This window comes from Tatumella sp. JGM94, from assembly GCF_018257595.1.
GTDB lineage: Bacteria > Pseudomonadota > Gammaproteobacteria > Enterobacterales > Enterobacteriaceae > Tatumella > Tatumella punctata.
This window is the reverse complement of the sequence record NZ_JAERJN010000026.1, coordinates 1-46,016: the sequence shown is the minus strand read 5'-3', so window position 1 is coordinate 46,016 and position 46,016 is coordinate 1. Positions and strand designations below refer to the sequence as shown.

Below are 46,016 nucleotides of genomic sequence, written 5' to 3'. Positions count from 1 at the left end.
GCAGCGGCGGAACGATCTGCCGCACAGGCCCGGAGTGCAGAGGGCGCGGCCGTTGCGCCCTTTGCCTGGTCGCCCGCCGCGGGGCAGCAAAAAATGACTTTACGTAATGGCGAACGGAACCCCGCCGGGTTTACATATTGCATATCAGCGCAAGCGTTACACCACAGCCCCGGCCGGGAATAACCGAAGGTACCGCGCAGCGGCGGAACGATCTGCCGCACAGGCCCTGAGTGCAGAGGGCGCGGCCATTGCGCCCTTTGCCTGGTCGCCCGCAGCGGGGCAGCAAAAAATGACGTTACGTAATGGCGAACAGAACCCCGCCGGATGGACATATTGCATATCAGCACAAGCATTACGCCAATGATAACGACTGTTGCACAGCCCGGATTATCTCCAGCCATAACTTTTGCAGACGCGGGCCCGTCAGAGGGCTGCTGGCCAGCTCCTCCGCCGTGACACCCGGTAATACATAGCGGGTTGCCAGCGTTGCTGTCGGGCTGCAGGCCTCAGATAATATTCCCCCCATGACGGTGACAGTCTCCCTGAGTTGCCCCCATGCAAGATCAGTTACGGGTGACAGGTTCGGCAGAGCGACAGGTTTATCCAGCAATTCACCACTACTGACCAGCCAGTCGAGAGCATTTTTGATTACACCCGAAACACCGTGTGCATATTCCGGACTAACAATCAGAATTAAATCAGCGTTGTGTAATTCCTGTCTCCAGAGCCTGACTTTGGCAGGGGGCTGATATTCCAGGTCAGGGTTGAACAGAGGGAGACTGCCGGGAGTCGTGCTGATTTCAAAGCGAACCTCCTGCGGGCTAATCAGTGCCATCGCCCGAAGAAACAGACTGTTAAGAGAGTGACTGCGTAAACTGCCCGAAATACCAATCACTTTGTACATGGTTGTTATCCTTTTGAAATATGACCAGCCGGTAAACCCGGTGACTATGTCTGCTGAGTATCCTTTGCTGGCGGATAACAACAGTATTTATCAGTGGCTGTCGCCAGAAGAAGACACTTATCATTATGTTATTCTATGAGATATTTATAAAAAGGATTTTTTGTCGTTGTACGACGACGCCTGCAGCTCTCCGGACTGCTGATAAAGAATCTTCGTTATCAAAAAATTATTTTTTATTTATTTAAAATCAAAGTGTTATTTTTTTGCAGCCTTTATTTATTCTGCTGGCATAGTTTCTGCAATGACCGCAGCGCAGATGCTCATTCTGCTTTTTATGTCTGCCGCCCGGCAACATAATCCCTGGAATGATGCAGAGCCCTTTACCGATACCTGTTATCTGCCTTCTCACAATTTATTGATGAGAGTTTCAGATATTACGTTGAGTCTGGTATCAGCTGTTGTCTATCGACCTGATTTTACACCTGCCCTGTTGCAGGTGTTTTTTTTGACTGCAATAAAAAAGCGCCCTGAGCGGCGCTTTTTAGGGATGACATTGATTACTGGTCCGGATTCTGCCTGAGAGTCAGTAACAGACCTTCACGGCGCATTTTTGCGGCTTGTTCGGGGCGGCCTGTCTTGTCATAACAGTCAGCCAGCCAGGCGTAATCGAAGGTATCAGGACGCTGTTCCAGAGCCTTCAGGAAAACATCTGCCGCCTGCTGCCACTCAGCCTGGCGCATCAGCATCTGCCCCAGAGTACTGTTCAGCAAGGGGGTAGCACCATGCTGTCTGATCTGCTGCCGCAATACTTTTTCCAGCTGTTCCGGTGCCGGACTATTGATTCGTGGTAACAGCAGAATCAGACGTTCATCATACTGTTGTTTCAGCCCGGCCAGCACAATTTCCTGTGCCATCTGCGGGTCGTTGCATTCGATCAGATGATTAACCATTGCCACCTGCAGGGCAGTATCCTGGCGGGTTTTACGGCTCTGATTTTTCCACCATTGCTTCAGACCTTCGCTACCCTGTTCTGCCATCGCCTGGTTCATCATGCCGAGCCAGGCCCGTTGCCGGAGATCCTGCAGGTGCTGCTCAGTCGTAACCTGTGACTTCTCCATTGACGGCAGAATATCCAGTAATGCGCGCCATGCCCCGGTATTCAGATAAGCCTGCTCTGCCAGCCGTAATACTTCAGGATGGCGCGGTGCAACTTCCAGTAAACGGTCAAGACAGTGACGGGCAGCATGATCTTCATGACGGGCCAGCAAAATACGGGCGCGGGTAATTTCTACCGGGATCTGGTTATCAGCACAGACCTCAGCAGCGCGTTCCAGGTGTTGATTCGCCCTGATTTCGTCTCCGCGTTGCTGGGCCGCTTCCGCCGCCAGCAGATAGTTTGCCAGAGGGTCGGCAGCATGATCCGCATCGCGTGACAGTAATTTCTCTACCTGCCGGTGATCACCTTCTGCCAGTTTAATCAATGCATCACGGGTATGGCGTTGCGCCCGGCGACGTTTACGGCCACTGAACCAGCCACGGGTACGTACTCCGGTACGCAGTATCCGCCGCAGCAGCCATTCGACAGCCAGGATAACCACTAATGCAAGGATCAGGATAATAGCCAGCCCGGTAACACTGGTTTCAATATTCCAGTTGTCCGTTTGTATCAGCACGTATCCCTGGTGTCCGGCCAGCAGGGGGCCGAGAATCACTCCTGCCAGCAGCAGCAGAAACAATATCAGTACTTTTAACATATCAGCCTCCCTGCTGGCTGGCTGCCGCAGCAGGCTGGTTCAGCAGTCCGCGGACACGGGTTTGTACTAATTTATCCAGCAGAGGCTGGCTGGAGAGGGTATCCGGGATATCCATAGCAATCGTCTGCTGCTCCAGAGCATCAAGCTGCGCTAAAAATGCTTTCGTCGCCGGGTCGTTGACGTCGTACCAGGCACGTACCCATGTCGATACGCTTTCCAGGGATTGTTTATAGATTTCTTCCTGATGGCGGGGCACTGCCTGGGCCGCGATCAGTAGTCCGGAACGAATATTTTCCCGCAGATAAATATCCTGATTAGGGGCCAGTAACGGCTGAGCAGTATTGTCGCGGCGGCGGATAGTAATAAAATTATCCATAAAATCGTGCCAGCTTTTGGCCAGATTTTCGCGCCAGTGGGCTAAGGATCCTGAGAGTTCGTGACTGTCCTGATCCATCGGATTACTGTTGTCTTCGTTATCCGCCAGACGCAGATTATCGACACCATTTGCCAGCTGGTTAAGCTGCAGAATGATACCGTCATAATCAACCTGATTGATGGCCGACAACGCACTGATATCCTGCATCAGGGCACGACGTATATTCAGAACGCTCGGGTCATTCATTTCAGCCAGACTGCTGTCGGCACTTTTTAACAGTGCAGCGGCGGTTGTGGCATCCTGGTCACTCCACAGTTTGCGTCCTGCAAGTTTCACCAGATAATCAGCCTGGGCTATCAGCCAGTTGTTACTGTCATTTCCGGTCAGTGATGTGACTTTTTCACGTAACGTGTTCAGTTCTTTGTCAGTCGTGTCCTGGCGCAGACGGGCGTCCTGCAGAGCCTGTGTGGCGGTGGTCAGCTGTGCCGAAAGCTGTTGCTGTCCGGATGTGGTCTGCTGCTGTAACAGAGTGAGTTTATCACTCAGTCCGGCTTCTGATTCAGCGTTCAGGCTCTGCTGCTGTTTAATATACCAGTAGCTTCCGGCACCTGTTGCCAGGGCAATGATAATGGCCACAATGGCTAAAGTGGTTCCGCTATTCCTTGCTACTGAAGTTGTTTGTTCCTCTGCCGGGGATTGCTGTGCTTCCGGAGGGGTCACTTCAGGTATGGCGGAGGGGTCTTTGTGTTCCGTCATTTTGGCTCATCCCATTATATTAATTTCAGTGTAACGCGCGTAACAACGCATCGTTATCCGCACCATCAGCTACCGTCACTGAATGCCAGCCTAATTCACTGGCGAGGGTAGCTAAACGTTCACTGACGACAACCAGCCGGCAGTGTAATAGCCATTCGCGGCGGTCAATTGCCGGGAACAACGAATATAAGAGTTGCAACATTTCACCGCTGGTCACTACCAGCGTGGTAATTCCTTGTCTGCGCCAGCGGACGGCTTCTTCCGCGCCCCGATATTGGCAAGCTATCCGTTGATAACATTCACACAGCTCTACCTGCGCACCGCGTTGTTGTAATGTGTCTGCCAGTAAATCACGTCCGCCATTACCGCGTAATATCAGAGCACGTCTGCCGGAGAGTTCTCTGAGTGAAGGCAGATTAAGCAGTGTTTCACTGGTGGCCCTGCCTTCAGGATAGTTCACTCTCTGCAGACTGGCCTGGTGTAAGTCCAGTGCAGTCCGCCGCCCTATAGCATAATAGTCGAGCCCGGCCGGCCATGCAGTATTACTTTGTACTATTGCCGGCGCGGCAAACCTGATTGCCTGGTGTGATACAGCAAACAGCAGATCACCGTTATGCAAACTGAGCAACTGCTGTGCCAGTGACCCCAGGCCGCGGCCGGGGGTATAGTCAATCAGCGGAAGGCTCCATGCGTGCTTGCCGGTCTGACGCAATCTGGCAACCAGCGCCGATGCCGAAGGCTCAGGGCGGGTAACCAGAATTGTCATACGGGAGGCTGGCCCTGATAAACTTCGCGTAATATCTCTCCGGCACCACGTTCCAGCAGTTCGTCCGCCAGGGCAATGCCCAGCTGTTCAGCCTGATCGCGATGGCCACGGCGTTCGGCACTGATCATTTTCGATCCATCCGGCGTCCCGACCAGTCCGCGTAACCATAACTGGTCGCCGGGCTGTAACAGGGCGAAACTGCCAATAGGTACCTGACAGCCGCCTTCCAGCCGGGTGTTCATTGCCCGCTCAGCACGGACACAAGTTTCTGTATCCCGGTGATTCAGCGCCTGTAACAGGGCGATCAGCGGGGCGTCATCCAGCCGGCACTCAATACCGACCGCTCCCTGGCCCACAGCCGGCAGTGAAACTTCGGCCGGCAGTGTACTGCGGATACGGGATTCTAATCCCAGGCGTTTCAGGCCTGCAGCCGCCAGAATAATTGCATCGTATTCTCCGGCATCCAGTTTTGACAACCGGGTACCGACATTACCCCGCAGGGAACGGATTGTCAGGTCGGGACGCAGTGCACTCAACTGACACTGGCGACGCAAACTGGAAGTACCGACCACTGCCCCCTGAGGCAGGTCATCAAGGGTGGCATATTTTTCAGAAACGAAGGCATCAAGGGGAGTTTCACGCTGACAGATGGTGACCAGCCCCAGCCCCTCAGGGAAAGCAACCGGTACGTCCTTCATCGAATGGACAGCCAAATCTGCCCGGTTCTCCAGCATCGCCAGTTCCAGCTCTTTGACAAATAATCCTTTGCCACCGACTTTGGATAACGGGGTATCCAGCAGAACATCACCTTTGGTGACCATAGGTACCAGCTCAACCTGTAAACCGGGATGGGCTGCGACTAACTGTTGCTGAACATAGTGCGCCTGCCAGAGCGCAAGCGGACTTTGCCTTGTGGCGATCCGAATAATTTTATCAGACATGTCATTAACCGTTTTTATCGTTTGTTAATCATCCTATCATTTAAACGACAAATGTGGCAGGCTTCGGCGATGAAATCCGTACGGGGACTCTGGCGCTGACCAGGGGGCGCGGGTCAGGGCTGTCCGCATCTAATAGTAAGATTTCAGCATGAAAGGTGATAAAGTAGGCGACGCAGTTGTTGCGTTTAGTCAGCAAAGGATGAAAGGCTAATCATCTCTATTGTCCGCAGCCGGTATCTGCCCGGCTGGTGAGAATACAGGTGTGCCCTGGGAACAACAGTGCTTAATTACCGGAAGAAGCAGGCGAAACCTCTTGTACCTTTATATTGAGACTCTGAAACAGAGGCTGGATGCCATTAATCAACTGCGTGTTGATCGGGCAAAAGCGGCTATGGGACCTGCATTCAGACAGGTGTATAGTTTGCTGCCGGCATTATTGCAGTATCATCATCCTATGCTGCCAGGCTACCTTGAGGGTCATGTACCACAGGGTATCAGTTTTTTTACGCCTGAAGATAATCAGCAGACCTTACTGAACCAGCTTGCCGGAAGACCCCTTCATCTGCCTGATATTTCCAGTGGTGAGGCACCTATCACCGGTGTTTACTCGATGGGCAGTACCTCATCGGTCGGGCAGAATGGCTTGTCCGACCTGGATATCTGGGTATGTCACCAGTCATGGCTGGATAGCGACGAAAGACAAAAGTTACAGCAAAAATGTCATCTTCTTGGCCAGTGGTGCATCTCTCTGGGAATTGAAGTCACTTTTTTTCTGATTGATGAGAACCGTTTCCGTCATAACGAAAGTGGTAACCTCGGGGCTGAAGATTGCGGCAGCACCCAGCATATTTTATTACTTGATGAATTCTACCGTTCTGCTGTGAGACTGGCGGGCAAGCGTATTCTGTGGAATATGGTGCCGGGTGAAGAAGAAGCTAATTACGACGATTATGTGATGTCGTTGTACGCTGGCGGGGTACTGACCCCTAATGAATGGCTGGATTTAGGTGGATTAGGCACGCTGTCGGCCGAAGAATATTTCGGTGCCAGTCTGTGGCAGCTGTATAAAAGTATCGACTCTCCCTATAAAGCGGTTCTGAAAACACTGCTGCTCGAATCCTATACCCGTGAATATCCCGACACCCGTCTGCTGGCGATGGACATTAAACAGCGGCTGCATGATGGTGAGATTGTCAGCTTCGGGCTCGACCCTTATTGCATGATGCTGGAAAAAGTGACTCGCTATTTACAGGACATTGATGATCCTGCGCGACTGGATCTGGTTCGCCGCTGCTTCTATCTGAAGGCCTGTGAAAAACTCAGTGTGGAACGGCCCGGGGGCCGTTCTCTGTGGCGGCGTGAAATACTTAGCCAGATGGTCAGAGAGTGGGGCTGGGATAGTCAGCGTCTGCAGATGCTCGACAGCCGTGCCAGCTGGAAAATTGACCAGGTGCGTGAAGCCCATAACGAATTACTGGATGCGATGATGCAGAGTTATCGTAACCTTATCCGTTTTGCGCGGCGCAATAATCTGAGTGTCAGTGCCAGTCCTCAGGATATCGGGGTACTGACCCGTAAGCTGTATGCGGCTTTTGAGGCCCTGCCAGGTAAAGTGATCCTGGTGAACCCGCAGATCTCACCGGATCTGTCGGAAGAAAACCTGACGTTTATTCATGTGCCTGAAGGGCGGGCTAACCGTCCTGGCTGGTACTTATATAATCAGTCGCCGGATATGGACTCCATTATCAGTCACCAGCCACTGGAATACAGCCGTTACCTGATAAAACTGGTGGCATGGGCATGGTTTAATGGTCTGCAGACCCGTAAGACACGACTGCATATTAAAGGGAATGGCGGTTGTGATGCCGGACGTTTACAGGAAGTGGTTAACGATATATCACAACAGTTTCCGTTACGGGTTCCGGCACCGACGCCGAAAGCATTGTACAGCCCGTGCGAGATCCGACACCTGGCGATTCTGGTGAATCTGGAATATGACCCGACAGCGGAATTTCGTAATCAGGTGGTACATTTTGATTTCCGTAAACTGGATGTTTTCAGTTTCGGCCAGCAGCAACGTTGTCTGATCGGCAGTATTGATCTGTTGTATCGAAATTCGTGGAACGAGGTTCGCACACTGCATTTCAGTGGTGAGCAGGCGATGATCGAAGCACTGAAAACCATTCTGGGAAAAATGCATCAGGATGCATTACCACCGGATGCGGTCGACGTCTTTTGTTATAGCCAGCATTTGCGGGGATTGATCCGTACCCGTGTGCAGCAGCTGGTCTCTGAATGTATTGATATCCGTCTGTCCAGTACCCGCCAGGAACCGGGCCGCTTTAAAGCCCTGCGGCTGGCTGGTGATACCTGGGGAGTCTTTTTCGAGCGGATGAGTGTGTCGGTACAGAAACTGGAGAATGCTGTGGAGTTTTACGGGGCCATTTCTAATAACAAACTGCATGGCCTGTCGATCAAGGTGGATTCACTGCAGGCCGATGTTCCGGCAGTGGTTAATGGCTATGCCAGTGAAGGAATTATTCAGTTTTTTTTCGAAAATAACCCGCAGTCGGATGACTTCAGTATTTATATCCTGGATGAAAGTAACCGGGTGGAGGTCTATCGTCACTGTGAAGGAAGTCGTGAAGAGCTGGTGCGTGATGTCAGTCGTTTTTACTCTTCCTCTCACGATCGTTTTACCTGTGGATCCAGCTTCGTGAATTTCAATCTGCCCCAGTTTTATCAGCTGGTCACGGATGAAGGTAAAAGCCGGGTGCTGCCGTTTCGTTCTGTCTCTCATGATGAAGTGGCAGAAGATGTTTCGCCGCAATTCAGTCGTGACGTGCTGCCGCGTTCCCGAAACCTGTTTTAAAGCATAACGGCCCGCGGTCTGTCGCCGGGACCGTCACTGGCCGGTCAGAAGCTGAATTTTTCACCGGACTGCAGGCTGCAGGCTTCAGCCAGCAGGTGCCAGAAGTCACTGCCGGTGCGGTCACATACCCAGATCGGTGACTGATAGCTGAAGTGGTATCCACCGGTTTTGGTCGCCAGCCAGACCTGGTGCAATGGCTCCTGACGGTTAATGACAATTTTAGTGCCATTGTCGAAACTCAGGGTCATTACGCTGCCATGGGTTTCATAATCAATATCAGCATCGCCCTCATGCGCATCCAGACGTTCTTCGACGGCCAGTAGCAATTGGTCTGCCAGTTGGTGAAATTCACTGTCGTTCATCATAGCTCCCGTGTTTTTGGCAAAGTATAGCGCGCTGATATTGTTTGCCAATCATTGTCTGGCGCGGCAGGGATCAGATATTAAGCAGCTTATGCGAATTCAGGGATTTTCTGTTGCTTTTCCTTGTTCAACTGCGATGATAAGTGAACAGGAAAAAGCACAGAATGAGTGTAATCAAGATGAAGAAAATGTTCGGCTGGCTGGCGTTAATCGTGATCCCTGCGGTACTGACGGGATGCGGTCTGAAAGGCCCCCTTTACTTTCCTAAAACCGAAACCACACAGCAGGAACAGCAGCAAACAGCCCCGGTAAACACCTCGGAAACTGATGCGGCAGCGCCAGCGGGCACAGTGGCACCGTAACTAACCGATCACCGGCGGAGCAAAACATGCAGTTTTCTAAAATGCACGGCCTCGGCAATGATTTTATGGTCGTTGACGCAGTGACTCAGAATGTATTCTTTTCGCCGGAACTCATTCGCCGGCTGGCAGATCGCCATCTCGGGGTCGGGTTTGATCAGTTACTTATTGTCGAACCTCCTTATGATCCCGAGCTGGATTTTCATTATCGTATTTTTAATGCCGATGGCAGTGAAGTCGCCCAGTGCGGTAATGGCGCTCGTTGTTTTGCCCGGTTTGTCCGCCTTAAAGGCCTGACTAACAAAAGCGATATTCGTGTCAGTACCCAGACCGGAAGAATGACGCTCAGTGTGACCAGTGATGAGCTGGTAAGGGTCAATATGGGCGAGCCGGATTTCGAGCCCGGTAATGTCCCTTTTCGCGCCAATAAAGCAGAAAATCTCTATTTAATGCGGTTGCAGGAGCAAACCATCATGTTTGGCGTCGTATCGATGGGCAACCCGCATTGTGTTATTCAGGTCGACAATATTACAACCGCGGCGGTTGAACTTATCGGCCCGCAAATGGAAAGCCATGAGCGTTTTCCGGAACGGGTAAATGTCGGGTTTATGGAAGTGGTCTCTGAGGCGCATATCCGGTTACGTGTTTTTGAACGCGGGGCAGGAGAAACCCGGGCCTGCGGCAGCGGTGCCTGTGCAGCAGTCGCCAGCGGAATTCAGCAAGGCCTGCTGGCAGATAAAGTCCGGGTCGATCTGCCGGGTGGCAGCCTGCATATTACGTGGGGAGGACCGGGCACGCCGTTATATATGACGGGGCCTGCAACACATGTCTATGACGGATTTATTCATTTATGAAATCAGATGAAGACCAGGAGTTACTGAATTCTGTGATGACTGACGATCAGTCGGTCAGTGATTATCTGCGCCTGAACCCCGATTTCTTTATCCGTAATGCGCGGCAGGTGGAACAGATGCAGGTACCGCATCCGGTGCGCGGCAGTACCTCGCTGGTGGAATGGCATATGGCTCGTCAGCGTAACCATATCCGGCTTCTTGAAGAAGAAATCACCCTGCTGATGGAGCAGGCCACGGCGAATCAGCAACTCTTCGGACAACTGCTGTCATTGCAGTCTCATCTGGCCAGTGCCGGTAGTTTAACGGAGATGCTGAGCCGGTTACATCGCTGGGCCAGGAATCTGGGGCTGGCCGGGGCCAGTGTGCGGTTATTCACGGAACACTGGCAAACGGGAGCGCCTTCAGAATTTACCCATCTCGGGTTATCCCGCCAGTCCTTTGATTCACTGCGTATTCAGCGGCTGGGACGCAGACAGCATTATCTGGGCCCGCTGAATGGCCCAGAGCTGTTACTGTTGCTGCCGGAAGCGAAAGCGATTGGTTCAGTTGCCATGTCGCTGATGGGCGAAAATGAAGATGTCGGGGTACTGATTTTCAGTAGTCGTGATAAACAGCATTACCACCCCGGTATGGGCACCGAATTACTGGAGTATCTGGCAGGTATGCTGCCTGCGTTACTGACACGCTGGATCAGCCGGCGATGAATACCCCGATCCCCGTAACGCTACAGAGTCCGGTTGACCAGTTTCTGCGCTATCTGAAAGTGGAACGACAACTTAGTCCGCTGACACAGACCAGTTATCAGCGCCAACTGGCAGCGCTGACAGAAATGATCAATGAGATGGGCCTTCAGCAGTGGTCGCTGCTTGAGCCAGCTCATGTGCGCGCACTCGCAGCCAGAAGCCGGCGAAACGGGTTACAGGCGACCAGCCTGGCCCTGCGTTTGTCGGCTTTGCGTAGCTTTCTCGACTGGCAGGTCGGGCAAGGGTTGTTGCCGGCGAATCCGGCCAAAGGTATTGCCACACCAAAAACGTCACGCCATTTACCGAAAAATATTGATGTTGATGAGATGGGGCAACTGCTGGACATTGATCTCAATGATCCCCTGTCGGTTCGTGACCGGACCATGCTGGAGGTGATGTACGGTGCAGGGTTGCGTTTATCTGAGTTAGTCAGTCTTGATTGTCGCGATTTCGATGCGGAGCAGGGCGAAGTCTGGGTAACAGGCAAAGGCAGCAAAGAACGTCGTTTACCGGTGGGACGTACTGCCTGTGAATGGCTGCAGCGCTGGCTGGAGATGCGCGATTTATTCGGGCCGCAGGACGATGCGGTTTTTCTCTCGATGCAGGGGAAACGTATTTCGGCCCGAAATGTACAAAAACGCTTTGCCGGCTGGGGCATCCGCCAGGGACTGAACAGTCATATTCATCCGCATAAATTACGCCATTCCTTTGCGACTCATATGCTTGAATCGAGTGGCGATTTACGTGCGGTGCAGGAACTGCTGGGCCATGCCAGCCTGTCCACTACCCAGATCTATACGCACCTGGATTTTCAGCATCTGGCATCTGTGTATGATGCTGCACATCCCCGAGCGAAACGAGGAAAAAAATAATGCGTTTTTACCGGCCAGCCGGCACTGTCAGTGCCATGACCTTTGACCTGGATGATACGCTGTATGAAAACAGCGATGTTATCCTGACTACGGTCGAGAAGACTCATCAGGCATTACAGGATTTTCATCCGGTATTGCAAAACGTGACGCTGTCAGACTATGAGCTGGCACGTGAAGAGATTAAATATCATCAGCCAGACAGCGTACATGATGTGACCCTGTGGCGGGAAAAATCTGTATACCTGCTGATGCAAAAGCACGGATTATCTGAACAGCTGTGTCAGCAAGGGGCATCTCATGTGATGTCGGTATTTGCCGCCTGGCGCAGTCAGGTCCATATGCCGCAGAGTACCCATGACGCGCTGCAATACCTGGCTGAGCGTGTTCCGCTGGCCGCGATCACTAACGGTAATGCCGACCCGCAACTGATGGGCATTGCCGGCTACTTTCGTTTTATACTGCGGGCCGGCCCTGACGGGCGGGCGAAACCAGCGCAGGATATGTACCGGCTGGCGGCCAGTCATCTGGGGTTACCGGCCGGTGAAATTCTGCATGTCGGCGATGATTTAACTACGGATGTGGCCGGATCGCTGCTCAGCGGGTTTCAGTCCTGCTGGATTAACCCGTTCCGGCGTAACCTGATGACAGCCTGTGATGCACGCCTGTTACCACACATGGAAATTTCACGGTTGGATTCCCTGACTACACTGGTATAATGGCTGTAAAAATATACAGTTAAATTCTCCTGATTCGCGGTGCCTATGGACGTTTCTGATCTGCTCAACAGTTTAAATGATAACCAGCGTGAAGCCGTTGCGGCACCGCGCAGTAATTTGCTGGTACTGGCCGGGGCGGGCAGTGGTAAAACCAGGGTGCTGGTTCATCGTATTGCCTGGTTACTGACCGTCGAAAACTGTTCCCCGTATTCGATTATGGCGGTGACCTTTACCAATAAAGCCGCTGCAGAAATGCGTCACCGAATTGAGCAGGTGCTTGGCACCAGCCAGGGGGGGATGTGGATTGGTACTTTCCATGGACTGGCTCACCGCTTATTACGCGCACATCCGCTGGATGCCGGATTACCTCAGGATTTCCAGATCCTCGACAGTGAAGACCAGCTACGGTTATTGAAACGCTTAATTAAGGCCATGAACCTTGATGACAAACAGTGGCCGGCACGTCAGGCGATGTGGTACATCAACGGTAAAAAAGACGAAGGATTGCGGCCTAAGCATATCGACAGCTACGGTAACCCGGTAGAGCAAACCTGGCTGAAAGTGTACCAGGCCTATCAGGAAGCCTGTGACCGTGCCGGGCTGGTGGATTTTGCCGAACTATTATTACGCGCTCACGAATTATGGCTGAATAAACCGCATATTCTTAACCATTATCGTGAACGTTTTACTAACCTGCTGGTGGACGAATTCCAGGATACTAACAACATCCAGTATGCCTGGATCCGTATGCTGGCGGGGGACAGTGGCAAAGTAATGATCGTCGGCGATGATGACCAGTCTATCTATGGCTGGCGTGGTGCTCAGGTCGAAAATATTCAGCGCTTTCTCACGGATTTTAACGGTGCCAGAACAATCCGGCTGGAACAAAACTATCGCTCTACCAGTAATATCCTGAAAGCTGCCAATACCCTGATTGCCAATAATCAGGGGCGGTTAGGGAAACAGCTGTGGACTGAAGACGGTGAAGGCGAACCCATCTCGTTATATTGTGCATTTAATGAACTCGACGAGGCACGGTTTGTTGTCGGGCGGATTAAACACTGGCATGAACAGGGTGGGGCGCTGGCAGACTGTGCCATCCTGTACCGCAGTAATGCCCAGTCGCGGGTACTGGAAGAGGCGTTACTGCAAAGCAGCCTGCCGTACCGGATTTATGGCGGGATGCGCTTTTTCGAACGTCAGGAAATTAAAGATGCCCTCGCCTACTTACGCCTGATATCGAACCGTAATGATGATGCCGCTTTCGAACGTGTGGTCAATACACCAACCCGGGGAATCGGCGACCGGACTCTGGAAGTCGTGCGTCAGGCAGCCCGAGACAGACAACTGACCCTCTGGCAATCTGCGCGGGAACTGTTGTCTGAAAAGGCGCTGGCGGGCAGAGCTGCATCTGCATTATTGCGCTTTATTGAACTGGTTGACTCACTGTCACGGGAAACCAGTGAACTGTCGCTGCATGTGCAAACTGACCGGGTAGTAAAAGATTCCGGGCTGTGGATGATGTATGAACAGGAAAAAGGTGAAAAAGGCCAGACGCGTATCGAAAACCTTGAGGAACTTGTGACGGCAACCCGTCAGTTTAGTTATCAGGATGAAGATCAGGATTTGATGCCATTACAGGCATTTTTGTCACACGCAGCGCTGGAAGCCGGTGAAGGGCAGGCGGATAAATGGCAGGATGCGGTACAGCTGATGACCATGCATGCTGCGAAAGGGCTGGAATTTAGTCAGGTATTTATTGTCGGCATGGAAGAGGGGATGTTCCCGAGTCAGATGTCACTGGAAGAAGGCGGACGTCTGGAAGAAGAACGCCGTCTGGCCTATGTCGGCGTGACCCGTGCTATGCAGAAACTGACGCTGACCTATGCCGAGAGTCGCCGGTTATACGGTAAAGAGGTATATCACCGCCCGTCACGGTTTATTGGTGAGATCCCTGAGGACTGTGTGGAGGAGGTCAGATTACGGGCCAGTGTCAGCCGGCCGGTCAGCCACCAGCGAATGGGGGCACCGGTGACGGCCAATGACAGCGGTTATTCTCTGGGACAGCGGGTCCGGCATGCGAAGTTTGGTGAAGGCACTATTGTTAACCTGGAAGGCAGTGGTGAGCATTGTCGCCTGCAGGTCGCATTTCAGGGCCAGGGGATAAAGTGGCTGGTTGCCGCCTATGCAAGGCTGGAAAACGTCTGAGGACGGGTAGTTTCCTTGACGATTTTTTCGTCCCATCGTAACATGCGCGCACTATTATTATCAGAGGACAACGCCTTGGACACGCCCAGTCGCTGCTGGCACACAGACCTGAACAACAGGCGAAACTGTTAAGGCAACCTCTTTTACCGGTAGCCCTGACGGTTATCGGTAACTCTCTGTAAATCATCGTCATCTGAGCCAGCACTGATTTACCATTCCTGTGGTTTATCGTGTTCAGGCGCCTGCTGTGCCAATCATCGGTTTTCCTGCGGTGTACAGCCTTGTCCCGTCATATAAGATATGGGGAGTACGTACTGCTATGCTGAGTGCATTTAAACTGGAAGACAATCGGTTAACCCGTCTGGAAATGGAAAGTGACGATAGTCAGCTTACGTCCTCAGTCTGGATTGATTTGATTGAACCTGAAGAACAGGAACGTGACTATATTCAGGAACAGCTGGGACAGAGCCTGGCAACACGTCCTGAACTGGAGGATATCGAAGCATCGGCACGTTTCTTCGAAGATGAAGACGGCCTGCATATCCACTCATTCTTCTTTTTTGAAGATGCAGATGATCATGCGGGTAATGCGACCGTCGCTTTTACTATCCGTGACGGTCGTTTGTTTACGTTGCGTGAACGTGAGTTACCGGCATTCCGCTTATACCGGATGCGGGCCCGTAATCAGACCCTGATTGACGGTAACGCGTTTGAGCTGTTACTGGACCTGTTCGAAACTAAAATCGAACAGCTGGCGGATGAGATTGAAAATATTTATACGGCGCTGGAGAAATTAAGTCGCGTCATTATGGAAGGACAGCAGGGTGAAGAATATGATGAAGCCTTGTCGCGACTGGCTGAACTGGAAGATATCGGCTGGAAAGTCCGCCTGTGTCTGATGGATACCCAGCGGGCACTGAATTTTCTGGTCAGAAAAGCCCGTTTGCCTGCCAATCAGCTTGAACAGGCCCGGGAGATTCTGCGCGATATAGAATCACTGCTGCCGCATAATGAATCCCTGTTCCAGAAAGTTAACTTTCTGATGCAGGCTGCGATGGGTTTTATCAGTATTGAACAAAACCGCATCATTAAAATCTTCTCGGTAGTTTCTGTGGTTTTCCTGCCACCGACCCTGGTAGCTTCCAGCTACGGGATGAACTTTGAGTTCATGCCGGAACTGAAGTGGAGCTTCGGTTATCCCGGCGCGATTGTACTGATGATCCTTGCGGCACTGGCCCCCTACCTCTACTTTAAACGACGTAACTGGCTATAAGCCCCGTTATACAGGCAGCCTGGCGGGCTGCCTGCTGTGCGCTGGTTTCACAATATTCCTCAATCCCCTGAGCTGCCAGTACCAGTACCGGATCGCCGCGGAATGTGCTGGTCTGGGGCAGAGAAAGATCAGAATCCTGCAAAAGGCTGCAGAGCCGTTAACGGCTCTGCAGTAATCGCTAAAACGAGGGATCAGTATTCTGAGTCGGTAATCACTTCTTCACCGAGATCGCCGGCTTTTGGCAGTGGTAAATAAGAAGAGTTTGCGGCCCGCAGTACCCGGATACCCCGCGCCCCGGCTTCACGGGCTGCGGTAATATCGCTGTCTGCATCACCGTAGTAGATACGAATATTTTTCTGTTTAATCCAGCGGATTTTGGTGTTTTCACCGGCCCGAAAACCGCTGAAAATCACCGGATTCATTTTATCCTGTGGAATAGAGAAATCCTGTTGCAGGATCCTGCTGACGGTTTCGGTGCTGGTCGGGGTTCGTGCTGTAATAAAATAGACCTGATCGCCGCGCTGTAAATGCATCTGAATCAGCTGGCGTGCAACCTGTTTGGGAATACTGAATTCATCCCAGCCATTATTCATTTTTTCCCAGAACTGCGGATTATTCAGGTAATCATTATTGCCCGGTGAAAACATTTTCTGGCCGCGGTAAAAACCGGGTGTTGAATAAAGCACCGTATCGTCAATATCAAAACCGACCGCCATCGGTGGACGGCCCCGTAAATTGTTCTCAATCTGTGCCACTGATACCCAGTGTATGGGTTGCCGGTGCGCCAGCCCGGCAGCAGTGATACCTGAGTATAACGGCGTAGCGGGCTGGACCTCGCTGGCCTGAGCCAGAGGCTGCAGAACCAGCAGAGAAAGGGTACACAGAGAAAAAAGCAGTTTACGTAATCTCATAACGGTGAGTCCTAGTATTTGTTAATGAATCAATAAGATAATGGCTATCTGATAGCATTAACGGGACACTCTGTAAAATAATTATTGCGGTTTTATGAGGTGGTTACGGTTGCCGTATTATCTGCCGGCTAGCCGATCAGGTAAGTTGCCGTCGCGGTAGCAATATAGTCCTGTTGTTGATTATGTAATTCGACCCGGCCGACGGCGACTTTATTACCGGCCCGGAGCAGCTGTGCGGTAGCGATAAATTTCTCTCCGCGTCCGGGACGTAAATAGTCAACCCGTAAGTCAATGGTGCCCATCCGTGAAATACGCTGACGAAGTTCTTCTTCACTGATCATATCCTGGCGGGTTAGGGCATGGTTAACACAAACCAGTCCGGCGGCCACGTCCAGCACCGAAGCAATGACACCGCCGTGCAGAATATTTTGCAGGGCATTACCCACCAGTGATGGCGCATTTTCCAGGGTCAGGATGGCCTGTTGATCATCCAGATGCTCCAGCTTCAGCCCCAGCGCCCGGTTAAAAGGCATACTGTTTACAAAGATATCACTGACCAGGGTTCTTGCCTGATGTTGTGTCAGATAACGCAGGCTCATAATTCACCTGTGGCAGGTTATTCGGCTAAGTCATTTTCTAATATTATGCTGTTATTCATCGGCTTTCCAGGTGAATATGAGCGGCCATTTTTTGGCATTTAACGATGTGACTGCATCGTTTTTGGTTTTTTTTTCTATCTTCGGGAGTATAGATTATGCGTTTCTTTGGCTACGGAATGGCTGCTGCCTTGCTGGTGCCTGCGCTGGTACAGGCGAAGGAAGCTAAAATATGCGAGGTTCATGATAATCCCGCTGTGCGCGGCAGTATCATCGCTAACTTACTGGAAAAGCATGATAATGCTTTTTTACTGTATCCCTATGAGAGTAATTATGTGCTCTATACGGATACCAGTAATATGAACACCCCGGCCATTTCCAGCTACCGCTGGGCAGATAAAGCGAATAAAGATGAATTAAAATTTCAGCTGAGCCTGGCGTTCCCTCTCTGGCGCGGGATTGCCGGTGACAATTCGGTACTGGCAATGTCTTATACTCAACGCTCGTGGTGGCAGATTTCAAATACCAAAGCGTCGTCACCGTTTCGCGAAACAAACTATGAACCACAGCTTTTTGTTGGCTGGGCAACAGATTACCGGTTGGGTAACTGGACATTACGTGATGTGGAACTGGGTTTCAATCATCAGTCCAATGGCCGGAGCGACCCGACTTCACGTAGCTGGAACCGGGTATATGCCCGTTTGATGGCAAAAAATGGTAATATGCTGGCAGAGATCAAGCCCTGGTATCGTATTCCCGAAAGTGCGGGCAGTGACGATAATCCGGACATTACTAAGTATATGGGCTATTACCGGGCGAAACTCGGGTATATGCTGGGTGACAGTATCTTCAGTATTGAAGGCAACTATAACTGGAACACCGGTTTCGGTGGCGCCTTACTTGGCTGGAGTTATCCGGTCACAGAGCATGTGCGTTTCTATACTCAGCTGTTTAGCGGTTATGGTGAGTCACTGATTGATTACAATCACCGCCAGACCAGGATTGGCGTCGGTTTTACTTTAAATGATTTATTCTGATTAAGAGCGCAGGAAATTTGTGACAACATCGGCAGTTATTCCGCAGCAGGATCATGCTCAGCAAATCCTGCGGGATATTTTTGGTTATCAGCACTTTCGCCCCGGCCAGCAAACCATCATTCAGGCATCTCTTGACGGACAGGACTGCCTGGTGGTTATGCCGACCGGTGGCGGGAAGTCGCTGTGCTATCAGATCCCTGCGCTGGTTAGCGAAGGTCTGACGCTGGTGGTATCCCCGCTGATCTCCCTGATGAAAGATCAGGTCGATCAGTTACTGGCAAATGGTGTCATGGCTGCCAGCCTTAACTCTTCTCAGACCCGCGAGCAGCAACAGCAAATTTATGCTGACTGTCGGCAGGGGCGGATAAAATTACTGTATGTCGCGCCTGAGCGTCTGATGATGGACAGCTTTCTTGATGCACTTAGCCAGTGGCAACCGGTGATGCTGGCGGTCGATGAAGCCCACTGTATCTCACAATGGGGACATGACTTCCGCCCGGAATATGGTGCGCTTGGGGTATTGCGCCAGCGTTTTCCGCAACTGCGGATTATGGCTCTGACCGCGACAGCCGATAACGCGACCCGCCATGATATTCTGCAACAGTTGCAGTTGCAGGACCCGCTGATCCAAATCAGTAGCTTTGACCGCCCGAATATCCGCTATACGCTGCTGGAAAAGTACAAACCGACCGAACAATTACTGCGTTATGTTCAGGATCAGCGCGGTAAGAGCGGTATCATTTATTGTAACAGCCGCGCTAAAGTTGAAGACACGGCAGCACGTTTACAAAGCCGCGGGATCAGTGCCGGTGCCTATCATGCCGGACTGGATGTACAGCAACGAGCCAGCGTCCAGGAAGCATTTCAGCGTGACGATCTGCAACTGGTAGTGGCTACGGTGGCTTTCGGGATGGGGATTAATAAGCCGAATGTCCGTTTTGTGGTGCATTTTGATATCCCGCGTAATATCGAATCCTATTATCAGGAAACCGGTCGTGCAGGCCGTGATGGTCTGCCTGCTGAAGCGATGATGCTGTATGATCCCGCCGATATGGCCTGGCTGCGACGCTGTCTGGAAGAAAAACCGCCGGGCGCGATGCTGGATATTGAACGCCATAAACTTAATGCGATGGGTGCCTTTGCTGAAGCGCAGACCTGCCGCCGTCTGGTACTGCTGAATTATTTTGATGAAGGGCGACAGCAGCCATGCGGTAACTGCGATATCTGTCTGGACCCGCCGAGGCGTTATGACGGACTGGTGGATGCACAAAAAGCCTTATCCGCCATTTACCGGGCAGGACAACGTTTCGGTATGGGCTATATCGTGGAACTACTGCGTGGTGCGGCCAGCCAGCGTATTAAAGATAACGGACATGATAAACTGCCGGTATACGGCATCGGGCGTGAACAATCCCATGAACATTGGGTCAGTGTATTACGCCAGCTGATCCATCTGGGTCTGGTGACCCAGAACATCAGTCAGCATTCTGCGCTGCAGCTGACCGAGGCGGCCAGACCGGTATTGCGCAGTGAACATCCGCTGATGCTTGCGGTGCCGCGCGTGGTGGCCCTGAAACCCCGCCAGGGAATGAGCAGGGTGCCCGGAGGCAATTATGACCGCAAGTTATTTGCCAGACTCAGGAAATTACGTAAAACCATTGCTGACGAAGAGAGTATTCCCCCTTATGTGGTGTTCAATGACGCGACATTAATCGAAATGGCGGAACTGTTACCGGTTTCCGCTTCTGAAATGCTGAGTGTAAATGGTATTGGTCAGCGAAAACTGGAACGTTTCGGCCAGCCCTTTATGCAGATGATTAAACAACATCTCAGCGACTTGTAATATCTACCTGTTTTTCTTTATTTATCTGAGGAGTTTCCGGCATGTTAATGTCGTTTCTGACTCTGGCTGTTGTGCAGTTGCTGGCACTGATGAGCCCGGGTCCTGATTTCTTTTTTATTTCACAAACTGCCGTCAGCCGTTCTTCACGTGATGCGTTGATGGGGGTTCTCGGTGTGACACTGGGGGTGGCTATCTGGGCAGCGGTGGCACTGCTGGGACTGAATCTGTTGCTGGCAAAAATGGCCTGGCTGCATCAGCTGATTATGCTGGGCGGCGGGCTGTATCTGTTATGGATGGGCTGGCAATTATTATGCTCTGCACGGCGTCAGCATTTACAGCCGGACAGGGTTCAGCCGGCACCGGTGCTGGCGAAGCAGGGGCGAACGTTCCTCAAGGGGTTACTGACTAACCTGTCGAATCCAAAAGTTGTGATCTATTTTGGCAGTGTTTTTTCGCTGTTTGTCGGTGATGATGTCAGCACTATGCAGCGCTGGGGCATTTATGCACTGATCCTGCTGGAAACACTGGGGTGGTTTACACTGGTAGCGACGGTATTTGCCTTACCATGGATGCGCCGCAAATATCAGCAACTGGCGAAATGGCTGGATGGTGCCGGCGGAATACTGTTTACAGCCTTTGGCCTGCACTTAATCATATCCGGTTAAACCCGCTGCCGGGCCGTGAAGGTACGGACCCGGCAGATAATTAATGGCTGTGTCGTGCAGTTGCCAGTACGACCCCGATAGCAATAAAAACACTGCCAAAAATACGGTTCAGTAACTGCATTTGATGCGGGCCACGTATCCAGCGTGAAATACGGGTCGACAGTAACGCGTAACCCTGCATGACCAGAATATCCACACTGATAGTGGTCAGGCCCAGCACCAGATATTGCAGCATTTGGGGCTGATGGGGAATGATAAACTGTGGAAACAGCGCTGCCAGAAACACAATACTTTTCGGATTGGTCAGATTTACCAGCACCGCCCGTTTAAATACTCTGCCGCGGGATGTTGCTTTCGCCACCGCATTCAGGTCAATAGCACCTTTGGTTCTCCATTGCTGTATCCCTAACCAGATAAGATAAGCAGCACCGGCCCATTTCAGGATTTCAAAAGCGATTAATGAATGAGAAAATAAAGCACCAAGGCCGATACCGACTAACAGAATATGGGTGGCGAGGCCAACTTGTAATCCGGCAATAGAAATCTGAGTGCCCCTGAAACCATGGCTGATACCGGTACTCATGGTATTAATGGCTCCGGAACCAGGGGAAAGGCTTAACAGGGTAGTGGTCAGCAGGTAGGTGATCCACCAGTCAAAGGTCATTGATGTCGCTCCAGTCTTCAGCAGAGAAACAACAGAATACGTTATAATTCCATCAGACGATACCGGGATTTCAGCCGTTTTCCAGACCACAGAAAACGCCGAAGGGAGAGTAATGAAACAGCTTACGCAACGCTGGTTGCACCGTGAAAAAGAGTTTTCGGCGTTTGTTACCGGTCCTTTGCTCCACTTCTGGCGTCGCCGCCAGGAGAAATCATTTACCGGCACTGGCGGGCTGAATATCCGCTATGTCAGTTTCACATCCCCGCAACACCATAAAGCGATTATGGTTTCCCCCGGGCGGATTGAGAGTTACGTCAAATACCCTGAAGTGGCTTATGATCTGTTTCAGTGTGGCTACGATGTCTTTATTATCGATCACCGGGGGCAGGGCTTATCGGACCGTATGCTGGAAGATACCCATCGCGGGCACGTAGAGAATTTTTCTGACTACGTGGATGACCTGCATAAGTTCTGGCAGATCACTCTTTCCGATACGCGTTATCAGCAAAAGTTTGCGCTATCCCATTCTATGGGGGGCGCGATTCTGGCATTGTTACTGCGCCGTCACCCTGAACTGGTTGATGCAGCAGCATTACTGGCTCCGATGTTTGGCATAGTGCTGCCGATGCCTGAGTGGATGGCAGAACGAATTCTTAACTGGACCGAAACCCGGTCGGGATTACGTGAAGGGTTTGCTCTGGGTACGGGGCGCTGGCATGCGCCGCCCTTTGCCGTAAATACGCTGACCCACAGCCGGGTCCGCTACCAGCGTAACTTACGTTTTTATGCTGATGAACCGGCATTACAGGTCGGCGGGCCGACGGCACACTGGGTACGGGAAAGTCTTAATGCCGGACATGAAATTCTGCGCGATGCTGCACAGATCACTACACCGATGCTGATCATTCAGGCCGAAGAAGATCTGGTGGTGGAAAATCAGGCGCAGGATCAATTCTGTGAATTACGACGGCTTGCGGGGATCCCTTGTGAAGGGGAAGCGCCGCAGGTTATCAGTGGTGCACGCCATGAAATATTATTCGAAAAAGATGAAATGCGGGCGCGGGCACTGAATCTTGCGGTCAGCTATTTTGACCGGTTTGGATGTTAATCATCGACGATAGCCATACCTTACCTCCGGAAACTCCGGTCTGACGTTAATTAAAGAGGTTTTCATGTACCATATTGTTGCTTCCGACCTGGATGGAACGCTACTTTCCCCTGATCACTCTTTGTCTGCTTACACCCGTGATACCTTGCAAAAGTTAACCCGTAAAGGGGTTCATTTTGTGTTTGCTACCGGCCGCCATCATATTGATGTCGCGCAGATGCGGCAGAAGCTGGGTATCGAAGCTTATATGATCACGTCGAACGGAGCGAGGGTACATGACCTTGCGGGTAACCTGATTTTTGCCCATAACCTGGACCCGGCGATTGCGTCAGAGCTGTACCGCCTGAAATATACCTCGGATGATATTCTGACTCAGGTTTATCGCAATGATGACTGGTATATCAGTCGGCATAGCGAAAAAGAGCGTGAATTCCTCCGTGAGTCGGAGTTTAATTATCAGATATTTCAGCCTGACGGGCTGGCGACTGATGGTATCAGTAAAGTCTTTTTTACCTGTGATCAGCATCAGACACTGGCTGAGCTTGAGCTGGCGATTATTGCCCGCTGGGGCGACCGGGTTAATGTGAGTTTCTCCCTGCCCGGCTGTCTGGAAGTGATGGCCGGAGGTGTCTCAAAAGGCCATGCGCTGGATGAAGTGGCAAGACGGTTAGGTTATAGCCTGCAGGACTGTATCGCGTTTGGTGACGGGATGAACGATAAAGAAATGCTGAGCATGGCAGGCAAAGGCTGCATTATGCAAAATGCCCATCAGCGGCTACCTTCGCTGCTGACCGGGCTGGAAGTGATTGGCAGTAATGCGGAAGATGCGGTTCCCCGTTATTTAGAAAAGCTGTACAGCGACTGATCCTTCCTGCCATCGCCCGGGCAAGTCCTGACCGGACTGTCCGGGCGATGGAGTGCCTCTCCGCAGTATGATTTTTATGATATCAGTTGCTGTTTATGGCGTTTTTCACTCAGCGTGGTTAACAGCAACAGTAATACTGCCAGTATACAGCCGGCAATCATGACCATAAAACCGCCATTCCAGCCAAAAAAATCCACCGTATAACCAACAATTGCACTGGCGGCAACCGATCCGCCAAGGTAACCAAACAGACCGGTAAATCCGGCGGCGGTGCCCGCTGCTTTTTTGGGTGCCAGCTCCAGCGCATGCAGACCAATCAGCATCACCGGTCCGTAGATCAGAAAACCAATCACCACCATACAGGCCATATCAATGCCGGGGTTGCCGGGCGGGTTAAGCCAGTAAATAAGAGTGGCAATGGTCACCAGTGTCATAAAAAAGACGCCGGTGATCCCGCGGTTACCTTTGAAAATTTTATCTGACATCCAGCCGCACAACAGCGTTCCCGGAATACCGGCATATTCATACAGGAAGTAGGCCCAGGATGATTTATCCAGTGAAAAATTTTTAACTTCTTTCAGGTAGGTCGGAGACCAGTCGAGAATACCGTAGCGCAGTAAATACACGAAGACATTGGCCAGCGCGATGTACCACAGTAATTTATTGGGCAGGATATATTGCGTAAAGATTTGCCGGGCGGTTAATTCAACTTCATGTTTCTCGTTATAGTCTGCGGGATAGTCATTTTTGTAGGCTTCTATCGGGGGTAATCCGCATGACTGCGGGGTATCACGCATTAATCCATAGGCCAGCAAGGCTACGCCGATAGCGGCAATCGCCGGCATATATAATGCGGCCTTCCAGTCATTAAACCAGGCCATCCCCAGCAGAAATAGCAGCGGAGGCAGGCCTCCGCCGACATTATGTGCACAGTTCCATACGGAGACAATGCCTCCCCTTTCTTTCTGTGACCACCAATGGACCATGGTCCGGCCGCAGGGAGGCCAGCCCATCCCCTGAAACCAGCCACAGATAAACAGCAGCACAAACATAATCATAATACCGGATGTCGCCAGCGGGACAAATCCCATAACCAGCATGACGACTGCTGCCATTATCAGTCCTGCGGGTAAAAATACACGCGGGTTCGACCGATCAGATACTGAACCCATAATGAATTTAGAAAACCCATAGGCAATCGAAATTCCGGATAAGGCAAAACCCAGATCGCCGCGGGAAAAACCCTGCTCGATCAGATAAGGCATAGCCAGGGTAAAGTTTTTACGAACCAGGTAATAAGCGGCGTAACCAAAGAAAATCCCGATAAAAATTTGCCAGCGCAGGCGACGATATAACGGATCGATGGCGGCCGGATCTGCCGGTGAAATATGGGGTGCGGGTTTAAACAGACTCAGCATTAACGTCCCTCCGGGAGAAAGCATTCCTTAAGTGTGGGCTGGCAATGGATAAGAATTTTCCGTCCTGCCAGCAGGATACCGGCCTCAGGGTAGCTTTCGTGACGGGAATTACCTTGACTGAGTACACAGATGTTACAAATTAATGACAATTTATAGGTGTTTATAAGATGTCAGGGAAACCTGAGTCTCGTATCCGCCACTTTTCATGTTGACCGGCAACCGAGTCGCTGGCCGGATCACTCGCGGTTGCATACGTCGTTTTCGCCGGCAGGGAAATATTTCGCCGGAGGGATTCAGAGTGCCGGATTTCTCTGACCTGCCGGCCGTGAAGCATCACGGACAAAAGGCAACTGTTCACAGGCGTGCTGCCGTGCAGAACGGATAAATGCCTCGGTCACTGGCTGACGTTGTTCACCGTCGCGTACCGCCGCATACAAACGGCTCCACAAACCTTCTCCGGGGGTTTTTGTGATAATCAGCTGCTGGCGTTCAAAACTTTCTACTACCCAGTGTGGTAACGCAGCAATACCCATTTTTGCAGCCACCATCTGAATCAGCAGCAAAGTATTATCAACACTTTTTAATGCCAGACTGATACCGGCAGGTTGCAGGAAATGTCGCCAGATATCCAGACGCTGACGCTGAACCGGATAAATCAGCAGAGTTTCGGTGCTAAGATCTTCAGGAGTAATAACGTCTTTTTTCGCCAGCGGATGGTCTGGTGCCATCACCAGCCGGACTTCAAAATCAAATAATGGTGAATAGTGCAATCCGCTGCGTGGCAGGATATCGGAGGTCAGTACAATATCCAGTTCGCCCTGTTGTAATGCGGGCTGCGGATCAAAGGTAACACCGGATTTGAAATCGACCGCGACCCGCGGCCAGTTGCTGCCAAAAATATCCAGTGCCGGAGTCAGCCATTGAATACAGCTATGACATTCAATCGCAATTCGTAGCGTCGTCTGTTGGGGCTCATGACAGGATTGCAGTGCCTGCTGGATCTGAGGCAGGACCTGATCTGCCAGTTGCAGCAGTGTTTCCCCCTGTGGTGTAAAACGTAAAGGCTGACTTTTCCGGACAAACAGCCGGAAACCGAGACGCTGCTCAAGGTCACTGAACTGATGAGAAAGAGCAGACTGGGTCTGATGTAAGTGTGCTGCGGCACCTGCCAGCGAGCCGGTTGTTCTGAGGGCCTGTAGGGTTTTCAGGTGCTTAATCTCGATCATGAGACGCCTTCATAGTGATGTTGAATTATTTGCGCTTGTGGATACAACAGTACCTGCAGATTATGGATGTGTAAACATCTGGACGGCTAAACATCTGAAAAATATTCTCAGCAACCTGTGACTTCCGGCAGGCGGGTGAATAATGGTACTGCTGCCATGGGCCCGGGGCTGAGACAGCGTCTTTCACTGACAGGAACTTATGCCATGACAATTCAGAATCACACATTAGGATTTCCGCGGATCGGCCTGGGACGCGAACTGAAAAAAGCTCAGGAAAGCTACTGGGCAGGTAAGTCCGGACAACAGGAGCTACTGGCAACCGGGCGTGAGCTCCGGGTGCGTCATTGGCAACAACAGAAGGATGCCGGGGTTGACTATATTCCTGTCGGTGATTTCGCATGGTATGACCATGTGCTGACAACCAGCCTGATGCTGGGTAATGTACCCGCCCGCCATCAGAGTGCGGACGGTCAGACAGACCTGGATACCTTATTCCGTATTGCCCGAGGCCGGGCGCCGACTGGTGAACCCGCCGCAGCGGCAGAAATGACGAAGTGGTTTAATACCAACTATCACTACATCGTGCCTGAATTTACCCGTGGTCAGACATTCACTCTGGCCTGGACCCAGTTACTGGACGAAGTGGATGAAGCACTGGCGCTGGGTTACCAGGTTAAGCCGGTCCTGCTGGGGCCGGTTACCTATCTGTGGCTGGGCAAAGTAAAAGGGGAAGTGTTTGATCGCCTGACGTTACTGCAGGATATTCTGCCGGTATACCAACAGGTACTTGCGGCGCTGGCTGAACGGGGTATTGACTGGGTACAGATTGATGAACCTGCGTTATCGCTGGAGTTACCGGCCAAATGGCTGAACGCTTTTAGCGAAGCTTATCAGGCATTGCAGGGTCATACCCGGCTGTTGCTGACGACCTATTTTGACAGTATCAGCCAGAACCTGTCGGTCATCCGACAATTACCTGTACAGGGATTGCATGTCGATCTGGTACACGGCCATGATGATATTCAGTGTATTCATAAGCAATTACCGATCGGCTGGCTATTGTCCGTCGGTGTCATTAACGGACGCAATGTATGGCGTGCCGACCTTAGCCGCTGGTTTGACCAGCTACAGCCTCTGGCCGCACAACGTGAAAATTTGTGGATAGGCACTTCATGCTCTTTATTGCACAGTCCGATTGATCTGAGTACTGAGACCCGGCTGGATGATGATGTGAAAAGCTGGTTTTCTTTTGCGGTACAGAAATGTGACGAACTGTCGCTGCTGAGTCATGCCCTGAAGAGTAACGATCCGCTTGCTCTGGAAAGCCACAGTGCGCCGATCCGCGCCCGTGAACAATCATCACGGGTACATAATCAGGCAGTCGCTGACCGTTTACATGCTATTCACTCACGGGACAGCGAACGTCAGCACCATTACCCGATCCGCGCGGCAGCACAGCGGCAACGTTTCAGTTTACCGGCCTGGCCAACAACGACGATTGGTTCATTCCCCCAGACGACGGAGATCCGCAGCCTGCGGCTGGATTTCAGGCAGGGACGACTGGACAGCCATCACTACCGGACCGGTATTTCTGAACATATCCGGCAGGCCATTGCTGAGCAGGAACGGCTGGGACTGGATGTGCTGGTGCACGGTGAAGCCGAACGTAATGATATGGTGGAATATTTCGGCGAACAGCTGGACGGTTTTGCTTTTACGCGGAATGGCTGGGTACAAAGCTATGGTTCACGTTGCGTCAAGCCGCCGATCATTATCGGCGATATCAGTCGCCCGCAGCCTGTGACGGTTGAGTGGGCCACCTATGCCCAGTCCCTGACTGATAAACCCGTAAAAGGGATGCTTACCGGCCCGGTCACTATCCTCTGCTGGTCATTTCCGCGTGAAGATGTGAGCCGTGAAACTATCGCCAGGCAGATTGCGCTGGCGTTACGTGATGAAGTTGCCGATCTGGAAAATGCCGGTATTGGGATTATTCAGATTGATGAGCCTGCATTACGTGAAGGCCTGCCATTGCACGATTCTGACCGTGCAGCGTATCTGGCCTGGGCAGTTAATGCCTTCCGCTTAATGGCCGCTGTTGCTGATGACGCTACCCAGATCCATACCCATATGTGTTATTGCGAGTTTAATGACATTATGGCTGCGATTGCTGCCCTGGATGCAGATGTCATCACCATCGAGACCTCGCGTTCCGATATGGAACTGCTGGAATCTTTTGAAGAGTTTGAATATCCGAATGAAATCGGACCGGGGGTCTACGATATCCATTCCCCGAATATCCCTGATGTGGCCGGTATCGAAAATCTGCTGCGTAAAGCGGCAAAATATATTCCGGCGCAGCGGCTATGGGTGAATCCGGATTGCGGACTAAAAACCCGTGGCTGGACTGAAACCCGTCAGGCGTTGGAAAATATGGTAACAGCAGCCAGAAATTTACGTCGCCAGTCAGCGTGATCCGCTGCCGGCTTCTCTGTGAAAGCTATCCCCGGGGACAATCAGCGCCCCGGGTGACAGGAGAGATTAACGTCCTTTTTTCTTTCTGCCCGGCTGAGTAAAACGCTTACGGGCTGCAGGTTTAGCTGCCGGTTTGTCCGCAGATTTTTGTGCTGGGCCATTTTTTTTCGCGGCAGGTTTCCCTTTGGGTTTGCCCTTATTTTCGGCAGGATCAAGGGATGAAGAGTGCTCAATCAGTCGGAACAGCTCGATCAGCTCATCATCCGTAAAATCACGCCACTCACCGGGAGGCAGCCCTTTCAGGCTGACATTCATGATCCGCACCCGCTCAAGTTTGGTGACTTCAAAACCGAAATGCTTACACATCCGGCGGATCTGACGGTTAAGTCCCTGTACCAGTGTGATACGAAACACCATCGGCGCTTCTTTCTTCACTTTACATTTTTTAGTGACCGTACCCAGCATCGGCACACCGGCTGCCATACCCTGAATAAACTCATCGGTGATCGGTTTGTTTACCGTAACCACATACTCTTTTTCGTGATCGTTACCGGCGCGCAGTATTTTATTGACCAGGTCACCGTGGTTGGTCAGGAAAATCAGCCCCTGAGAATCTTTATCCAGACGACCTATCGGGAATACCCGTTTGCTGTGATTCACGAAATCGACAATATTATCTTTTTCGCTTTCTTCGGTAGTACTGATAATACCGGTCGGCTTATTGAGGGCGATCAGGACTAAATCTTCCTCGTTACGCGGCTCAATCAGCTGGCCGTTAACTTTCACCACGTCTCCGGCATACACCTGGTCACCGACAGCAGCACGTTTACCGTTAATAAACACGTTACCTTGCTCAATAAAACGGTCAGCATCGCGGCGAGAGCAAATACCGCTCTCACTGATGTATTTGTTCAGTCGGGTCGATGAGTTGGTCAGCATGAATTCTCCGAAAAAAGCGGACTATACCTCAGCCGGACGATGCTTAACATACTCAGTTTTACTCTCAGGGGGCTGAGGATGATGAAAACAGGCTCCCGCGATAAGCACGATATAGTACCGGACTGGATTTGTCCGGTACTATATCGTGCTGGTGGCTGAAAGGTTATTTTTTACCTGTCGTGACCTGCAACTGCGTACGGGTGGAACATGCCAGGATATTGCCTTTTTTACAGGCCATCCGTGCATATTTTAATGCGGTCCGTGGGTCTTTGGTCACACCGTGTCCATACCGGTACATATTGGCCAGATACAGCATCGCGTTACCGTCTCCGGCATCAGCGCCTTTCTGATACCACTGGCGGGCAGTGTCATAATTTTGCGGCACACCATAGCCATTCTCGTACAGGTGCCCGATAGCCTGATTCGCATCTGCTGACTGCAGCGCCAGTCCTTTCTGATAAAATTTCAGGGCTATTGGGTAGTTATCCCCGCCGCGTAACTCATAGACGGATCCTGCGGCAATACACTCAGCGGCCATGCCGGTATCACATTGGCTGATATGCTGTTGCAGTAGCTGTTGGTCAGGATAATCGCTGCTGCCGCCGGTAAACATACCATCAAAAAAGTTACCCAGGGTGCTGCACCCGGTCAGTGTCAGTACTGTCATACAGAGAATCAGCGTTTTTTTCATATCGTTTTCCTGTCTGTGACCGTAATGAACGTTCCCTGTATCGGGAAACGGCCGGTATTCAGTCACTCTGAGTGTATCCCGGATAAAAGATGCTGCCTTCGGGGCCGTTCTGAATTTTTATCAGCCGTCCGCTCTGCGACGGGTTTTGTTAATGCATTTTATTGAAAATTATCAATATCCAGAAAATTCTATTTGCGAAACACATCCCGCATTTATCTGCCTTTGTATGTAATACCATTTTTTTATATTGATTCCCGTCACATAAAATGCCGGTGGTTCACGTACAATTGGGACATCATCCACTGTAGTTATCGAGGTTACTATGTCGCAACCTGAAGTTTTCCATCTCGGACTGGCTAAAGCTGACCTTCAGGGAGCCACCCTGGCGATTGTTCCGGGTGATCCTGAACGGGTAAAAAAGATAGCGGAGCTGATGGACAATCCCCGCCAGCTGGCCGCACACCGTGAATTCACCAGCTGGATTGCTTTTATTGAAGGTAAGCCGGTTATTATTTGTTCTACCGGTATTGGCGGCCCGTCCACCTCTATCGCGGTGGAAGAACTGGCCCAGTTAGGGATACGTACTTTTTTACGGGTAGGGACAACAGGCGCGATTCAGCCGCATATTCATGTCGGCGATGTGCTGGTTACCACCGCTTCTGTCCGGCTGGACGGGGCCAGTCTCCACTTTGCGCCGCTGGAGTTCCCTGCGGTAGCTGATTTTACCTGTACCACAGCTCTGGCGGAGGCTGCCCGTCATGCCGGTGCAACTACCCATATCGGGGTTACTGCATCCTCAGATACGTTTTACCCGGGCCAGGAACGTTATGACACCTTCTCAGGAAGAGTGGTGAAATCTTTCCGCGGATCGATGGAAGAGTGGCAGTCGATGGGAGTGCTGAACTATGAAATGGAGTCAGCCACCTTACTGACCATGTGTGCCAGCCAGGGCCTGAGAGCAGGTATGATCGCCGGGGTAATTGTAAACCGCACCCAGAAAGAGATCCCTGACAGTGCCACCATGAAAAAAACCGAAAGTCAGGCGGTACAGATCGTAGTAAACGCAGCCAAATCGTTGTTATAACTCTTCTTATACGGGGTTGCGTTATCCGGAGGATAGCGTAACCGGCATCTTATCTCCGCGAAAATTATCTGGACATCTATACAGTGCGACTCTACCTTTCCTTTAACAGTGTGTTAAGCGGGGAAACGGGTGGATACGCAACTTATTATTTCAGGATGTCTGCTGTTGGGTGGCGCCGGTCTGGGCTGGCTGGTCGCTGTACTTCGGTCGGGTCATCAACTGGCGGCCTATGCCGCTGAGCAGCGGGTCAGGCAGGAAACGATCGATCAGTTACAACAGGTTCTGGGTTCAGAGCAGCAGTCCGGCCGGCAGAAAGATCTCGAACTCCGGCAGTTACATGGCACGGTTGCCGCACAGCAGGAAAAACTGCAACAGCTGACATACTGGCGTGAACAGAGTGAACAACTCAGCCAGGAACTGCGCCATCAGGCGGATATCTATCGGACGCAGGAAGCCGAACTGCGTGAAGTGACTACCCGGCTGGAGGACACCCGGCTGGCGGCCGAAGAAAAACAGCGTGTACTGATCAACAGCGAACAGCGACTGGCGGCACAATTCGAAAATCTGGCCGGTCGCATTTTCGAACACAGCGGCCGCCGTTTCGATGAGCAAAACCGGCAAAGTCTGCAGGGTCTGCTGACACCCCTGCGGGAACAGCTGGACGGCTTCCGGCGGCAGATTAATGACAGTTTTAGCAGTGAGGCCCGTGAGCGGCATACGCTTACACATGAAATCCGTCAGTTACAAAAACTGAATAGTCAAATGGCTCAGGAAGCCGTTAACCTGACCCGCGCCCTGAAAGGGGATAATAAAACCCAGGGGAACTGGGGGGAGGTTATCCTGGCGCGTGTGCTGGAAGCATCAGGACTGCGGGAAGGCTATGAATATGAGACTCAGGTCAGCATTCAGCGTAATGACGGGCGTTATCAGCCTGATGTTATTGTGCATTTGCCGCAGAATAAGGATGTGGTAATTGACGCTAAAATGACACTGGTGGCCTATGAGCGCTATTTTAACGCCGAAGATGACCTGCTACGTGAACAGGCGGCGCGTGAGCATATCTCCGCAATGCGTAATCACCTGCGGTTACTCAGCCGTAAAGATTACCAGCAACTGCCCGGAGTAAAATCGCTGGATTATGTCTTAATGTTTATTCCGGTCGAACCGGCGTTTTTACTGGCACTGGACAGAGAGCCTGAGCTGGTTAATGAGGCACTGCAACAGAACATTATGCTGGTCAGTCCGACGACGCTGTTGGTGGCCTTACGGACCATCAGTAATCTCTGGCGTTATGAACATCAAAGCCAGAATGCACGGGATATTGCAGAAAAAGCCGGCAGGCTATATGACAAAATGCGCTTGTTTGTCGACGATATGCAGAGCATGGGCAACCATCTTGATAAAGCCCGCGACAGCTACCAGCAATCGATGAAAAAACTGACCGAAGGGCGGGGCAATCTGGTCGCAAGGGCTGAGGCTTTTCGCCATATGGGGGTGGAAGTCCGGCGACCGATAGATCCGAAAATAACCGCGAAAGCCCTTTCATTTGATTTACCACCAGAAGATGACCCGCAGGACGGCGAAAGCACTCTGGCCGGCCTGCAGAATACGTGGGACAATAAGGCCCCTCCGGGGAATAGCTGAATAGTGGTGGCGTAACGTGCCTGGCCTTCGGGAGTCTGGTACACTTCAGACAGTATTGATTACAGAGCAGGTAATACCGATGGCAGATGAATCTCAGGAAACAACACATTTTGGTTTTCAGACCGTAGCAAAAAACGAAAAGGCTGAAAAAGTTGCTGACGTGTTCCATTCCGTAGCAGCAAAATATGACCTGATGAACGATTTGATGTCGATGGGCATCCATCGTATCTGGAAGCGTTTTACCATTGATTGCAGCGGTGTTCGCCGCGGGCAGCGGGTGCTGGATCTCGCCGGAGGAACCGGTGATCTGACGGCGAAATTCTCCCGTTTAGTCGGGGACACTGGCCAGGTAGTACTGGCAGATATTAACAGTTCGATGCTAAAAATGGGCCGCGAAAAGCTCCGTAACAGTGGGGTATCAGGTAACGTCAGTTATGTGCAGGCCAACGCAGAAGCTCTGCCATTCCCGGATAATTATTTTGACTGTATTACAATCTCTTTCGGGCTGCGTAATGTCACCGAAAAAGAGAAAGCTCTGGCATCGATGTTCCGCGTACTTAAACCGGGCGGACGCTTACTGGTACTGGAATTCTCAAAACCGCTGCTTGAGCCATTAAGCAAAGCTTACGATGCCTATTCTTTCCATATTTTACCGCGAATCGGGCAACTGGTCGCGGGCGATGCAGAAAGTTATCGTTATCTGGCAGAGTCTATCCGTATGCACCCTGATCAGGAAACGCTGAAAGGTATGATGAATGAGGTCGGTTTCGAAAATACCACCTATTACAACCTGACCGGAGGGATCGTTGCCCTTCACCGCGGATATAAATTCTGATGTCAACGGTAATCACTGCAATGCCGCTGCTGACGGCGGTTATCGAGAATACACTTAACCGCGTATTATACCAGGACCGGGGCCTTAAGGCTGCCCGCCAGCGGTTAAAAGGAAAAGTACTGACCCTGAAGTTCAGCGAGTTTTCCACACCACTGGTACTGGTATTCAGCGAACAGCAACTGGATGTGATCGGCGACTGGCAGGGCGACAGTGACTGTACTGTCTCGCTGGCATTGTCAGTGTTACCGGAGCTGCGTGACCGGCAGAATATGACCGCGTTAATCAGGCAGGGCCGGCTGGATGTTCAGGGCGATTTACAGGTGATTCAGCAATTCTCTGCGCTGATTGATTTAGCTGAGCTTGACCCCGCTGAATATATGGCACCGCTGGTCGGTGACATTGCTGCCCGTGGGATCAGCCGTGCAGGACAGCGCTTATTTTCGTTTGCCCGCCAGCAGATCAGTGGTAAGCAACAACAACTGGGCGAAATTCTGACTGAGGAGTGGCGGGTCGCCCCCGGCGCCCTCGAAGTGGCGTGGTTTTGTGAAGAAACCGCGGCGCTGGACAAAACGCTGGAAGCGCTGGATGCGCGGCTGGCACAATGGGAGAAGAAATGACTGTTGGAGAAATTCGGCGACTCTATTTCATTATTCGTATTTTCTTGTCTCATGGTCTGGATGAGCTTATTCCCCGTACCCGCCTGACCATACTGCTGCGCTTCTGGCGGCGTTGTATTTTCTGGATCCCTAACCGTTACCCGAATGAAGCGCTGGGTGTGCGTCTCAGAATGGCACTGGAACAGCTGGGGCCGGTATGGATTAAATTTGGCCAGATGCTGTCCACCAGACGAGACCTGTTTCCGCCGGAAATCGCCGATCAGCTTTCTTCACTGCAGGACAAAGTCCCGCCTTTTGACGGTGCAAAAGCTAAACAGCAGATTGAAAAATCGCTGGGAGGACCGGTTGAACAGTGGTTTGATGATTTCGAAATAACCCCTCTGGCTTCAGCGTCTATCGCTCAGGTACACACGGCCACTCTTAAAGAGAATGGCAAACATATTGTCATAAAAGTTATCCGTCCTGATATTTTGCCGGTGATAAAAGCGGACATGCGTCTTATCTATCGGCTGGCACGCTGGGTACCACGGTTGTTACCCGACGGCAGGCGGCTGCGCCCTGTCGAAGTTGTCCGGGATTATGAGAAAACCCTGCTGGATGAACTGAATTTACAGCGTGAAGCGGCCAATGCTATCCAGCTGAGGCGGAACTTTGAAAACAATAACATGCTGTATGTGCCGTTTATTTATTCTGATTATTGCAGTGAGAATATGCTGGTCATGGAGCGTATCTACGGGATCCCTGTCTCCGATACGGCAGCATTAAAGGCTCATGGCGTGAATATGCAGTTACTTGCAGAACGGGGTGTTCAGGTCTTCTTTACCCAGGTATTCCGCGACAGTTTCTTTCATGCGGATATGCATCCGGGGAATATTTTTGTCAGCTATGATCATCCGGAAGACCCGCAGTATATCGGCATTGACTGCGGTATTGTCGGCTCACTGAATAAAGATGATAAACGTTACCTGGCTGAAAATTTCATTGCTTTCTTTAACCGTGATTACCGGCGGGTGGCCGAACTGCACGTGGATTCGGGCTGGGTTCCGCCGGATACCAATGTCGAAGATTTTGAGTTTTCTATCCGTACTGTCTGTGAACCTATTTTTGAAAAACCGCTGGCGGAAATTTCCTTTGGTCATGTGCTGCTGAATCTGTTCAATACAGCCCGTCGTTTTAATATGGAAGTTCAGCCGCAATTGGTGTTGTTGCAGAAGACATTGCTGTATGTTGAAGGTATTGGCCGTCAGCTATATCCGCAGTTGGATCTCTGGAAAACAGCCAAACCATTCCTCGAGGAGTGGATTAAAGATCAGGTAGGACTGCCTGCTATCTGGCGGGCAGTGAAGACGAAAGCACCTTCATGGGCAGAAAAGCTTCCCGAATTACCTGAGTTACTTTATGACGGAATGCGGCAACATAAGTTACTGAAACACAGTGTTGATAAGCTGGCGCATGAAATGAATGCACAGCGTGTACGGCATAGTCAGGCACGTTATCTGTTCGGGATCGGCGCTGTTTTTCTGCTCTGTGGTACGGCAGTGACGATCGGACGTCCCCAATGGGATGTAACTTCGGTGCTACTGATTGTTGCTGGTGTGTTAACATGGCTGGCCGGTTGGCGGAAGACAAACTGATTGTCTGTTTTAGCCCAACCGCGCTAAGTTCAGGGGAATAAGGCGTAATGATACGCCTTGTATCATTGGATCATGGAATTCAGGGGTTAAAAATGGGCGGCATTAGTATCTGGAAGTTACTTATCATTGTGGTCATTCTGGTACTGTTGTTTGGTACTAAAAAACTGCGGGGTCTTGGCTCAGATTTAGGATCTTCGATTAAAGGCTTTAAAAAAGCCATGAGCGACGAAGATGAGAAAAAAGGGCAGGATGCGGACTTCCCCGCAACACCGATTTCAGAGAAAAAACCCGCGTCTTCTGTAAAAGAAGAATCCCGTAAAGATAACGATCAGGTATAAACCGTGTTCGATATAGGTTTTAGTGAGCTTTTACTGGTATTCGTGATTGGTCTGATTGTTCTCGGGCCACAGCGATTACCTGTGGCGGTGAAAACCGTTGTCGGCTGGATCCGCGCGATGCGCTCTCTGGCAGCCAACGTACAGAATGAGCTGGCTCAGGAGCTTAAGCTGCAGGAGTTACAGGACAGTCTGAAAAAAGTTGAAGAGGCAGGTAAAGGTACGCTTTCCCCTGAGCTGAAAGAATCAATGGAAGAGCTGCGTAAAACGGCTGACTCAATGAAGCGTACCTATCGTGAGGCAACTGATATGGAAGGATATGATGATAAAGCCCATGGCGGAAACGCCGGTCAGCCATCTGCCGGGTCGGAAAAAACGACACCGCCCCCTGTAACGCCTTCGGTGACAGAGCCGCCTCAGCACCCGACAGCATCTTCTGCCGGAGCTGATACCCCGGCAGATACCCGCACAGCCAGCAGCGTTAACGCGGAACCAGAGTCCGCGACAAAACCTGCTTCATCCGTAAGTGAAGAACGATAATCATGGATGTACAAGATACTCAACCACTGATCAGCCATCTGATAGAACTGCGTAAACGCCTGTTATACTGTATTGTCTCAATACTGGTTATTTTCCTGTGTCTGGTCTATTTTTCCAATGATATCTACCAGTTAGTTGCAGCCCCTTTAATCCGTCAGATGCCAACCGGCGCCAGTATGATTGCGACTGATGTGGCATCACCTTTCTTTACGCCGATAAAACTGACGATTATTGTTTCGGTGTTTCTGGCGGTACCGGTGATCCTCTACCAGTTATGGGCATTTGTGGCACCGGCGTTATATCGTCATGAACGCCGGCTGATCATGCCTTTGTTGTTTTCCAGTTCGCTATTGTTTTATATCGGTGTCTGTTTTGCCTATTTTATCGTGTTCCCGCTGGCGTTTGGCTTTTTCGCCAAGACAGTACCGCACGGCGTACAGATTGCTACAGATATCAGTAACTACCTTGATTTTGTTATGGCACTGTTTCTGGCCTTTGGTGTGGCATTTGAAGTACCGGTCGCGATTGTACTGCTTTGCTGGACGGGCATTACTTCCCCCGAAGACCTGAAAAAGAAACGGCCTTATATGCTGGTCGGTGCGTTTGTGGTCGGCATGCTGTTAACCCCTCCTGATGTTTTTTCCCAAACTTTGCTCGCTATTCCGATGTACTGCCTGTTTGAAGTCGGCGTATTCTTCTCACGTTACTATGTTGGTAAAGGACGCTGGGATAAGGATAAAGATCAGGATAGCGAATCCTGAGATCCCGGCTCAGGTTCCCGTAAACACGGGAAATGTTAACTAAAACCACCCGTCAGGGTGGTTACGCTTTTTGGGAATAACTATGTTTGATATTGGTGTCAACCTGACCAGTACGCAGTTTGCGAAAGATCGTAAACAGGTGGTTTCACGGGCGCGCAGTGCAGGGGTATCCGGTATGCTGATTACCGGGACCAATGCACTCGAAAGTCAGCAGGCTTTATCGCTGGCAAAGCAGCACCCCGACTACTGCTGGTCTACTGCCGGCGTTCATCCCCACCATGCCAGTGAATGGTCGCAGGAAACAGCAGGCACGTTGCGCCGTCTGGCCGGTCAGCCTGAAGTTGTGGCAATTGGTGAATGTGGCCTCGATTTCAACCGTAACCTCGCCGATCATAATCAACAGGAATATGCGTTCGATGCACAGCTGGCATTAGCGGCTGAATTACAGTTGCCGGTGTTTCTGCACTGCCGTGAAGCCCATCAGCGTTTTATGGCAGTACTTGCCGGATGGCTGGATAAGTTACCGGCAGCCGTTGTCCACTGCTTTACCGGAACCCGCCAGGAACTTGAAGAGTGTCTGGCAGCAGGTATGTATGTCGGGATCACCGGCTGGGTGTGTGATGAACGCAGAGGCCTCGGGCTGCGGGAGTTACTGCCTGTGATTCCTGCCGACCGCCTGTTGCTGGAAACGGATGCACCTTATCTGATCCCACGTGATATGCATCCACGACCGCCTTCAAGACGTAATGAACCCTGCTTTCTGCCACATATCCTGCAGCAGGTTGCTGCATGGCGGAACGAAGATGTGGAATTACTGGCGAAACAGACTGACCACAATGCCCGGCAACTGTTCCGCCTCAGTTAATCAGGCCAGACTTTACGAAACTGCTGATTACCGATACTGCGCACTACCTGTTTGTTTAGCAGGTTAAGCAGTAAAAGCGAGCGGGTTTCGCCTTCCGGCTCAGTAAATATCGCCCGTAGTCCTTCGAATGTCCCGGCAATGATTTCGACTTCATCTCCCTGCCGGGGCCGTTCCCCGGCCTGCAGACACTGATAATCTTTATTGATAATACTATCGATGACTTCTTCCGGTACCGTAGCAGGCAATGCGCCAAACCGGACAAAATGGCTGACGCCGCGGGTAGCGTTAATGGTTGTAGTATGGATAACTTCCGGGGAAAAACGGATAAACAGATAATTAGGAAACAGCGGCTCACTCACCATACTGAGTTTGCCCCGCACTTTCTTTTCCACCTCAGTCACCGGGCTCAGGCAGGCAACGCCCTGGCGCTCAAGGTGTTCCTGTGCGCGTAATAACTGACCACGTTTGCAAAAAAGTAAATACCAGGATTCCATAACCGCTCCATTTAACCGGCAGCAAAGAATAACAAAACTCATAAGGGAGTTATAGGCTATTTATCCGGGTTACGCAGCCTTGTATCCCTTGCGGGTCATGGGATTGCGGTTATTTTCATCGCTGTGTAAATAATGATTTGCAGGCCCTATTCAGTACCCTGAATGACATCGTACAGATTATGTTCCGCACCGACAGGCTAATAAATCTCAGCATCCTGATGCAATCCTCCTTATAATGGCCAGATTATCTGCAGCAATAAAGTAAAAACCTCATGAAATATCAGGACTTAAGAGACTTCCTGCAACAACTTGAGCAGCGTGGTGAATTAAAAAGGATTAGTTATCCTGTTGATCCTAATTTAGAAATGACTGAGATTGCCGACCGGACATTGCGTGCCGGCGGACCTGCCTTATTGTTTGAAAATCCGAAAGGCTATGCGATGCCCGTACTCTGTAACCTGTTCGGGACCTCCGCACGGGTTGCCTTGGGGATGGGGCAGGAAGATGTCAGTGCATTACGTGATGTCGGAGAGTTACTGGCTTTTCTTAAAGAGCCGGCACCGCCAAAAGGTTTCCGTGACCTGTTCGAACAGATGCCGCGTTTTAAAAAAGTACTGAGTATGCCCACCAGGCGACGCAGCAGTGCCCCCTGTCAGGAAATCATCTTACAGGATGATGACGTTGACCTCTCGGCGATACCGGTAATGACCTGCTGGCCGGAAGATGCAGCACCGCTGATTACCTGGGGTCTGACCGTGACTCGAGGTCCGCACAAAGAGCGGCAAAATCTCGGGATTTATCGTATGCAGGTGATTGGTAAAAATCGCCTGATTATGCGCTGGTTATCACACCGTGGCGGGGCACTGGATTTTCAGGAATGGTGTAAAGCCCGTCCGGGTGAACGGTTTCCGGTTTCTGTCGCCTTAGGTGCCGATCCGGCGACTATTCTGGCTGCAGTGACGCCGATACCCGATACTCTCTCCGAATATGCATTTGCCGGGCTGCTCCGGGGCAGTAAAACGGATGTGGTAAAATCCCTGTCGAATGATCTCGATGTTCCGGCCAGTGCTGAAATTATCCTCGAAGGGTATATTGAGCCTGGCGATATGGCTGCGGAAGGTCCCTATGGTGATCATACAGGGTACTACAATGAAGTTGATAACTTCCCTGTATTCACCGTGACAAAAATCACCAAACGCCAGCAGGCAATTTACCATTCCACCTATACAGGCCGTCCGCCCGATGAACCTGCCGCTCTGGGGGTTGCACTGAATGAAGTGCTGGTGCCTATTCTGATCAAACAGTTTCCGGAAATTGTTGATTTCTATCTGCCTCCTGAGGGATGTTCTTACCGGCTGGCCGTCGTGACCATGAAGAAACAATATGCCGGACATGCAAAACGCGTTATGTTTGGAGTATGGTCTTTCCTGCGGCAATTTATGTACACCAAATTTGTCATTGTTTGCGATGATGATGTCAATGCCCGCGACTGGAATGATGTTATCTGGGCCATTACCACCCGCATGGACCCGGCCAGAGACACGGTAATTGTTGAAAATACCCCGATTGACTACCTCGACTTTGCTTCACCGGTCTCCGGCCTCGGCTCAAAAATGGGGATGGATGCTACCAATAAATGGCCGGGAGAAACGGATCGCGAGTGGGGTCGTCCGATTGTGAAAGATCCTAAGGTGACGGCCCGTGTTGATGAGATATGGGATGAGCTGGCGATATTTGAACCCCGTTCCGTACGTTAACAGAGAACCACCAATTTTAGCTAAAGACCCGACAGAGGGAACGCATGACAAGATTAAGCTGTAAAGTTATTTCTGTAGAAACCATTACCGACACTGTCTATCGGGTCCGGTTAGTGCCTGAAGCCGACTATAGTTTTCGCGCGGGTCAGTATCTGATGGTAGTAATGGATGAAAATGATAAACGTCCTTTTTCTCTGGCATCGACGCCGATGGATAAAGACATTATTGAACTGCATATCGGCGCATCGGATCTCAATCTGTATGCGATGGCTGTGATGGATCGTATCCGTGATCAGCGACAGATCACTGTGGATATGCCACACGGTAATGCGGCGCTGCGTGAAGACAGCGATCGGCCGATGATTCTTATTGCAGGCGGTACAGGGTTCTCTTATGTACGTTCTATCCTGCTGACGGCCTTGTCTGAAAATCCGCAGCGTGAGATTGCCATTTACTGGGGCGGGCGTGAGCCTCAACATCTCTATGATCTGGAAGAACTGAACGCACTGGCAGTACGCCATCCTAATCTTAAGGTCGTACCGGTCGTTGAACAGCCTGATGCTGACTGGCAGGGCAGAACCGGCACTGTATTACCGGCGGTAATTCAGGATTACAGTTCACTGAAAGAATACGACATTTATATTGCAGGGCGTTTCGAAATGGCCAAAGCGGCGCGTGAGCGTTTCTGTGCTGAAAGAGAAGCTATCAGCAGTCAGATTTATGGTGATGCTTTCGCTTTTATCTGATAACCGCAGCATGTTGTCCTGAACAGGCGTTGCAGTCACTGCTGCAACGCCTGCCCACGTTGATCCCCTGTAAATCCTGTTATTTCCCTGAAAACGTCACTGCCCGTTGACCGCGACAGCGTATCCGCTACCCCGCCGGTCCGGTGAGCAACTGCCCGTGATGGTCAGCGCGGCATCCCGGCAACAGCTGTGATAAAATGGCACAAATTCTTATGCCAGAGAGGACCGGGATGAATTCACTCAATGAGTTGTATAAAACACACCTGACGACATTACAGCACCGTGCCCGAAAGATACTTGAGGCGGGTAACCTGCAGGCCTTATTGATTCATTCAGGAGAATTGCAAAATGTGTTCCTTGATGATCATCCCTATCCGTTTAAAGTCAATCCGCATTTCAAAGCATGGATCCCGGTGACCCGGACGCCTGATTGCTGGTTATGGATTGACGGTGTAAGTAAACCGCGTCTGTGGTTTTACTCGCCAGTCGATTACTGGCATAAAACTGATGAACTGCCGGACAGTTTCTGGACCAGTGAGTTCGATATCATCCCGTTACGCGAAAGCCAGCATATTGCCAGACTGTTACCTGCTGACAGAGGTCAGGTTGCTTATATTGGTCCGGTAGCCGGACGTGCAACGCAACTCGGTATTACGGAACAGAATATCAATCCGCAGCCGGTACTTGATTATCTGCATTATCACCGTAGTGTTAAAACAGATTATGAACTCTATTGTATGCGTGAAGCGCAGAAGATTGCTGTACAGGGACACCGTGCGGCAAAACAGGCTTTCTTTGACGGACAAAGTGAGTTCCTGATTAATTCAGCCTATCTGCAGGCAACCGGGCAGCGTGATACAGATGTGCCTTATGGCAATATTGTGGCGCTGAATGAACATGCTTCTGTGCTGCATTATACTCAGCTGGATAGTGACACGCCTGCCGAACCGCGCAGCTTTCTGCTGGATGCCGGGGCTGAATATCATGGTTACGCGGCGGATTTAACCCGCAGTTATGCATGGGATCCTGCGTCATTGTATGCGGAACTGGTAAGCGCGATGGACCAGCATCAGCAGCAATTGATCGCGACTTTACAGGCCGGGGTCTGCTACACGGACTATCATGTGCAGATGAATCAGCGCATTGCCCGTATGCTGACTGACTTCGGTATTATCAGCGGACTGAGTGAAGAAGCACTGGTCAGTGAAAATATCACCTCGCTGTTTATGCCTCATGGTGTCGGTCATTCTCTGGGCTTGCAGGTACATGATGTCGCCGGATTTATGCAGGATGAGAAAGGCACACACCTGGCACCGCCAGCACAGTATCCGTGGCTGCGTTGTACCCGGACTCTGGCTGCGGGGATGGTTCTGACGATTGAACCTGGTCTGTATTTTATAGAATCTTTACTTTCGGCGTGGCGGCAGGGCAGTTTTAGTAAGCATTTCAACTGGCAACTGATTGATGCACTGAAACCTTACGGTGGGATCCGTATTGAAGACAACGTCGTTATTCGCCAGGATGGCATCGAAAATATGACCCGCGACCTGCAGTTAGCCTGATGGACGCTTATGATATTCCGTCTGCAGAAATCAGTGTGACGGAAGAAAGCATAAAGAAAAGTCGTTTTATCACCTTTCTGGCCCACACTGAAGGCGCTGAGAGCGCCAGGGACTTTGTCCGGCAGATAAAAAGTCAGCATCCTGATGCCCGGCACCATTGCTGGGCATGGGTAGCGGGTGCACCGGACGACTCACAACAACTGGGCTTCTCGGATGATGGTGAACCTTCAGGTACGGCAGGTAAACCGATGCTGGCCCAGCTGATGGGCAGCGGGCTGGGTGAGGTGACAGCGGTAGTCGTCCGTTACTATGGCGGCGTTATGCTGGGGACCGGCGGGCTGGTTAAAGCTTATGGCGGCGGGGTTCGTCAGGGGCTCAGTGCTCTGACACGGACAACTAAAGTCCCGATGCAGACGTTTACGCTATGCTGCGATTACCGGCAGCTGGATGATATTGAACGTCTGGTTGAACGTCATCAGGGGAAAATGATCCTCAGGGATTACCAGGCCGATATCATACTGACCCTTGCTTTGCCCCATGGCCGGGTCGGTGAGTTTACACAACATCTCTCAGATTTCAGCCGGGGCAGACTGATGCTTCAGCGGGTAAATCAACTTCCTATATAGAGTTAAGGACAGGAATAATGCACTTTCGTGCTATTACCCGCATCGTGGGTTTATTGATCATTATTTTCTCTGTCACCATGATTATGCCGGGGCTGGTTGCCTTGATTTATCGTGACGGGGCAGGACGGGCTTTTAGCCAGACGTTTATTATGGCACTGATTATCGGTTCAATACTCTGGTGGCCTAACCGTAAACAGAAAGTTGAACTCAAACCCCGTGAAGGGTTTTTGATTGTGGTGTTGTTCTGGACCGTATTAGGCAGTGTCGGGGCGATGCCGTTTATCTTTGCGGAACGACCTCATCTGTCGGTGACCGATGCCTTCTTTGAATCTTTTTCCGGACTGACCACCACCGGTGCGACAACGCTGGTAGGGCTGGACTCACTGCCGAAAGCTATTCTGTTCTACCGTCAGATGCTGCAGTGGCTGGGAGGTATGGGGATCATTGTGCTGGCGGTGGCTATCTTACCGATTCTCGGAGTTGGCGGCATGCAGCTGTATCGTGCCGAAATGCCCGGTCCTTTGAAAGATCATAAAATGCGGCCGAGGATTGCTGAAACGGCCAAAACGCTGTGGCTGATCTATGTGCTGCTGACCATCGCCTGTGCTGTTGCATTATGGCTGGCCGGCATGCCGTTGTTTGACGCTATCGGACACAGTTTCTCGACTATCGCTATCGGCGGATTTTCTACCCATGATGCCAGTATCGGCTATTTCCATAGTTCGACGATTAATACTATCGTTGCCATTTTCCTGCTGATCTCCGGATGTAACTATGGCCTGCACTTCTCTTTATTAAGCGGGCGCAGCTTACGGGGATACTGGCGGGACCCGGAATTCAGGGTATTTATCGGGGTACAGTTCACGCTGGTGGCTATCGCAACCCTGATCCTGTGGATACATAATACCTATAATGGTTTTTTCCAGACCCTGAATCAGGCCTTCTTCCAGGTTGTGTCAATGGCAACTACGGCCGGCTTCACCACCGACAGTATCTCCCACTGGCCATCTTTCCTTCCTATCCTGCTGCTGTGTTCTGCATTTATCGGTGGCTGTGCTGGTTCAACAGGAGGCGGGCTGAAAGTTATCCGGATTTTACTGCTGTGCAAGCAAGGGTCACGTGAACTTAAACGGCTGGTACATCCTAATGCGGTCTACACTATTAAGCTTGGGGAGCGAGCCTTGCCTGAGCGGATCCTTGAAGCAGTCTGGGGATTCTTTTCTGCTTATGCGCTGGTCTTTCTGATCAGTATGCTGGCCATCATTGCCACCGGGATCGATAACTTCTCGGCCTTCGCTGCAGTAGCAGCAACATTGAATAACCTCGGCCCGGGATTAGGGGTTGTCGCAGACAACTTCGCGTCAATGAATGATACGGCAAAGTGGATCCTTATTTCGACCATGCTGTTTGGTCGTCTGGAAGTGTTTACCCTGCTGGTACTGTTTACTCCGACCTTCTGGCGGGAATAAGGGATAAAGAAGAATGAAGATGCTGGTATTGTTTTCCACCCGGGACGGTCAGACACAACGTATTGCCCGGTTTATTGCTGATCAGGTACAGCCACTGACAGAATGTGATGTTATCAATATTAAGGATATCGGGACTGCAGACTGGCAGGCCTATGACCGGCTATTAATTGCAGCCTCTATCCGTTATGGACATTATGCACCGGAGGTTCATCGCTGTATTGCTGACCATCTGCCTGAGTTACAGGCAAGGATCAGCGGTTTCATCTCAGTAAACCTGACGGCCCGTAAAGCGGATAAATGCACACCGCACACAAATGTCTATACCCGTAAGTTTCTTGAACAGTCGCCCTGGACCCCGGATCGCTGTCTGGTGGTGGCCGGTGCTTTACGTTATCCCCGTTATCGCTGGTTTGATAAATTTATGATCCGCCTGATCATGAAGATTACCGGAGGAGAAACGGACACTTCGAAAGAAGTCGAGTACACGGACTGGTCTCAGGTTGCAGATTTTGCCGATAATTTTGCACAAATTACCGGCAAATCGCTGTAAAAGTGGCTGATTCGGAGGAAAATCCGCCACTCAGTAATTAATTTAAAATAAACCCTTGCCAGAAAAAATTAACTCCCTATAATGCGCAACCACTGACACGGCAAAGCGCGATGCGCAGCGGCGTGACAGGGACTGAAGCGATTCGGTCCGGAGAAAAATCACGAAATAGTGGTTGACTCCTGAGGTGAAAAGCGTAATATACGCCACCTCGCAGTGACAACCTAAGCGGTTGAACTGCAACGCTCTTTAACAATTTATCAGACAATCTGTGTGGGCACTCGCAGGATTGATATCAAACGTCTC

At 51.2% G+C, this 46,016-nt stretch carries 44 protein-coding genes; 30 read left to right on the top strand and 14 right to left on the bottom strand.

Annotated features, from left to right (window positions below):
* Window positions 1-352: 352 nt before the first annotated feature.
* Entirely contained in the window at window positions 353-904 is a 552-nt protein-coding gene (locus JK216_RS15495) for an NADPH-dependent FMN reductase (RefSeq protein ID WP_249213175.1), read from the bottom strand.
* A gap of 301 nt (window positions 905-1,205) precedes the next feature.
* Here JK216_RS15495 and JK216_RS15490 point away from each other — a divergent pair, with 301 nt between their 5' ends.
* Complete coding sequence (locus tag JK216_RS15490; protein ID WP_212708184.1) at window positions 1,206-1,484, top strand: hypothetical protein; 279 nt, start codon at window positions 1,206-1,208, stop codon at window positions 1,482-1,484.
* On the opposite strand, the gene hemY is transcribed toward JK216_RS15490, so the two are convergent.
* Genes hemY through hemC form a run of 4 tightly spaced genes read right to left on the bottom strand, consistent with a single transcriptional unit; the run spans window position 1,462 to window position 5,497 of the window.
* On the bottom strand, window positions 1,462-2,658 hold the full coding sequence (gene hemY / locus JK216_RS15485; RefSeq protein ID WP_212710819.1) for a protoheme IX biogenesis protein HemY: 1,197 nt from the start codon (window positions 2,656-2,658) through the stop codon (window positions 1,462-1,464). The genes JK216_RS15490 and hemY overlap by 23 nt on opposite strands.
* Window position 2,659: 1 nt before the next feature.
* Window positions 2,660-3,790 carry a uroporphyrinogen-III C-methyltransferase gene (hemX, locus tag JK216_RS15480; RefSeq protein WP_212708191.1) on the bottom strand — a complete coding sequence of 377 codons (1,131 nt, stop codon included), beginning with the start codon at window positions 3,788-3,790 and terminating at the stop codon, window positions 2,660-2,662.
* 25 nt (window positions 3,791-3,815) lie between these two features.
* A complete protein-coding gene (gene hemD, locus JK216_RS15475) occupies window positions 3,816-4,556 on the bottom strand; it encodes a uroporphyrinogen-III synthase (RefSeq protein ID WP_212708193.1) in 741 nt (246 codons plus the stop codon).
* Complete coding sequence (hemC, locus tag JK216_RS15470; protein WP_212708194.1) at window positions 4,553-5,497, bottom strand: hydroxymethylbilane synthase; 945 nt, start codon at window positions 5,495-5,497, stop codon at window positions 4,553-4,555. Before hemC ends, hemD begins: the two co-directional genes overlap by 4 nt.
* A gap of 313 nt (window positions 5,498-5,810) precedes the next feature.
* On the opposite strand from hemC, the gene JK216_RS15465 reads away from it, so the two are divergent.
* The gene (locus JK216_RS15465; protein ID WP_212712075.1) at window positions 5,811-8,369 is read left to right on the top strand and encodes a class I adenylate cyclase; all 2,559 of its coding nucleotides are present in this window, start codon (window positions 5,811-5,813) and stop codon (window positions 8,367-8,369) included.
* 44 nt (window positions 8,370-8,413) lie between these two features.
* On the opposite strand, the gene cyaY is transcribed toward JK216_RS15465, so the two are convergent.
* A complete protein-coding gene (cyaY, locus tag JK216_RS15460) occupies window positions 8,414-8,731 on the bottom strand; it encodes an iron donor protein CyaY (RefSeq protein WP_212708234.1) in 318 nt (105 codons plus the stop codon).
* A gap of 164 nt (window positions 8,732-8,895) precedes the next feature.
* On the opposite strand from cyaY, the gene JK216_RS15455 reads away from it, so the two are divergent.
* From JK216_RS15455 to corA, 7 genes are all read left to right on the top strand, one after another.
* Window positions 8,896-9,093 carry a lipoprotein gene (locus JK216_RS15455; RefSeq protein WP_249213174.1) on the top strand — a complete coding sequence of 66 codons (198 nt, stop codon included), beginning with the start codon at window positions 8,896-8,898 and terminating at the stop codon, window positions 9,091-9,093.
* Window positions 9,094-9,119: 26 nt separating this feature from the next.
* Window positions 9,120-9,944 carry a diaminopimelate epimerase gene (gene dapF, locus JK216_RS15450; RefSeq protein ID WP_212708196.1) on the top strand — a complete coding sequence of 275 codons (825 nt, stop codon included), beginning with the start codon at window positions 9,120-9,122 and terminating at the stop codon, window positions 9,942-9,944.
* Window positions 9,941-10,648 (top strand): DUF484 domain-containing protein, encoded by a 708-nt coding sequence (locus tag JK216_RS15445; RefSeq protein ID WP_212708197.1) that lies wholly within the window; start codon window positions 9,941-9,943, stop codon window positions 10,646-10,648. The genes dapF and JK216_RS15445 overlap by 4 nt, the downstream gene beginning before the upstream one ends.
* Complete coding sequence (xerC, locus tag JK216_RS15440; protein ID WP_212708198.1) at window positions 10,645-11,559, top strand: tyrosine recombinase XerC; 915 nt, start codon at window positions 10,645-10,647, stop codon at window positions 11,557-11,559. The genes JK216_RS15445 and xerC overlap by 4 nt, the downstream gene beginning before the upstream one ends.
* Complete coding sequence (yigB, locus tag JK216_RS15435) at window positions 11,559-12,275, top strand: 5-amino-6-(5-phospho-D-ribitylamino)uracil phosphatase YigB (RefSeq protein WP_212708199.1); 717 nt, start codon at window positions 11,559-11,561, stop codon at window positions 12,273-12,275. The genes xerC and yigB overlap by 1 nt, the downstream gene beginning before the upstream one ends.
* A 45-nt stretch (window positions 12,276-12,320) precedes the next feature.
* Window positions 12,321-14,483 carry a DNA helicase II gene (gene uvrD / locus JK216_RS15430; RefSeq protein WP_212712074.1) on the top strand — a complete coding sequence of 721 codons (2,163 nt, stop codon included), beginning with the start codon at window positions 12,321-12,323 and terminating at the stop codon, window positions 14,481-14,483.
* A 319-nt stretch (window positions 14,484-14,802) separates the two neighbouring features.
* On the top strand, window positions 14,803-15,756 hold the full coding sequence (gene corA / locus JK216_RS15425; RefSeq protein ID WP_212708236.1) for a magnesium/cobalt transporter CorA: 954 nt from the start codon (window positions 14,803-14,805) through the stop codon (window positions 15,754-15,756).
* Between the two features lie 191 nt (window positions 15,757-15,947).
* On the opposite strand, the gene aphA is transcribed toward corA, so the two are convergent.
* The gene (gene aphA, locus JK216_RS15420) at window positions 15,948-16,667 is read right to left on the bottom strand and encodes an acid phosphatase AphA (protein ID WP_212708201.1); all 720 of its coding nucleotides are present in this window, start codon (window positions 16,665-16,667) and stop codon (window positions 15,948-15,950) included.
* A gap of 128 nt (window positions 16,668-16,795) precedes the next feature.
* Entirely contained in the window at window positions 16,796-17,266 is a 471-nt protein-coding gene (locus JK216_RS15415; RefSeq protein ID WP_212708202.1) for a thioesterase family protein, read from the bottom strand.
* 155 nt (window positions 17,267-17,421) lie between these two features.
* Here JK216_RS15415 and pldA point away from each other — a divergent pair, with 155 nt between their 5' ends.
* Genes pldA through rhtC form a run of 3 tightly spaced genes read left to right on the top strand, consistent with a single transcriptional unit; the run spans window position 17,422 to window position 20,808 of the window.
* Window positions 17,422-18,300, top strand: coding sequence for a phospholipase A (pldA, locus tag JK216_RS15410; protein WP_212708203.1), 879 nt, complete (start codon window positions 17,422-17,424; stop codon window positions 18,298-18,300).
* A 19-nt stretch (window positions 18,301-18,319) separates the two neighbouring features.
* Entirely contained in the window at window positions 18,320-20,143 is a 1,824-nt protein-coding gene (gene recQ / locus JK216_RS15405; RefSeq protein WP_212712073.1) for an ATP-dependent DNA helicase RecQ, read from the top strand.
* A gap of 41 nt (window positions 20,144-20,184) precedes the next feature.
* A complete protein-coding gene (rhtC, locus tag JK216_RS15400; RefSeq protein ID WP_212712072.1) occupies window positions 20,185-20,808 on the top strand; it encodes a threonine export protein RhtC in 624 nt (207 codons plus the stop codon).
* Window positions 20,809-20,848: 40 nt separating this feature from the next.
* Here the strand turns inward: rhtC and rhtB are convergent, their stop codons facing one another.
* Complete coding sequence (gene rhtB, locus JK216_RS15395) at window positions 20,849-21,472, bottom strand: homoserine/homoserine lactone efflux protein (protein WP_212708206.1); 624 nt, start codon at window positions 21,470-21,472, stop codon at window positions 20,849-20,851.
* 112 nt (window positions 21,473-21,584) lie between these two features.
* Between rhtB and pldB the strand changes: the two genes are divergently transcribed.
* A complete protein-coding gene (pldB, locus tag JK216_RS15390) occupies window positions 21,585-22,580 on the top strand; it encodes a lysophospholipase L2 (protein WP_212712071.1) in 996 nt (331 codons plus the stop codon).
* Between the two features lie 64 nt (window positions 22,581-22,644).
* Window positions 22,645-23,445 carry a sugar/pyridoxal phosphate phosphatase YigL gene (gene yigL / locus JK216_RS15385; RefSeq protein WP_212712070.1) on the top strand — a complete coding sequence of 267 codons (801 nt, stop codon included), beginning with the start codon at window positions 22,645-22,647 and terminating at the stop codon, window positions 23,443-23,445.
* A gap of 74 nt (window positions 23,446-23,519) precedes the next feature.
* On the opposite strand, the gene glpT is transcribed toward yigL, so the two are convergent.
* Window positions 23,520-24,863, bottom strand: a complete 1,344-nt coding sequence (gene glpT, locus JK216_RS15380; RefSeq protein WP_212708209.1) for a glycerol-3-phosphate transporter — start codon at window positions 24,861-24,863, stop codon at window positions 23,520-23,522.
* Between the two features lie 293 nt (window positions 24,864-25,156).
* Window positions 25,157-26,089: an HTH-type transcriptional regulator MetR gene (metR, locus tag JK216_RS15375; RefSeq protein WP_212708210.1), complete on the bottom strand. Its 933-nt coding sequence runs from the start codon at window positions 26,087-26,089 to the stop codon at window positions 25,157-25,159.
* Between the two features lie 204 nt (window positions 26,090-26,293).
* Here metR and metE point away from each other — a divergent pair, with 204 nt between their 5' ends.
* Window positions 26,294-28,564: a 5-methyltetrahydropteroyltriglutamate--homocysteine S-methyltransferase gene (metE, locus tag JK216_RS15370; RefSeq protein ID WP_212708211.1), complete on the top strand. Its 2,271-nt coding sequence runs from the start codon at window positions 26,294-26,296 to the stop codon at window positions 28,562-28,564.
* 66 nt (window positions 28,565-28,630) lie between these two features.
* Here metE and rluF read toward each other — a convergent pair whose 3' ends face one another.
* Both rluF and JK216_RS15360 read right to left on the bottom strand, forming a co-directional pair.
* Window positions 28,631-29,503, bottom strand: a complete 873-nt coding sequence (gene rluF / locus JK216_RS15365; RefSeq protein WP_212708212.1) for a 23S rRNA pseudouridine(2604) synthase RluF — start codon at window positions 29,501-29,503, stop codon at window positions 28,631-28,633.
* 163 nt (window positions 29,504-29,666) lie between these two features.
* Window positions 29,667-30,194, bottom strand: a complete 528-nt coding sequence (locus JK216_RS15360; protein WP_212708213.1) for a tetratricopeptide repeat protein — start codon at window positions 30,192-30,194, stop codon at window positions 29,667-29,669.
* Between the two features lie 322 nt (window positions 30,195-30,516).
* Between JK216_RS15360 and udp the strand changes: the two genes are divergently transcribed.
* The 9 genes from udp (at window position 30,517) to tatD (ending at window position 38,509) form a co-directional block, all read left to right on the top strand.
* Window positions 30,517-31,278, top strand: coding sequence for a uridine phosphorylase (gene udp / locus JK216_RS15355; RefSeq protein ID WP_212708214.1), 762 nt, complete (start codon window positions 30,517-30,519; stop codon window positions 31,276-31,278).
* Window positions 31,279-31,407: 129 nt separating this feature from the next.
* A complete protein-coding gene (gene rmuC, locus JK216_RS15350) occupies window positions 31,408-32,922 on the top strand; it encodes a DNA recombination protein RmuC (RefSeq protein ID WP_212712069.1) in 1,515 nt (504 codons plus the stop codon).
* A 79-nt stretch (window positions 32,923-33,001) separates the two neighbouring features.
* Complete coding sequence (gene ubiE / locus JK216_RS15345) at window positions 33,002-33,757, top strand: bifunctional demethylmenaquinone methyltransferase/2-methoxy-6-polyprenyl-1,4-benzoquinol methylase UbiE (protein WP_212708216.1); 756 nt, start codon at window positions 33,002-33,004, stop codon at window positions 33,755-33,757.
* An 11-nt stretch (window positions 33,758-33,768) separates the two neighbouring features.
* Window positions 33,769-34,374, top strand: a complete 606-nt coding sequence (locus tag JK216_RS15340) for an SCP2 domain-containing protein (RefSeq protein ID WP_212710821.1) — start codon at window positions 33,769-33,771, stop codon at window positions 34,372-34,374.
* Entirely contained in the window at window positions 34,371-36,008 is a 1,638-nt protein-coding gene (ubiB, locus tag JK216_RS15335) for a ubiquinone biosynthesis regulatory protein kinase UbiB (RefSeq protein WP_212712068.1), read from the top strand. Before JK216_RS15340 ends, ubiB begins: the two co-directional genes overlap by 4 nt.
* 92 nt (window positions 36,009-36,100) lie before the next feature.
* Complete coding sequence (gene tatA / locus JK216_RS15330; RefSeq protein WP_212708218.1) at window positions 36,101-36,346, top strand: twin-arginine translocase TatA/TatE family subunit; 246 nt, start codon at window positions 36,101-36,103, stop codon at window positions 36,344-36,346.
* A 3-nt stretch (window positions 36,347-36,349) separates the two neighbouring features.
* Complete coding sequence (gene tatB / locus JK216_RS15325) at window positions 36,350-36,883, top strand: Sec-independent protein translocase protein TatB (RefSeq protein ID WP_212708219.1); 534 nt, start codon at window positions 36,350-36,352, stop codon at window positions 36,881-36,883.
* Window positions 36,884-36,885: 2 nt separating this feature from the next.
* A complete protein-coding gene (tatC, locus tag JK216_RS15320) occupies window positions 36,886-37,644 on the top strand; it encodes a Sec-independent protein translocase subunit TatC (RefSeq protein WP_212708220.1) in 759 nt (252 codons plus the stop codon).
* Between the two features lie 82 nt (window positions 37,645-37,726).
* Window positions 37,727-38,509 carry a 3'-5' ssDNA/RNA exonuclease TatD gene (gene tatD / locus JK216_RS15315; protein WP_212708221.1) on the top strand — a complete coding sequence of 261 codons (783 nt, stop codon included), beginning with the start codon at window positions 37,727-37,729 and terminating at the stop codon, window positions 38,507-38,509.
* On the opposite strand, the gene rfaH is transcribed toward tatD, so the two are convergent.
* Entirely contained in the window at window positions 38,506-39,003 is a 498-nt protein-coding gene (gene rfaH / locus JK216_RS15310) for a transcription/translation regulatory transformer protein RfaH (RefSeq protein ID WP_212708222.1), read from the bottom strand. The genes tatD and rfaH overlap by 4 nt on opposite strands.
* 272 nt (window positions 39,004-39,275) lie before the next feature.
* Here rfaH and ubiD point away from each other — a divergent pair, with 272 nt between their 5' ends.
* From ubiD to hemG, 6 genes are all read left to right on the top strand, one after another.
* On the top strand, window positions 39,276-40,760 hold the full coding sequence (gene ubiD, locus JK216_RS15305) for a 4-hydroxy-3-polyprenylbenzoate decarboxylase (protein ID WP_212708223.1): 1,485 nt from the start codon (window positions 39,276-39,278) through the stop codon (window positions 40,758-40,760).
* Window positions 40,761-40,804: 44 nt separating this feature from the next.
* Window positions 40,805-41,506 (top strand): NAD(P)H-flavin reductase, encoded by a 702-nt coding sequence (gene fre / locus JK216_RS15300; protein WP_212708224.1) that lies wholly within the window; start codon window positions 40,805-40,807, stop codon window positions 41,504-41,506.
* A gap of 230 nt (window positions 41,507-41,736) precedes the next feature.
* Window positions 41,737-43,068: a Xaa-Pro dipeptidase gene (pepQ, locus tag JK216_RS15295; protein ID WP_212712067.1), complete on the top strand. Its 1,332-nt coding sequence runs from the start codon at window positions 41,737-41,739 to the stop codon at window positions 43,066-43,068.
* Complete coding sequence (locus JK216_RS15290; protein ID WP_212712066.1) at window positions 43,068-43,694, top strand: IMPACT family protein; 627 nt, start codon at window positions 43,068-43,070, stop codon at window positions 43,692-43,694. Before pepQ ends, JK216_RS15290 begins: the two co-directional genes overlap by 1 nt.
* A 17-nt stretch (window positions 43,695-43,711) precedes the next feature.
* A complete protein-coding gene (trkH, locus tag JK216_RS15285) occupies window positions 43,712-45,163 on the top strand; it encodes a Trk system potassium transporter TrkH (protein ID WP_212712065.1) in 1,452 nt (483 codons plus the stop codon).
* 13 nt (window positions 45,164-45,176) lie between these two features.
* Complete coding sequence (gene hemG / locus JK216_RS15280) at window positions 45,177-45,713, top strand: menaquinone-dependent protoporphyrinogen IX dehydrogenase (protein ID WP_212708228.1); 537 nt, start codon at window positions 45,177-45,179, stop codon at window positions 45,711-45,713.
* Window positions 45,714-46,016 lie beyond the last annotated feature (303 nt).

Bases quoted from the DNA above. Each gene is read 5' to 3' on its own strand.
- xerC (WP_212708198.1), top strand. From the start codon at position 10,645: ATGAATACCCCGATCCCCGTAACGCTACAGAGTCCGGTTGACCAGTTT.
- uvrD (WP_212712074.1), top strand. From the start codon at position 12,321: ATGGACGTTTCTGATCTGCTCAACAGTTTAAATGATAACCAGCGTGAA.
- JK216_RS15415 (WP_212708202.1), bottom strand. From the start codon at position 17,266: ATGAGCCTGCGTTATCTGACACAACATCAGGCAAGAACCCTGGTCAGT.
- tatA (WP_212708218.1), top strand. From the start codon at position 36,101: ATGGGCGGCATTAGTATCTGGAAGTTACTTATCATTGTGGTCATTCTG.
- pldB (WP_212712071.1), top strand. From the start codon at position 21,585: ATGAAACAGCTTACGCAACGCTGGTTGCACCGTGAAAAAGAGTTTTCG.
- rluF (WP_212708212.1), bottom strand. From the start codon at position 29,503: ATGCTGACCAACTCATCGACCCGACTGAACAAATACATCAGTGAGAGC.
- fre (WP_212708224.1), top strand. From the start codon at position 40,805: ATGACAAGATTAAGCTGTAAAGTTATTTCTGTAGAAACCATTACCGAC.
- trkH (WP_212712065.1), top strand. From the start codon at position 43,712: ATGCACTTTCGTGCTATTACCCGCATCGTGGGTTTATTGATCATTATT.
- rfaH (WP_212708222.1), bottom strand. From the start codon at position 39,003: ATGGAATCCTGGTATTTACTTTTTTGCAAACGTGGTCAGTTATTACGC.
- rhtC (WP_212712072.1), top strand. From the start codon at position 20,185: ATGTTAATGTCGTTTCTGACTCTGGCTGTTGTGCAGTTGCTGGCACTG.
- metR (WP_212708210.1), bottom strand. From the start codon at position 26,089: ATGATCGAGATTAAGCACCTGAAAACCCTACAGGCCCTCAGAACAACC.
- hemX (WP_212708191.1), bottom strand. From the start codon at position 3,790: ATGACGGAACACAAAGACCCCTCCGCCATACCTGAAGTGACCCCTCCG.
- tatD (WP_212708221.1), top strand. From the start codon at position 37,727: ATGTTTGATATTGGTGTCAACCTGACCAGTACGCAGTTTGCGAAAGAT.
- hemG (WP_212708228.1), top strand. From the start codon at position 45,177: ATGAAGATGCTGGTATTGTTTTCCACCCGGGACGGTCAGACACAACGT.
- JK216_RS15495 (WP_249213175.1), bottom strand. From the start codon at position 904: ATGTACAAAGTGATTGGTATTTCGGGCAGTTTACGCAGTCACTCTCTT.
- aphA (WP_212708201.1), bottom strand. From the start codon at position 16,667: ATGAGATTACGTAAACTGCTTTTTTCTCTGTGTACCCTTTCTCTGCTG.
- JK216_RS15490 (WP_212708184.1), top strand. From the start codon at position 1,206: ATGACCGCAGCGCAGATGCTCATTCTGCTTTTTATGTCTGCCGCCCGG.
- pldA (WP_212708203.1), top strand. From the start codon at position 17,422: ATGCGTTTCTTTGGCTACGGAATGGCTGCTGCCTTGCTGGTGCCTGCG.
- cyaY (WP_212708234.1), bottom strand. From the start codon at position 8,731: ATGAACGACAGTGAATTTCACCAACTGGCAGACCAATTGCTACTGGCC.
- JK216_RS15360 (WP_212708213.1), bottom strand. From the start codon at position 30,194: ATGAAAAAAACGCTGATTCTCTGTATGACAGTACTGACACTGACCGGG.
- ubiD (WP_212708223.1), top strand. From the start codon at position 39,276: ATGAAATATCAGGACTTAAGAGACTTCCTGCAACAACTTGAGCAGCGT.
- hemY (WP_212710819.1), bottom strand. From the start codon at position 2,658: ATGTTAAAAGTACTGATATTGTTTCTGCTGCTGCTGGCAGGAGTGATT.
- corA (WP_212708236.1), top strand. From the start codon at position 14,803: ATGCTGAGTGCATTTAAACTGGAAGACAATCGGTTAACCCGTCTGGAA.
- glpT (WP_212708209.1), bottom strand. From the start codon at position 24,863: ATGCTGAGTCTGTTTAAACCCGCACCCCATATTTCACCGGCAGATCCG.
- rhtB (WP_212708206.1), bottom strand. From the start codon at position 21,472: ATGACCTTTGACTGGTGGATCACCTACCTGCTGACCACTACCCTGTTA.
- udp (WP_212708214.1), top strand. From the start codon at position 30,517: ATGTCGCAACCTGAAGTTTTCCATCTCGGACTGGCTAAAGCTGACCTT.
- pepQ (WP_212712067.1), top strand. From the start codon at position 41,737: ATGAATTCACTCAATGAGTTGTATAAAACACACCTGACGACATTACAG.
- ubiB (WP_212712068.1), top strand. From the start codon at position 34,371: ATGACTGTTGGAGAAATTCGGCGACTCTATTTCATTATTCGTATTTTC.
- JK216_RS15455 (WP_249213174.1), top strand. From the start codon at position 8,896: ATGAGTGTAATCAAGATGAAGAAAATGTTCGGCTGGCTGGCGTTAATC.
- dapF (WP_212708196.1), top strand. From the start codon at position 9,120: ATGCAGTTTTCTAAAATGCACGGCCTCGGCAATGATTTTATGGTCGTT.
- ubiE (WP_212708216.1), top strand. From the start codon at position 33,002: ATGGCAGATGAATCTCAGGAAACAACACATTTTGGTTTTCAGACCGTA.
- yigL (WP_212712070.1), top strand. From the start codon at position 22,645: ATGTACCATATTGTTGCTTCCGACCTGGATGGAACGCTACTTTCCCCT.
- hemC (WP_212708194.1), bottom strand. From the start codon at position 5,497: ATGTCTGATAAAATTATTCGGATCGCCACAAGGCAAAGTCCGCTTGCG.
- JK216_RS15445 (WP_212708197.1), top strand. From the start codon at position 9,941: ATGAAATCAGATGAAGACCAGGAGTTACTGAATTCTGTGATGACTGAC.
- hemD (WP_212708193.1), bottom strand. From the start codon at position 4,556: ATGACAATTCTGGTTACCCGCCCTGAGCCTTCGGCATCGGCGCTGGTT.
- yigB (WP_212708199.1), top strand. From the start codon at position 11,559: ATGCGTTTTTACCGGCCAGCCGGCACTGTCAGTGCCATGACCTTTGAC.
- tatC (WP_212708220.1), top strand. From the start codon at position 36,886: ATGGATGTACAAGATACTCAACCACTGATCAGCCATCTGATAGAACTG.
- JK216_RS15290 (WP_212712066.1), top strand. From the start codon at position 43,068: ATGGACGCTTATGATATTCCGTCTGCAGAAATCAGTGTGACGGAAGAA.
- metE (WP_212708211.1), top strand. From the start codon at position 26,294: ATGACAATTCAGAATCACACATTAGGATTTCCGCGGATCGGCCTGGGA.